Genomic DNA, 57,671 nt, shown 5'->3' with positions numbered 1-57,671 from the left:
CTCATCTTTCAAGCGGTCCCACTCAAGTTTTAATTCTGCAAATTCAGTTGCTTTTTTGTTGTATGTTTCAATAGTAGTTTCTGAAGGATTGATGAAAACATCACCTTCCATACCATCTACTACCAAAAAGTCTCCTTCTGCAACCATTTCTGTAATATTATTCGTTCCTACGATTGCAGGAATTTCTAATGAACGAGCCATGATAGCAGAGTGAGAAGTACGTCCACCAACGTTAGTCACAAAAGCCTTTACATATTGTTTATTTAGTTGAGCAGTATCACTTGGCGTCAAATCTTCTGCAATAATGATGACTTCTTCATCAATTGTAGCAGGAGTTGGAAGTTTTACGTTTAGCAAATGAGACATAACACGTTTACGTACATCCCGTATATCTGCTGCTCTTTCTTGCATATAAGGATTATCTTCCATCGCTTCAAACATTGTAATAAAATTATCAGATGTTTGTTGCAAAGCTGCTTCAGCATTTACTTTTTCATCTTTGATTACTGTGTTTGTTTGATCAATCAAATCCGGATCAGAAAGCACCATTGCATGTGCATCGAATACTTGTGCTTCTTCTTCTCCAAGTGACTCTGCTGCAATAGATCGAATGTTAGCAAGCTCTTCTTTAGCTGTATCGATAGCAGCCTGTAAACGATTAACTTCAGATTCCACATCTGAAATCGTCTTTTTGTCAAATGATAAATCAGGTTCTACTAATAAATAAGCTTTAGCTTGAGCAATACCATCACTTGCAGCAATACCAGATACTTGTGATGCCATTATTCAGCCATTCCCTCATTTTTAATTGTTTGTTCGATTCCTTCAATTGCTTCTGTTTCATCTGCACCTTCAGCAGAAATTGTAACGTCTGCACCTTGACCAACTCCAAGTGACATAACACCCATGATTGATTTCAAGTTAACAGATTTACCTTTATATTCTAAAGTAATATCTGAGTTGTATTTGCTTGCAGTTTGTACAAGTAATGTTGCTGGACGTGCGTGAATACCAGTTTCTGCTGTTACATTATAGCTACGTTTTTCCATTGTTAGTTTCCCCTTTACAAATATAATAGTTTTTGAAAATAGTGAATAGAACATCCGTCTTATAGTTAGATAAAACTAGAAAAACGGCATAATAAGTCATTATTCACCTTTCTTCCTATACAGATTACCATTTTTCTGATAACCCTACAACTATTTTTTACTATTTCGAGGTATTTATCACTTGAAAGGCAAAATAGGTCAGAGTATAATAAGAATTAGCAATAGGTCAAATTTGGTCAAAACAACTTTATGTAGATGTTTCTTTGTAAAATATTGTTTAAAATAGTTGTTTTCAACTGACCTTTTGCAGATAGACTAGTATAATAAAACTAGATAATAGAACTAAAAGAAAGGTTGTGCAGCAGCATGATATGTCAAAGATGTATGCAACGCAATGCAACTATTCATTTAACCACAAGTATCAATGGGAGAAATCGTGAAATTGACTTATGTCAGAAATGTTATAGAGAAATCAGACAACAAGAGGAGCAAGGTAGAATGAATCAAGGAAATGCTCAAGACCCATTTGGTTTTGGAAACTTTGATGATCTCTTTAGAGCAATCTCTCAAGGCAACACTCAAAATCCTAATCAGCAGACTCCACCAAACCAGGCATTCCGAGGAAATGGTCAACAGCCACCTCGCAACAACGCTTCAGGAAGAGGCGGCTTGCTTGGAGAATATGGTGTAGATCTAACACAAATGGCTAAAGAAGGGAAAATTGACCCTGTCATTGGCCGAGATAAAGAAATAGAAAGAGTTATCGAAATCTTAAATCGTCGTACAAAAAACAACCCTGTTTTAACTGGAGAAGCAGGTGTTGGTAAAACTGCTATCGTAGAAGGTTTGGCTCTTAAAATTGTAAATGATGAAGTTCCACAAAAATTATTGAATAAAGAAGTAATTCGCTTAGATGTTGCTTCTCTCGTTCAAGGAACAGGTATAAGAGGACAATTCGAGGAACGCATGCAGCAATTGATAAAAGAATTGCGTGAAAATGATTCTATTATTCTGTTTATTGATGAAGTTCATGAATTAGTGGGCGCCGGCACTGCTGAAGGTAGCAGTATGGATGCTGGAAATATTTTAAAACCTGCTCTTGCACGTGGGGAACTGCAAATGGTTGGCGCTACGACTTTGAATGAATACAGAAAGATCGAAAAAGATCCTGCACTCGAAAGACGTTTGCAGCCAGTTAGAGTCAATGAGCCGACTCCAGAAGAAACCATTACAATATTAAAAGGGATTCAAAAACAATATGAAGATTATCACCATGTTCACTACACTGATAAAGCAATACAAAGTGCAGTGGAATTATCTCATCGTTATATTCAAGATCGTTTCTTACCCGATAAAGCGATTGATTTACTCGATGAAGCTGGATCTAAGAAAAATTTGACCATCCGTACAGTAGACCCAGCAGTAATCAAACAAAAAATAGATGAAGCTGAAAAGCAAAAACAAGCAGCATTACAACAAGAAGATTATGAAAAAGCAGCATTTTACCGTGATCAAGTAACTAAGCATAAAGAAATGCTGGATCAGCAAACACCCGATTCAGATTTACCTGAAATCTCAGAAAAAGATATGGTTCATATCATCGAGCAAAAAACAGGTATTCCTGTTGGAGAATTAAAAGAAAAAGAACAAGAACAATTACGAGACTTAGATCAGTCTCTGCGTAATCATGTAATTGGACAAGATGATGCTGTTGAAAAAGTAGCTAAGGCGATTCGTAGAAATCGTATTGGCCTAAGACAGAAAAATCGTCCAATCGGCTCTTTTCTTTTCGTAGGTCCTACAGGTGTTGGTAAAACTGAATTAGCTAAAACTTTAGCGCTTGAATTATTCGGTAGTAAAGACTCATACGTCCGCTTGGATATGAGTGAATATATGGAAAAACACAGTACTTCTAAACTAATAGGCTCTCCTCCAGGTTACGTTGGATATGATGAAGCTGGGCAATTAACTGAAAAAATCCGCCGCAATCCATACAGCTTGATTTTAGTTGATGAAGTGGAAAAAGCCCATCCTGATGTACTGCACATGTTCTTACAGATTTTGGATGATGGAAGATTAACTGATGCACAAGGTCGTACAGTTAATTTCAAAGAAACAATTATTATCATGACAAGTAATGCCGGAACAACAAACGTTGAATCAAGCGTAGGATTTGGAGCACAATTAAGTGGAAAACAACATTCACTACTCAATAACCTTGGTGAATTCTTTAAACCAGAATTCTTGAATCGTCTAGATGGTATTGTGGAATTCCATTCTTTATCAAAAGAACATCTTATGGAAATCGTTTCGTTAATGTTAGAAGAAATCAATGATGCATTGAAACAACATAATATAACAGTAACAGTCGATGATAAAGCTAAAGAAAAACTAGTAGATTTAGGATATGATCCTAAAATGGGAGCCCGTCCACTTCGTAGAGTAATCGAAGAACAAATCGAAGATAAAGTTGCGGAGTACTACTTGAACCATCCGGGCGCAAGTAATATCAAGGCAACAGTAAATGATGATGATGCCATAGTTATTGAAAAAGTGGCTGCATCTCAAGAATCAGTTGCTGAAGATAAATACGACAATCCAATAGATAAGAATCAAAGTTCTTCAGAAGAATAAAAGTAAATCCCTTATAATGGACAAATAAAAAAGCACATGAGACTTACTGACCAATTACTTGGTTAATGAGCTCCATGTGTTTTTTACATAAACATAATAAATATATTGTAACTTTTTATAGAAGTGATGTTAATTCAACATCTGGATATTTATCGCTGAACCAGCGCTCTGCAAATTGATTTTCAAACAAGAATAAAGGTCTATCAAATCTGTCTCTAACCAGCATGTTACGACTTGATCCCATATTTTCGTCCAATTGTTCCGGATTAATCCAGCGAGCAATTCGACTGCCTATTGAGGTCATGACAACTTCTGAATTATATTCATTCAGCATACGATGCTGGAAAACTTCAAATTGCAATTGTCCTACCGCGCCAATGATGTACGTTTCAGTATGGTAGGTTTTGTATAGCTGAATAGCACCTTCTTGAACTAATTGATTAATTCCTTTATGGAAAGATTTTTGCTTCATAACATTTTTCGGTTCTACTTTAATAAATAATTCTGGTGTAAATTGTGGCAAGCTTTCAAATTCAATCGCCTGCTTTCCTTCGTAGATTGTATCTCCAATCTGGAAGTTGCCAGTATCATATAACCCGATGATATCTCCTGCTACGGCCCCTTTAACAGATTCTCTATTCTCAGCCATAAATTGTGTGGAATTTGACAATTTCATTTTTTTATCTGTCCTAGTTAGAGTAACATCAATTCCTCTTTCAAAGTCTCCAGAACAAATTCGTACAAACGCAATACGATCACGATGTTTTGGGTCCATATTTGCTTGAATTTTAAAGACAAAGCCAGAAAACTCTTCTTTATTAGGTGAAACCTTTCTACCGTCTATATCAATATGTTCAGTCGGTGCTGGAGCAAACTGTAAAAATGTCTCCAGAAAAGTCTGAACGCCAAAGTTAGTCAATGCAGATCCAAAAAATACAGGTGTCAATTCACCATCCAATATTGCTTTCTCAGAAAAATCATTTCCCGCTTCTTTCAATAGCATTGCTTCTTCTAATACTTGGTCGTACAGACTTTCTTGTTTTAGTTGATGCTCTCCTTCAATTGAGCCCTCTTCATTTAAAGGTATAAAACGTTCTCCATGATTTGATTCATCAGGGCGAAACATTTCAATGCGGTTATGATACAAATCATATAATCCCAGGAAATTTTTCCCTGATCCGATCGGCCAGTTCATTGGGTATGCATCAATTTCAAGAACTTCTTCAAGTTCTTCTACTAATTCTAATGGTTCTCTTCCGTCTCGATCTAACTTATTCATAAATGTGAAGATTGGTATCCCACGCATACGACAAACTTTAAATAATTTTTTAGTTTGTTCTTCAATCCCTTTTGCGCTATCTACTACCATAACAGCAGCATCTACTGCCATTAAGGTACGGTATGTGTCCTCAGAAAAATCCTCATGTCCGGGTGTATCTAATATGTTGATTCTTTTTCCATCATAATCAAACTGCATTACGGAACTGGTAACGGAAATCCCTCTTTGCTTCTCAATTTCCATCCAGTCTGACTTTGCAAATTTACCTGACTTTTTAGCTTTTACAGTACCGGCTTGCCTGATTGCTCCACCGAATAAAAGCAATTGTTCAGTTATTGTCGTTTTACCAGCATCCGGATGTGAAATAATAGCAAATGTTCTTCTTGACTCTACTTCTTTTTTCAATTGTTTGTTTTCTTTTGTTTCGTTTGTCATAATAACTTCCTTTATTTATAATTATTTCCTTCTAATCAAACAGTTCTCTTGCTCGTATCACAGGTTTTCAGCTAAGATAACGTAATTTTCTTTTCTTTTTTGATTTTTATAACGTAAACAACAATCGTTTTAATAATTGCAAATACAGGAACCCCAATTAACATTCCGAGTAATCCGGCAATATCTGCTGATGCCAATAATATCAATATAACTGTAAGAGGATGTATCGAAAGTGATTTTCCTACTAAAAATGGAGTGAATAAATTACCATCTAATTGTTGTACAATCAATACAAAGACTGCTGCTAATACTGCTTTTGCAGGAGAGTCAATCAACCCAACTACAATTGCAGGTGCTGCTCCTAAAAATGGACCCACGTATGGGATGAAATTAGTAATTGCAGCAAACACAGAGAGTAAAAATGCAGACGGAAAATCAGCTATAGTATACATGACAAAAAGAATAATTCCAACAAGTAATGAAGCCATTCCTTTTCCACTAATATAGCTGGCTATCGTTTCATTGATTTGAAGCGCTAACTCCTTGGCATTCTTTTTAAAATGTTCAGGGCTGATTTTTTCAATATAACTAGGGAATCTATGGCCATCATATAGCATATAAAATAAAATAACAGGTACCGTGATAAATAAAAATAAAAATTGAGTTAAGCTTTGGATTACACCACCTACACTCGTTACCATACCATCTAAAAATCCAGTGCCCAAATTACGTAACCACGTATCTATATTAAAAAGAATTGCATCAAAATCGACTTGTTCCATCCATGACTCTTCTGACAGTTTCCGAAAATAAAAATCAAGTTCGTTAATAAATTGAGGTATACCAGAAATAAGCAGACTTGTCTGCTCTACTAACATTGGAATACCTCTTAGAATTGTGAGAACAACTATCCCCACAAGCAATACCATTACTAGAGATACTCCATATATTCTTTTCACTCTTATTTTTTCAAGTAATTTAACAATAGGGTTTAATAAATAAAATAGAAAGCCCGCTATCAATAAAGGCATAAATAATGAAGTTAAGATAGCTAATAGAGGATTTAAAATGAAATCTATCTGTTGAAGAATGAATATTAACAATGCTACTGCTAAAAACCATACAGTCCAGAACATTATTTTTGAATTTTGCCAATTTATCACTTACATTTCTCCTCTACCATTTATTGACTACATCCTATTATATGACAGCTACTACTTAAATTAAAGAGGCAGTTATCACGATTAATTGACGAAAATACAAATTTAATGATAAAATTATAAAAATCTAGACAGGGGGAGAATAATTTATGGAATTTTTATGGACCGAAGATATATCAAGTGAGGTATACAAAGATGCTATACACATTAGAAAAGAGGTATTTGTAAAAGAACAGCATATAGAACCGGAACTAGAAATTGATGACCTTGAAGACCAAACATTTCATCTCGTAGGCTATATCAATTCAGTTCCATCTGCTACAGCTAGAATTTACGAAAAAGCACCTCATATATTCAAAATTCAGAGAGTAGCCGTTATTAGAGATGCAAGAAAAACTGGTTCTGGAAAAAAACTGATGGAAGAATTAGAACAGTATATTCGCTCCAAAGATGCAGAAATTATGATATTAGACTCTCAAGATCAAGCTATTCCTTTCTATGAAAAATCCGGATTTTCTGTAGAAGGTGAAGGTTTTATGGACGCTGGTATTCCTCATCACAGAATGGTTAAGAAAATTTAAGCAAAAAAAGTATTGTACTTATCAAACACTGTTCAATGAATAATTGTTCAGTGTTTTCTTTTTAGCAATCTTTGTCTTTTTTCCTTGTTAGCCTGGAATCTTTTTTTTGTCTCTGATCGTAGTATTTTCACAGATACTTCGGCATCTTTATCAGATTGTTCTATCTCTAAAACATCCCCAATTTTACAGCCTTTAGGTAACATTTCTTTTCTAACAATGATTTCATCACTTTTACTATCAGGGACCAATTTAGCCAGATTATTTTCTAAAGATTCAAAAACTACTTTCATAGCTACCACCTTGTCTGATTACATATTTAGAACCTTCTAGATAATAGATAGTTAAACATTCACTCATTTTTTTCTACTTCTATATCCAACTTGTCAGATCCATTCAACTTTACAGTAATTGTTCCATTATTAATCGTATTATAAAGAGGAATGTCGTTTTGCTCTATACGCTCCAAGGTCTCTTCATGTGGGTGACCGTAAGTATTATCTGCCCCCGCTTGTATGACTCCAACTCGCGGATTTGTAGCATCCAGCCATTCATTACTAGTACTATCATGAGATCCATGATGTCCGATTAAAAGAATATCCGTTTTCAAATCATAGTACTGTTTAATTAATCGATTCTCAACATTAGAAGAAACATCTCCTGTTATTGTAGTTCTGACACCGTCTAATGTTGTTCTTGTGACGATAGATTCTTCATTCTGGTCATCTGTTTCAGCTGTTTTGAATGGGCTGAAAACTTCAACTTTAAAAGGGCCAACAATTTTTTCTTCATTCGCTTTCGGTTCATGATAAAGTGTATCTGATTCTTCTATAGCATCTAATACATCTTCATAAATCTTCGTAGTATGGTCAACACCATTCATCCAAACTTCATTTACTTTATAATAATCAAGAACTAAATCCCCATTACCTATGTGATCTGCATCGTTATGTGTAAAAATCAAAAGATCGATTGTTCCGCCAGTACCTATATACTGATCCAGATACTTGATAATTTTTTTATCAGGATCATCATATCTACCTGTATCTATCAAGATGTTCGTTCCATCGTTAGCTTGCATTAAGGTAGAGGAGCCCTGGCCCACATCAAAAAAATGGATTGTTCCTTCAATATCTTGTACTTTACCAGTTGTTTGACTACCCAAATTTGAAAAAACAGAAGCTACATCGGTTCTCATATTTTCAAATTTACGTGAAAAGTAATCGATATTGTAAGAATCATCTCCGAAAAACAGCCCCATTAAAAAAGCAACACCTAATAGTAGTGTTGTGAAAACAAGCTGTATGCGTTGTTGTTTTTGTTTTTTAGTTAATTTTTTCTTTCTAACCATTTATTTACCTCGCAGTGCTTCGATCAGTTCATTTAAATCATTTGGAAGTGGTGCATATACCTGTAGCAACTGTTCAGTGAACGGATGTTTGAATGTTAATTCACTACAATGAAGTGCCTGTCTATAGAAATATCCACTCTTTTCTCCGTACAAATCATCTCCTAATAAAGGGCAGTCAATATGAGAAAAATGCACTCTGATCTGATGGGTTCGACCAGTGTGTAACTTCACTTTGACTAACGTAGCATTGTTAAACCTTTCTTCTACCCAGTATTCTGTTAACGAAGGTTTTCCATCTATTCTCACTTTTCGTGTAATAATTGAATCCGTTGTCCGTCCTATGGGCGCCTCAATAAAACTATGATTTTCAGTCATCACATCAGAAATGATCGCTTGATAAAGCTTTTCAACTTCTTGCTTTCTCATATTTTGGTCAATCATTGAATGAGCAAGTGCATTCTTAGCAAAAATCATTGCCCCTGAAGTGTCTCTATCAAGTCTAGTTACCACATGCACGGTTTTATGCATGTATTGTTTTTTTTCAATATATCCCCTGATTCTATTAGCCATTGTATCTTCTCGATGTGTTGAAGAAGGAACGGATGCTACTCCGGCTGGTTTATTTACAATTAGGTAATATTCATCCTCAAACAAAATATCTAAAGATTTTTCAGATGGTTTCAAATGAGGATTAGCAGGCTCTATCGGTATGGACATTCGAATAGTATCTCCAGCATTCAGAGTATGTCTTACCCTCACCTCTTCGCCATTTACTTGCAGCTGACCACCGCTGAATTTTACTTTCGCAAGCATTTTTTTCGATACTTTCTTTTCTTTTAAAAAGGCTTTTAATGTTCTTGGTTCAGTTTCTTTGTATTTCCATTCAATGATCATTTCTTTTTCTCGCTCCCAAAAATGCATCTTCTACACGATTCCAGAAATGAGTATGCTGGTAACGGGCAAACCGAATTCGCTCATCAGCGATTTTAAATCTTAGTTCAGCAACTTCTGATTCAGTAGTCACTACTTGGTCTATTGTAAAAACGAAATCTGCCGTATCAATAGGAATAATTTTGATCCATTCATCAGGTGCTATGACCATGGGAGAGCTCAAAGTACGAAATACACGATTGTTTAATGAAGCCATTTCCGTCAACTGAAGAGCTTCCAGCCGAGGATGTAATACTGCACCACCAATGGATTTATTATAGCCAGTAGATCCAGTAGGAGTTGAGATACACAATCCATCACCACGAAAACGCTCAAATTGTTCATCTCTAATGTAAACATCACAAACTAAAGTTCCATCAACCCGCTTGATTGTAGATTCATTAAGCGCAAGAAAATGCGCAGGTGCTGTTTTGTTCTTGAAATAAATCTCAACGTCTAATAATGGATACTGTACAAATTCTCCATTGTCTTTCTTTAGGCTTTCAATCAACTCACCAATATTATATTCGCGCCAATCCGTATAAAAACCTAAGTGCCCCGTATGGACTCCAATAAAACGAACATGATTTAAAATGTGAGCGTAGCGATGAAAAGCGGATAATAGTGTTCCATCTCCGCCAACAGAAATGACAATCGTAGGATTTTTCTGATCAATAACAAACTGATTTTCTTCCAGCATTGCACGTAGTTTCTTATATACTTTATTTGATTCTCCAGTTGAATTGTATACGATTGCTACTCTCACTATACTATTCCTTCCACTTATTTCTTTCAATTGACGATTTACCATCTTTAAACCTGAAATTACTCTGTGCTTCCTTTATTTCTTCTCTTATAGTCGACATTTCTTCATCTAATTGAAATGCAGATTCCGCAGCTTTTTGAAGCCTTAAGTTAATTTCATGCGGAAATTCACCTTGATATTTATAATTCAATGAGTGTTCAATTGATGCCCAAAAATTCATTGCCAAAGTTCTAATCTGTATTTCAACTAAAATATATTTTACTTCATCAATCAATTGTACAGGGTATTCACAGATCAAGTGATAAGACCGGTATCCACTATCTTTTTTATGAGTTACATAGTCTTTTTCTTGAACCACTTTAAAATCATGACGATTTTTCAGAAGATCCACCACATCATAAATATCTTCTACAAACGGACACATGATGCGAATACCTGCTAAATCCTCCATATCCGTTTCCAACTTTTCCAAAGAAATATTTCTAGTTCTAGATTTCAACAAGATACTGTTAACAGGTTTCACACGACCTGTCACAAATTCAATCGGTCCATGTTGTTTGCTAAGTTGGTAAGATGTTCTAATCCCTTTAAGTTTTACTTTCAATTCATTCACTGTTTGAGTATATGGAAGTAAAAATAATTCCCAGTCTCTATCCATTAATATTACCTTCTTTTCATTTCCTTCTTTCATTCTTATCGAATCTATTGTACCATATTTATGGATAAAACCGTAATAGAGACCCCGGAATGAGGATAGCTATGGATCAGAATATCGAAATTGAATTTAAAAACTTATTAACAGAAAAAGAATATATGGATTTATTTAAAGGTTTAAATTTAAAAACTCAAAATATTTTTTCTCAAGAAAATATCTACTTTGACACAATAAACTTTGACTTAAAAAAGAAAAAATTGGCCTTACGAATCAGAATAAAAAACACCCATGCTGAAATCACTTTGAAATCTCCGCATAAAGAACACTTACTTGAAACAAATATAGCAATAAGTTTATTAGAAGCTCAGCAAATTATAAAAAGCAATGCATATTATACTTCAGATAGTATCGCTGATATTTTAAGATCATATGGTCTGGATACTAACATTCCTCTAAAAATTTTTGCAAATTTAAGAACTGAACGCATCGAACAAAAAAATAATAATAGTATTATTGTACTAGATAAAAATTACTACGCTAACCAAGTTGATTATGAATTAGAAGTAGAAAGTTCAAGTGCAGAAGAAGGAAATCAGCTTATTGATGATTTAATGAAAAACTACGAAATCCCTAAGCGAAAAACACCAAACAAAATTATGCGTGCTTTTAATGCAATACATTCAAAAGATACTGAAGTCTGAAAATAAGGATGCAATTGTGACGAATTTGTCACATACCAATAAATTTTATGACAAAATCTATGCAGATGATTATTAATATTTTCTCGTCTTTGTTAATCTAGTAAATGTAAAGAGGAATCACAGAAGTTATCCTAAATTTATATATTACTAATTGGACAAACTATTAAGTATTGTAGACAGCAAATTAACAAAATAAATTATTGTAAGGTGAGTATAGAATGGCATTAAATAATATTATAGAAATTTTTTTATTCATTAATCCTTTAGGGGCAAATAGTTTTGATGCAGAAGAAACTATAGAAGCTTTTTCTAAAGAAAGAGATGAAAGAGTAAAAATCAGCTTTGTACCCCTTTTAAATTTTAATTCAGTGAAAAAACAACTTTTAAATGAGAAGGCTGTACAAACTTCAATTGAAAATCGTAATAAGATGTACACTGACTCTTTTAATGCTAGTTTAGCTTTTGCCGCTGCTTCTATGCAAGGCAAAAAGAAAGCAAGAAAATTTTTAATGACTCTTCAGAAAAACATTATCGAAAATAACAATACTTTTTCTAAATCATTAGTCTTAAAAAGTGCACAAGCAGCTAAATTAGATATTGAAATGTTTGAAGAAGATTTTAATTCTGATTTAGTTAAAACAGCTTTTACTAAAGATCAGAAATTAGCTCAAGAAATGTCTGTACAAGATACACCTGCTTGTGTTTTATTCACTCGAAATGGTGAAGAATATGGATACCGTATTGATTCTATTATATCTAAACAATTATTACATGGATTATGTTCAAATAATTCACTGACTTCTGAGATGTCAGAGATAAAAAATAAATATAAATTCCAGACCGTTTAATTATTAAAAAGAAAAAGCCCACAAGAGGGCTTTTTCTTTTTGTATTTAATTAGAGATTTAAATCTTTTAGAGTATCTTCAAATTCGTTCAATCTTTCTTCAAAAACTTTCATAGCCTTCATAATATAGTCTTTATTAGTCATATCAACACCAGCTTTTTTCATTACCTCAATTGGAAAATCACTACTTCCTGCTTTCAAATAATTTAAATATTTTTCCAGAGTGTCATCTTCTCCATTCAAAATATTATCTGCTAAAGCAGTGGCAGCGCAAAAACCTGTAGAATACTGATAAACATAATAATTATAATAAAAATGTGGAATTCGAGCCCATTCATACTGAATCTCAGAATCTTTTTCTACAGCTTCACCATAATACTTACTGTTGATTTCTGCATAATTTTTGTTCAAATAATCTGCAGTCAAAGGTATTCCTTTTGCCGCTTCTTCATGCATGAAATGTTCAAATTCTGCAAATTGAGTTTGACGGAAGACCGTTCCTTTAAACCCGTCAAGATAGTGATTTAATACATAAGCACGTGCTTTAGGATCTTCAGTCGTTTTCAGTAAATAATCAGTTAGAATATTTTCATTTGTTGTAGAAGCTATTTCTGCTAAGAATATTGAATAATCGCCATAAACAAACGGTTGATTTCCACGCGTAAAATAACTGTGCGCACTATGCCCAAGTTCATGTACTAGGGTATATAAGTGATTAAGAGAATCATGCCAGTTTAATAAGATATACGGGTTAGTATCATAATCTCCTGATGAATATGCACCACTGCGCTTTCCTTTATTTTCCACAACATCGATCCAACGATCGTTAAAAGCTGTCTCTAATACTTTTTTATATTCAGAACCAAGTGGAGCAAGACCTTTTAGCGTTTCTTGTTTTGCTTCTTCATAGGTGTATTTTAAACTTGCTTCCCCTGTTATCGGAGTATATAAATCGTACATGTGCAATTCATTAACATTCAAGAGCTTTTTGCGCAATTCCATATAACGATGCAGTAAAGGTAAATGTTCATTAACAACATCAATCAGTGTTTCATGAACAGATTCGGGAATATGATTAGCAGAGAGCGCTCTTTCTCGAGCGGAATTAAACTTGTGTACTGATGCTTGATAGTTATGATTTTTCACATTTGCAGATAAAGTACTGGCAAATGTATTTTTTAATCCTTCATAGATTTCGTACATTTTTCGGAACGCTTCTGATCTGACTTCTCTATTTGTGCTTTCTAATAACTGACCATACATTCCATGAGAAAGCTGAACTTCTTCTCCGTGTTCCCCTTTCACTTTAGGAAAAGTTAAGTCCGCATTGTTTAACACACTAAAAGTCTGGCTAGAAGCTGTCAAAATATCATTGGCTCCAGCTAATAATGCTTCCATTTCTGCGGATAAGACATGCTCTCGATTCGCAGTTAGCTGATCAATATAATGTTTGTAAACAGTCAATTCTTCTTTTTCTTCGAAATATCCTTTTAATTTATCTTCTGATAAAGACAATAGCTCTGGTTCAAACCAAGAAGTTGCTTCTCCGGCTTTAGTAGCTAGTAAACGAGCGCGGTCATTCATTGCCTGATAAGTACCATTAGATGTATCTTGATCATTTTTCAAGTGAGAATATACATATACTGATCCAAATGAGCGAAAAACATCAAGAATAGATTCAAGTGCTTTTAAAAAATCCTCTGCTCCATTTGCTAGTGTTCCTTGTAAGCTTGAAACATTTCTAACCTTTTCCTCAGCTTCTTTAATGGCATTCTCCCATTCTTCATCTGACTTAAAAATTACAGTCAAATCCCATGTTAATTCTTTTGAAACTTCTTCACGTTTTGGTAAAGATTTTACTTCTGACATTGAAGCCCCTCCTAATATAAACTATAAAATAATGATAACACAATTTAAAATTCATTAGAATATACAATATATTTTGACTGTTCATTATTTGAAGACTTTATTGATGAGCTTTTTCTTAGTGTTTCTAGCTTCACTGCTTCACTCTTAAAACGTTCTGCTCGTTTTCGTACACTCCATTTGTTTTTTCGAATCAATTTTATAATATGATGTTGAGCTAACACCTCCATGTATTCATAAAATATCATTTTGCTATTATTTTCAATAATTAACGGCATTCTATAACATCTAATCTTCTCTTCTATTGTGAGCTGTTCAATAAATCTATTAAGTTTTTTTATGGTAATTACTTGACCGATCCGATGACTTTCTATCCACTTTAGCAAATAATATTTCCATTGAAAAGTTAACGTTTCTATAAGCCATTCATGCTCTACCGGTATATAAAGTTCTACTGGCATGTTAAGTAATGTTTCATTGTCTAAATATAATTCCTGACAAAATTGACGAATTTTAGGATCAGAATAATGTGCGGCTCTCATTAAATTAAAGTGTATCTCTTTTAAATCAAAAAACAGCTTATCTGTAGCTGGAATCGGTTTTTCCATTGTGCTTCCTTCTACTAAGTCAATTAAATAACTTAATTCTACAGTTAACGAATTATAATGCCACTTTTTACCATAAGATCTCTTGATATGACTTAATATCTGAAGACTTCGATTCTTTGTGGAATAGTGCATTATATAAAAGGAAAGTACTGGATGTACTCGAATAAAACTTTTCTGTAAGTTCGTAACACTAGGACCTGGTTTTAGGTTATTACCTAAGATCCAAAATACTTCATATCCACTTGATTGATAATTATTTGTTCTTTCAATCACTTTTTCTACTGGAATTGGGCTACACTGATATTCAATTACAATTTTTTTTTACTCTCTATGAGTATATCTGGTCTCTGATTTAAATTTTTTAAATATGCTTCTAACTTTACCATATACCCCTTTTTCTTGAAAAAGTTATAAATAGCTAGTTTTCCTTCCAGATGTTCTCTGGTTTCTCCTTCCGAAAATACCTTACAAGCTTCTTTAGGATGATGTGAAAAATGTGGAATCTTACTTTCACCTTTCTTAAGAAAAACTCTTTTCTCACAGCCTGGACATCTTAAACCTTTAAGCAGCGGTGCTTTACTATCACTAGCTTGTATATATTCATTAGTCTGCGTCAGTGCAATTATCATTTTCACCATTCCTTTCTATTATTAATACTGTTTTATTAAATAAAAAACAATCAAAAAAGACCACAGAACTATAAGCTCTGTGGTCATAAAGATTCTTATTTAAAATAGTGTCTAATCAATTCCAAGGCACTGTTATCCATGATTACTTCTGCATATTCATCTAATACTTCTGAAGAAATTCTGCTTTTTTCACCAAACTCAAGAATGTGGGCTATTTCTTCTTCCATCGTTCTTATAACCATTTCTTCTACAAAAAATACAACGTGCAAGTAATACTGATCTTTATATTTGTATAAAGTAGATGCTCCACTTTCTAAAGAAAACTCTTGAGCCATCATAATTACCTGTTCAAAAGTTCGAAACACAAAAATCACTTCTCGAGATTTAACATCCTGAGCTTTTAAATACTCTTCTAATCCATCTGGTTTAACATTTTGAGATAACTTTTCATTCAACATTCTCACAGGATCCATTGCTGAATCATCATCCATCTCATCATTTAATTCTTCTTTAAATTGAGCACCCTTACTGATAAAGAGCTCTAAGCCATTATTATTTGGCATAACTTGAAAAGTAACAGCATCGGATTCTTGAAACTCTTCGTCTATATCCACTTCTTCAAGAATGCTGTAAAAAAAACTTTCGATTTGTTTTTGGTTTCCTAACAAATCAAGAAAGGTAATGCCTCTTTCTTCGAGGTCCCTGTTTTCTATTTTCACACGGATCGTATCATCATTGATATGTTCGATTTCCATCTTTCTAGCACCTCATTCCTTTAATCAGTGTTAGGCATATATATTAGTTTATAGTGTTTGCCGAATCGTAGGATTAATTTAAACATTATTCTAACTACATATCTTCATTGTAAATGTTTTATTAAAAAAATAAAGCTTAAACGCTGAATCATTAAGAGCCTACGCTCTTGCTATTATACAAAATGGAAGAAACGAATACAAGCGAATGATTCACATAAAATAAAAAAAGATTCGACGGTTCAAAACCAAGTCGAATCTTATAACAAATTTTTAATGTACTTAAACCATTACTAGCTATTGGAAAGTGCAACTAATCTTTGGGCTCTTTGTAATTCTAAGGCTCTTACTTCTCTAGGAATAAACTGACGAATTTCATCTTCGTTATATCCGATCTGCATACGTTTTTCATCGAGTACAATTGGTCTACGTAATAAACTTGGCGTATCTTGAATTAATGTATATAACTCTTTTAGTGACAGTTCATCAATATCAATATTTAATTGTTGAAAAGCTTTAGAGCGTGTTGAAATAATTTCTTCCGTTCCCTCTTCTGTCATTCGCATAATTGATTTAATTTCTTGGATACTAATTGGAGTTGACGCAATATTTCTTTCTTCATAAGGGATCCCGTATTCTTCTAACCATGCTTTTGCTTTCCTGCATGACGCACAACTCGGCGATGTAAATAATGTGACCATTATGTATTGCTCCCTTCAATTTCTGTATATTAGTAGTTTGTTTTCTTGCTTGTTGACTACATTTATAACTATAAACGAATTGTGAACACTTGTAAACCCCTTTTGTCATTTTTTTGTCAAATATTATATTACTTTTATGTAATAATTATGTAAAAAACATTAAAAACGTTGACATTAATGCATTTTCCATAAAACTCTTTGTTGCATATTAAAATCTTTTTTATTTATAACAATTACAATCTAGATAGTTATTTGTCACATCCTTTTTTATTTTCTGTATTTAAATCTCTGTAATTCTTTATTTATATAATGCTTTCTTTGAAGATATAATTTGTATTTATTCATTTACAGCAAAAAATCACTGCACTTTTATGCAGTGATTTTTGATGTTAACTTTCAATAAAATAGTTGAACTAATTCATCTACGCTAACTTGTCCGAAATATTTATTTATATCTACTTCTTCGAAAGTATCTCGTATTGATTTTTCTTCATAGGTTTTTCCGATCAATTTACTTTCGACATCTGAAATTTCTCCTAATCCAAAGAAATCCCCATATATCTTCAGGTCTTTAATAATCCCTCTATTGACATTCATTTTCACTTCAACTGTGCCTACAGATAGTCGTTCGCTGCGCTCTAAATCAAATTTAGGAGATTTTCCATAATTCCAATCCCAGTTAGCTGTATATTTTTCAGCAAACTTATCAATTTTTTCCCAGTCTTCCTCTGTTAGTTTATACTCTTTGACTTCTGATGTATCATCAACATGAAATATATTCAACAAAAGCTTTTCTTTAAAATTTTTAGCGTTCATGTATTGATACTCGTCACTTAGATACGGTTTAATATTTGTTACACGACTTCTAATAGATTTTATACCCTTAGACTCTAACTTATGCTTTTTGGGTCTTAACGCTCCTACGACTGCTTCAATTTCGGAATCAAACATCAACGTTCCATGAGCTGTTAATCTACCATTTTTTGAGTACATTGCATTTCCAGAGAACTTTTTATCGTCAATAACTAGATCATTGCGTCCTCTTAGCTCAGCTCCTTCTACACCCATTTTATGAAGGGCATCGATAACTGGAGAAGTAAATTTTTTGAAATCTCTAAAGGAATTTCCATCATCTTTAGTCAAGAAACAAAAACATAATACCCCTAAATCATGATAAACTGCTCCTCCTCCAGAAAAGCGTCTAACTACAGTTACGTCATGTTCATTTACGTAATCAGTATTAACTTCCTCAAAGGTATTCTGATTTTTACCAACAATGATTGAATTATCATTAATATAAAAAAGTAAAAGCGGTTCGTCTAACTCAATTTCATTTAAAAGATAGTATTCAATAGCAAGATTAATCCTTGCATCATGAATCTCCTGCCCATTTCTTTCGTTTTTAACATAATACATTTGCACTACTCCTTTTATACTATTAGTTCTAAGTTTTTTTCTGCTAAAATCGTTTTTGTCTTAGGTGCCTCTTCAGCTGCTTCTCTTCTTAACTTCTGTAGATCCCCTTTTTGTGGCAGATGACTTAAAACTAGCGTTTTCACATTTGCTTTATTTGCTATCCGTCCACACTCTTTTGAGGTCATATGCACTGAATGATTTTCCATTCCTTTAAAAAAATTAGAATCTGCAATTAAAAGATCAGCATTTTCTGCTAAAGGAATCAACTCTTCAATAAAACCAGAATCTGCTGTAAAGACCATAACTTTACCCGTTTTCCTTTCAATAATCCTAAACGCATAGCAAGGTACTGGATGCAGCGTTTTTAAATGGAGAATATCAAAAGGACCGATTGATATTTGTTTTTCTTTAGTATAGTCAATTCCCTGACTCACTTCATCCATAGTTGTTTTTAAAAATGACTGTTTATCATCACTGTGTCCATAAATCGGCAAAATAGAAGCTCGATTTCCATCTTCATCTCTTTTTAACTGTCTAGTAAATTGTAGTACACCTAAATCAGCAATATGGTCATGGTGGTAGTGTGTAAGCAGTACTGAATCTAACTCTAGTGGATCAAGATGATGTTCCAATGCTAATAATGATCCACTTCCTGCATCAAGTAGTAAATGATATCCTTCAGATTCCAGTAAGTATGAACTAGTACCAGTATCTCTAGTCGGATAACCACCATAGTAGCCTAATATGATTACTCTCATTTTTGATCTTCCTTTCCTATTTATTCTAGAATACTCCAGATTAAAATAAAAAAACAGCTAAAACTATAGAATACTTATAGTTTAGCTGTTATACATATATATTCTCAATCAATATAAACCATTTTGTTTTTTTAGATGTGCAATTACTTTTTCACTAACTTCATTTCCCTGTTCTATACAACTATTAATTCCAAATCCATTAACTCCGTTACCCGCCAGATAGATACCAGGATAATCAGTTCTGATGGCATCAAGCAACCTTGGCCTTTCATCCTGGAATTTAAATGAAGATTTAAGATAGGAATTTGTCCATCTTTTTACAACATGAAAAATCGGTTCTGCCGAAATTCCTAGTATTCTTTCAAGGTCCTTGAGTAGTAACTCTTCAATCTGTTTATTGCTTAGAGAAAGCATAATTTCTTCGTTTCCACGTCCAAAATAGACACCTATCAACTCTTCTTCTTTATTTTCTAAGCTTTTCCACTTCTTATTCAACCAAACGATACTTGAAATATGAGAATCATTTCTTCTAGAACATAAAACACCATTTCCTTGAGGTTCATCTTTTATTGCACCTTTTGGAAAACTGAACATAGAAAATCCCACAGAAGTCGTTTTGATATCTTTAAAATAATCAATTAATTCAGGGTCATTAAACAGTTCTTTATAAACACTAGGATCAGTAGCTACGACCACCGCCCCGACTCTTACTTGTTCTTTATGGTTGATATCTAAAATATACGTACCTTCGATACTCTTTTTGATTTCTGTTACTTTTTTAGAAAAAAGAACATGCTCATTAACTTCTTCCAGCAGTGCAGTAGTCAATGTTTCTAATCCCTGTTTAAATGATATTTGATTTCCAGTACCGTCTAAAAGATTCGGATTTGCTTCTATAGCTTTCGTTAGATCTCCATACTCTTGTTCTAATTCAACTATCTGCTTATTTAGAACTTCAATACTCGTTGATTCCATATCAGTCACATAGATTTTTGAAAAATAAGGTTCTGCAACATATTCTGTTAATTCCGTTCCTATTCTTTTAGTGAGGTATTCCATTACACTCGTTTTATCATGAACCTCAGTGTCAGACAGATAAGTATCTTTAAGGTAGGTTATTTTACCTTGAAAAGATAGAATATCATACTTCCATATGTCAGATCGTTTAGAAGGAATTCCATTATAAGATGGATTGTCAATATGATAAAGTTTATTAAAGGCGTAGATATCTTGCTTGCCATTTTGACTATGTGTCATTTCTTTCTGAAGATCTAATTCTTTTATCAAATCTAACGTATGATCCGTTCTAATATCGATAGATTCTGCTCCGATATCTACAAAGTCTTCTCCCATTTTCATGGTATGTATCTTTCCGCCTGAACGGATAGATCCTTCTAAGACTAAAAGCTCTAATGGTAAATTTTCTTCTTTAATAATTTTTTTCAAACGATATGCTGCCGTAAGACCTGTAATACCGGTACCTATAACGGCTATTCTCTTCTTTGATCTTTTCATTGCCTCATACCTTCCGTATACATATAAGGGAGTCTCTATTTCTAAATTATCCTGTATAAAGGTTTTCTAAATCATTTTAATGCGCTTATAATGATATCCAAAGCATATCTTTTGCTTGTTTTAAATAAATATTAGTAGACTAAAACAAACTTACATATTTATACATGTAAGGCTTTATAAATATACAATATTGTATTTAATAACTTTAAGGTTTTGTAGGTAACTCCAACTGCCAAAATGCTGATCATTTGATTTTAAGGAGATTACTACAAGTATTCACATTATATCATGGATTTATGACTAATATCTGTTTTTTTTAAAAATTAATTTACGCATCTCTAATTTACTTAGGGCGTATATTATTCAATTTTTCACCTGTTTTATACAAAGATTTTTTATCCTTAATATATTGAAAATCATGGAATAGATCAACTACTTACTTAATTGAAAATAATAATAAATATCCGCTTTTCCTTTCAGGTTAGTAAAATGATAATTTTGCGTATTTAGACCACCAATTTCAAATCCATATTTTATGTAAAATCGATTAGCAATTAAATTATTAGATTGGGCAATAGTTGATATCCCTTTATATCCTTTTTCAGCAATGATTTCTCTCGAAAAATCTAAAATTTTACTGGCGATTCCCTGATTTCTATATGGATTACTTACTTTTAAATCACTTAGGTAAACGTAGCTATTCCATTGGTATTCAAATATAGCTAATCCTATACATCGATCTTTATCATATGCTCCGATAGAAAAACCATTTTTTATTACTGTGTCATATGAATAATTCTCTTCTGGAAATACCATTTCTGTAATTTGCTCAAACTCATTTTCAGTGTATAACCAATGACCATCAACTCTTGCCACGATCAATTCACCAATAATTTCAAATGATTCATTTTTCAGACTCAAACTTTTTTCATTATCTTTATCGACAACTTTTATTTCTATATTTTTCATCTTCGTCTCCAATTTTATTTTATTGAAAGTAACAAGCATAAATGCATAACATTATATATTTCTATACACTAGTGTTGCATTAAATAATTTAACTGTTTCAACACATAAAAAAGTCCTTTATAATGGGGTTGGATGACTTATCCAAGACCAAAACAAAGGACTTATAGCATGGATAAGTATAAAACAAAAATGACCATAAATAAATGGTTTTCGTACATTTCTTTAGAAAAATTAAGTGAAACGTCTCGACAGGTTATCGGTCAGTTTAATCGCTATTCAAAAAAGTTAACGTTTAAGAAAGTACTGAAACTCTTTCTCTATGCGATTAATGATGAAACCGATAGCCTACGGCATTTGGATCAACAGTTGGTCAACCCAAAATTAAAAAAAGTGATGGGTATTGAGTCTATTAGCTATTCTCAATTGTCACGTGCCCTGCGAAAGATGGAACCCTCCGTATTGATGGATATTTTCACGCAATTACTTTCACTGGTTCATGAAAAAACAGCGGTGCAATCAAAAGAAAGAGTGTTCTTAATTGATTCGTCCACTTTTTCACTGAATAAAACGCGGTATCCCTGGGGCACGTTTCGCCCGACTAAGTCGGGAATCAAACTGCACTTAAAAGTCTGTCATATGAAAGAAGGATGGGTGCACCCTGAACAATTCGAACTGTCCAATGCCTCTGAACACGACCATGATCACTTGAACGTCTTTATTAATGAGAAACGGGCGACCTATGTTTTTGATCGCGGGTATCTGGATTTCACTCAGTTTGATCAAATGAACTGGGAGGGCTACTTTTTCGTCTCCCGCATTAAAAAGAATACAGCCGTTCATGTTCAAGCGCACTTGGAAGTGTCTCATGAATCAGGGATTATCAGTGACCAATTGGTTCAGCTGGGCAAATCGACCTACCTGACGGGGTTGTTTCGTTTAATAACGATTGAACGTAAGCATCGATCGAATCTGCGTATCCTGACGAACCGAATGGATCTTTCAGCAGAGGACATCGGAAAAATGTATCAATCAAGATGGCAGATCGAGTTGTTTTTCAAGCATATCAAACAACATTTGACCATTAAAACGTACTATTCACAGTCTGAACAAGGTGTAGAGAATCAGGTGATTCTTGCGATGATAGTCTACTTATTGACGTTACTGATGAAACTTGAATTAAGGTTGAAATCAAGCCTCTTCACAATTTTGAGACAAATCAGAGCGTTACAGTATGAACCGTTTGAGTGTTTCAAAGCATCGTTCGCACCTGGTTAAGTGAAAGAAAGTGCAAATAGACTAAGCGACAACTGAATAACCCTAAAAATTTCTGGAAAAAGTCATCCCTTGCGCCAGCAATTGACTTTTTTGGAAATTTTAATGAAAACTACTTGTGATTAAAGTAACAATGTATAAAAATCATTTATTCTAAGTTTTATGCAACACTAGTGATTTCTATATAAAAATATCCTCGTTTAATTAAACGAGGATATTTTGTATATTATTAAAAACTATTTAGATAATGCTTCTTTAGCTTGTTCAGCTAATGTAGTAAATGCTGCTGCATCGCTCACTGCTAATTCAGCTAACATTTTACGGTTCATATCGATTTCAGCAAGTTTAAGTCCGTGCATGAATTTTGAGTAGCTTAAACCGTTCATACGTGCCGCAGCGTTAATACGTGCAATCCATAATCTACGGAAGTTACGTTTATTTTGTTTACGGTCTCTATATGCATATTGATATGATTTCATTACTTGTTGTTTTGCAACTTTGAACAAGCGATGCTTTGCTCCGTAGTACCCTTTAGCTAACTTCAAGACGCGATTACGACGTCTACGAGTAACTACTCCACCTTTAACTCGTGCCATTCTTCATTTCCTCCTTGGTTGCGCTTTTGAAAGAGAAAAAGCGCTCGTACAATTCTTATTTCATTTTAGCAAGTTGTTGTCTAATACGTTTAAAGTCACTGTGTGAAACCATTGCAGATTTACGTAAGTGACGTTTTTGTTTTTGAGATTTATTTGCAAACATGTGACTACGTTTTGCGTGGCTACGTTTCAGTTTGCCAGAACCTGTTCTTTTAAAACGTTTTGCTGAACCTTTATGTGTTTTTTGCTTAGGCATTATTGTCTTCCTCCTACACTTTTGTCTTATTTCTCAGATGTCGGTGCAAGCATTAAGAACATGCTACGGCCATCCATTTTAGCTTTCGATTCGACTTGTGAAATGTCAGACGCTTCTTCCGCCATACGTTCTAATACTTCACGTCCAATTTCCTTGTGAGTAATCGCACGTCCACGGAATCGAATAGATACTTTCACTTTATCGCCTTTTTCCAAAAATTTACGAGCGTTACGCAATTTCGTATTGAAATCGTGATCATCAATAGTTGGACTCAAGCGAATCTCTTTGACGTTAACGACTTTCTGATTCTTTCTTGCTTCACGTTCTTTCTTTTGTAATTCGTAGCGATATTTACCATAATCCATAACACGAGCCACTGGTGGTTTAGCATTTGGTGCAACTAGAACTAAATCTAAATTGGCATCTTCAGCTAACCTCATTGCCTCGTTGCGTTGGATTACCCCAATCTGTTCACCGTCTTTGCCGATCAAACGTACTTCTTTTGCACGAATACGATCGTTGACAATCATGTCTTTTGCTATGGTGGTTCACCTCCAAAATATTTGCGAGAAAGCACGGCAGAAAAAAAGAGGAGACTTTTTAATAAAAGCCCCCTCTTTATCTCCGCTATCAGAGAATGAATTGCTTCATCCAGTCTGATACTCAAAGCAACACTCGGTTACTCTGAATTATATACGTTCGATATCTGCCCTAGGATTTAAATCCTAAAGGCGAGAAGCGGGCGCTTCTGCTTCGTTTTCTCAACTCTTATATAATACCAGAATATCAATAGTATGTCAATACATACTTAATTATTTAATTTATTTTACTGATTCTGATAAAATCCGAGAGATGAATTCTGCTTTAGGATAAGTGTTTGTTTCTTTTTCACCATATTTACGAACACTTACACTATTACTTTCAACTTCACTATCGCCAACAATAATTTGATAAGGAATTTTAAGTGTTTGAGCGTGTCGGATCTTATAGCCCATTTTTTCATTGCGATTATCAATTTCAACACGTAAGCCTTTTGCCGCTAATTCTTCATTTAGTTCATTGGCATAATCAGCATGGATATCTAAATTAACTGGGATAATTTTTGCTTGTACAGGAGCCAACCATGTCGGGAATGCACCTTTGTATCTTTCTATCAGATAAGCAACAAACCGTTCCATTGTTGAAACTACACCACGATGGATTACAACAGGTCTATGTGTATCCTGTCCATCTTCACCCACATAAGTTAGATCAAATCTTTCTGGTAATAAGAAATCCAGCTGTACAGTAGATAATGTTTCTTCAATTCCAAGAGCAGTTTTTACTTGAACGTCTAGTTTTGGACCATAAAACGCAGCTTCTCCAATGGCTTCAAAGTATTCAAGCCCCATTTCATCAAGTGTCTCCTTTAACATAGACTGAGCTTTATTCCACATTGCATCATCATCAAAATATTTCTCAGTATTTTCAGGATCACGGTAGCTCAGACGGAATCGATAGTCTTTAATATCAAAGTCATCATAAACAGCCAACATTAACTCAATCACGCGACGAAATTCTTCTTTGATTTGATCTGGTCTAACGAATACATGCGCATCATTTAATGTCATCTCACGAACGCGCTGCAAACCTGACAAAGCCCCGCTTTTTTCATAGCGATGCATCTGACCTAATTCTGCTATTCTGATTGGTAGATCACGGTAACTTCTTACATCATTTTTGAAGACCATCATATGATGCGGACAATTCATCGGACGTAGGACTAGCATTTCTCCATCACCCATATCCATTGGTGGAAACATATCTTCATGATAATGATCCCAGTGTCCTGATTTCTTATAAAAGTCAACGTTCGCCATGATTGGCGTATAGACATGCTGATAGCCCATACTAATTTCTTTATCTGTAATATAGCGCTCGATCACACGGCGAATCGTTGCTCCTTTAGGTAACCAAAATGGAAGACCTGATCCTACTTCTGGTGAAAGCATAAAGATATCTAATTCTTTACCTAATTTACGGTGATCTCGTTCTTTTGCTTCTTCACGCATTTTCAAGAATTCTTTCAACGCTTTCTTATCAAAGAATGCTGTACCGTAAATCCGCTGCATCATTTTATTATCAGAGTTGCCTCTCCAATAAGCACCTGCTAATGAAAGTAATTTGAAGACTTGAATACGGCCAGTTGAAGGAACATGAACACCTCTGCACAGATCCGCAAATTCTCCCTGCTCATAGATAGAGATTACTTCGTCTTCAGGTAAGTCAGTAATCAATTCAACTTTATAAGGATCATTTTTAAATAAATCAAGTGCTTCTTCTCTAGAAATTTCTTTACGAACAATGGGTAAATTTTCTTTAACGATTGCCATCATTTCTTTTTCGATTTTTTCCAAGTCTTCTTCAACAATTGGCTGTTCTGAATCAGTGTCATAATAAAATCCCGTGTCAATTGCCGGACCTACTCCAAATTTCACATCTGGATATAGTCTTTTGATTGCTTGAGCCATTAAGTGGGCTGTTGAGTGTCTTAATACTTCAAGAGCATTTTCATGATCAGGTGTAACGATCTCCAATTCCCCGTCTTCCTTTAAAGGTTGATTATAATCAACTAACTCCCCATTCCACTTTCCAGCCAGTCCCTTTTTTTCAAGTGACTTTGCGATACTGCTCGCTATATCTTTTGGAGTTGCACCTGATTCTACTTCTTTTATAGAACCATCTGGTAGTTTAACTGTTATTTCTGACATTGAATTTCCTCCTAGTTATAATGTGATTTCATTTATTCAATGAGTTTTATAAGTTTAAAATATACAAAAAGTCCCATTGAATAAGAAAAACTTACTCAATGGGACGTGATTTATAACGTGGTTCCACCCAACTTCATAGAAAATAAGAAATACTATCTTCTAACTTCGTTCAGCTCTTTAACGCAGAGTAACGTCTGCCTTTACTTGGTTCAAGACAGCGCTCGAAAGGGGTCAATTTCAGGTTTATTATAGAAGACTTTCAGCTACTGTCTTCCTCTCTTGGTAATAAATTCCTAAAAAGGTATCTTTCTCTAAGCTTTATAAAATTTGATTAATAGTAGAATAACACGCTTCTTTCATTCTTTCAATACTTTTTTATTTTAAGAATGTCTTCTATTATCACCAGTCATCTCTACTTCTTTTGATAGAAACTTAATACGTTCCATAATTCTTTTCGCTTTCAGTGGCTCATTTTCTCCACGCTGTGTTACTCTGAAATGCTCATTTTCTAAATGAGCCATATCAAAATTAGATGAGAAAAAAGTTGGAAGTTGTTCTTGCATTCTATATTGTAATATAACCCCTAAAATATCGTCACGGATCCAACTTGACATTGAATCAGCTCCTATATCATCAATCATTAAGATTTTTGCCTTTTTGAAGACCGTCAGCTTTTCTTCTGTTGTATTTTGTCCTATAGAGTTTTTCATTTCAACAGCAAAACTAGGAAAGTGTACCAACGTAGAAGGATATCCCTGTTCAGAAAGTTCATGTGCAATCGCTCCAAGCAGGAAAGTCTTGCCTACACCAAACTTTCCATATAGATAAAGACCTTGTTGGAATTCATCCGGATTTTCAAGATACTGATCAATAAAGTCGTACGCTCTTTCCACAGCCTCATTTCTGCCAGGAGTACTCTCAAAATGATCAATACTGAAATTTTTTATGTCTTTTGGCATATACATAGAGTGAATCCTTTTATTGATCGCTGTTTGTTTCTGACGATTTGTCAAATCAGTAGAAGGTTCATATGTCACATCTATACGCTTATTATTTATTAAAAGTTTCGGAACATACCCCGGCATGAGTTCTCCACTTTGAGCGGCAGCTTTCTTTTTTTCAACCACAAATTCATAGAGCTTAGCTGCACTTCGCTCAATAGCTTCTTTATCAAGGATTTCACTATTTTCCGCTAAGAATTTTCTTACATCTGGATCTTTAAAAACCTCATTGCGAATGATTTCTTCGTATCTTTCAGTCATTTTGTTTGAATTCATCATGCTATCTAACTGTTTGCGAATACTTTCCACTACTCACCACCGCCTTTCTTACGGTTACGGATACGTTCCAATCGTTTCCTGAATTCTTCTTGTTTCTCTTTATCGACTTCTTCGCCTTTATTTTCTTCTGTAGCCCATTCAGGTAAAGTCTCATTTTTGATGTAAGTTTTTTTACTTTTAGATTGTGACGCATAAGTGTTTTGTCTTGTACGCTTAGCTTCTCTGGTTTGAGTATACAATTGTTTTACTTTCTGCAGTGCATCTTCAGGTGAGGCTATGCCGCTAATCGCCCAATCATTAGCCACTTTAAGTGCCAGACTCTTTTCTAATACTGGAGCATTTTTCCCGATTAAAACATAATTAATCAAGATATTGATAACCGATGTCGGAAGAGAAGAGTGTTCTACCAACTCTTTAATTACATAAAGTTCATTACTTGAAACAAATCCGCCCTTCTGCGATTTGATTGAACTAAGATATTCTCCTGGCTTCACTTCTTCAGCATGCAGAATTACTTCAATCTCATGATCATTAAAACCAGTTTGACTCAAACGATAGCGACGATTAGTTTGTTTTGTTTGTTCTGCCTTTATCGTTTGATCAATATTATCAGTTAATTGTACTTTATTTGCTTGTTTTCGATGGAAGTCTTGCTGAACCTCTTGAGACAACTTATTTTTATTTACAATTGAAGATTCTATATCAGTTGCTTGAAGTACGTATTTTTGAAGTTCCATTTCATTCAATCCATACATTTCATGTAACGAAAGAATCAGTTCTTTGATTTCTTTATTAATCGACTTTTTATCAATAAAATGACTATTCAATCCTTCAATAAAGAAGGACCAGTCGAAATCACTTTGTTTAACTACTTCTTTAGCTGCAGAGAATGAATTAGCTTCAGTGAAATTATTTTCCAGATCAGCTGCAGTCAGCTGATTATGCTTTTGAATATTGAAATGATACACATCTAAAAAAGATTTAGTAATCTCTTCAAACTCTTCTTCAAGTGGTTCTCTGCTGGTAAACTGTTCTCTGATGTCTTTAAACATTTTTTCTCCAACTTTTTCAAACAAAATCAGTTTCATCATATGATCATTGAAAAATTGAGCAGCTGTTAATGGAGGCTTTAATTCAAGTAAATACTGATCTGATTCTTTCTTGCTTTTATAGACATTCAACAATCCAAGGCCTTCCAAGCGAACTCGTGCCTGATACAATTCAGGTATACCCATATCAAGTATAGTCAACAACTCTGATAACGGTTTTCCACTAGTCCACTCCGCACTACTTTGTAAAGACTCTTTTAAGAGCATATAAAGTGCATATGCAGCGTTACCGATCAGAGGCTGATATATAGTTGTTAACACTCTGACATCCTGGTCAGAAAGGGGATGAGACTGTCTTAATAAAAAATAATCTTTTGGTTTTACATGCTGCCATGGATAATTCACTTTTTCATTCCCCTTTCATTCCAGTTAGTTTTATCCATTTAGTGATCTTTTCGTTTTTTTTCTAATTCCTGCATTTCTTTCATAAATACTTCTATGTCTTTGAATTGTCTGTATACACTAGCAAATCTTATATATGCAACATCATCTAAATCAGCTAATTCTTCCATTACATACTCACCGATTTTCGTTGAACGTATTTCACTATCACCATGATCTCTGATTTTGTATTCTACACGATTAACAATTCTTTCTTGTTCTTCAGCAGTAACAGGACGCTTTTCAAAAGCTCTTCTCAAACCACGCAACAGCTTTTCACGGCTAAATTCTTCACGTGTTCCATTTTTCTTGACAACCAGTATAGGTGGTTGTTCTAGTCTCTCAAATGTTGTAAATCGGAATCCGCATTTCTCGCATTCTCGACGTCTACGAATAGCTTTATTATCATCAGCAGGTCGACTATCAACGACTCTACTTCCGTTATTTTGGCAGCGAGGACATTGCACAATCATCAGTCCTTTTCTTATAATCTATCTGATTTTTAGTTATATTTATTATACCATAGCTTTATTCGCTGTAATACCCTTTACTAATGAGCCACTTAACGACTTGTGCTTCGGTTTCCTCTATTGTTCCTTCATTATAAATAACAATGTCTGCCATTTTGATTTTCTCGGATAAAGGTATTTGAGACGCAATTCTCATTTTTGCTTCTTCTGGTGTAAAGTCATTTCGTTTCATTAACCTTTTCAACTGAGTTTCCTCATTGACAGCTACAACCATTATTTCATCTACTTCATTTTCATAATGGGCTTCAATCAATAAAGGGATATCTAAAATAATCAAAGATTCATTTTGATCAATTAACTTATTTTTTTCTGATACAATCCATTCTCGAATATGATGGACTAGACATTGATCTAATTGATTTCTTTTTTTCGCATCATTAAATATGATCTGACCTAATTTAACTCTATCAAGGTATCCAGATTCTAAAAGTATCTGCTCTCCAAAAATTTTGACTACTTCTTCTAAACCCTTAGTTCCAGGATCTAAAATTTTTCTTGCTCCAACATCAGCATCCACAATTTTAAAGTTATACTTTTTGAAAATCTGGCTGACCGTTGATTTTCCACTAGCTATTCCGCCTGTTAGTCCTAATATATGTGTCATTATCCTCTTCCTTTTGTGTAAATTGGTTTTAACATAAGCTACTTATCTTTCACTTGGCATTTTCTGACAATTAGGACAAAAATGCGTTCCTCTTTGGGCAATTTTTGTTTTTTCAATGATTGTTTGACACCTAACACATTCTAGACCTGTTCTACCATATACCTTAAGACTAGTCTGATAGGTTCCTAATTCTCCAAAAACATTTTCATACGTGCGAATCGTTGTTCCTCCAGCTTTCACTGCTTTATCTATAACTTTTAAAACTGAATGAGTCAATCTGGATATTTCTACTTCCGAGAGCGTATTGGTTATACGAGAGGGATTTATTTTTGCATCGAACAAAATTTCATCTGCGTATATATTACCAATTCCGGCTATAACAGATTGATCTAATAGTGTAGCTTTTATCGCCTTTTTTCTTTTTTTCAATTCCTGACCCAAGGTTTCAATTGTCAAAGCTTCTTTTATCGGTTCTGGTCCTAGTTTAATCAATGAAGGATGCTTAAAAACTACTTCGTGAGAGACCAGAGACATTCTTCCAAATTTTCTTACATCCAAATATCTCAATTCTTCTCCACTATCCAACTTGAAAATAACATGCGTATACTTTGAGATAGGCGTATCTTTTTTTTCAAGTCTATATTTACCTTCCATTCTAAGATGAGAAATTAGAACAAAATCTGTTAGGTTAAATAACAAAAATTTACCTCTACGATCAATGGAATGAATTTTTTGACCTTGTATATCTTTTTTAAACTCACTGATCTCTTTAGGTTCTGCTATAATCCGTTCCCAAAAAACAATAACTTCAGTGATTTGCTTGCCTTTTAATAAACGTTCAAGACCTCTTCTAACGCTTTCTACTTCTGGTAATTCAGGCACTTGTTTCTTCCTTTCATTTTCCCTTTATACAGGCAAAAAAGCGAGAAAATTCCCGCTTCTTAGTCTTAATATTTTTTATTTTGCTTCATACCAACTTTTACCCCAACTACTTTCAACTTTTAAAGGAACCGATAGTTCAACTGCATTTTCCATTACTTCTTTAACAAGTTTTTCCAGCACTGGAATTTCTTCTTCTGGTGCTTCAAAAATCAGTTCATCATGTACTTGAAGGAGCATAGTCGCTTCCATGCCTTCATCTTTAATTCGCTTAGCCATATCGATCATTGCTACTTTCAAAATATCTGCAGCGCTTCCTTGTATTGGTGTGTTCATAGCTGTCCGCTCTGCAAAAGTTCTTAAATTAAAGTTTCTTGAATTGATATCTGGAAGATAACGTCTTCGGTGAAATAATGTTTCAACAAATCCTTTATCTTTTGCTTCCCTAATAATATCATCGATGAACGATTTAACTCCTGGAAAACGATTGAAATACGTGTCAATATATTCTTGTGCTTCTTTTCGGGTAATGTTCAGACTCTGTGAAAGACCATAGTCACTAATTCCGTATACAATACCAAAGTTAACTGCTTTAGCGTCTCTTCTCATATTAGCTGTTACTTTGCTAGAATCTTCCAAGTCAAATACTCTCATAGCTGTACTAGTATGAATATCCTGTTCATCTATAAATGCTTGTTTTAAATGCTCATCGTCAGAAATGTGTGCTAAAACACGTAGTTCTATTTGAGAATAATCAGAAGCAAAAATTTTCCATCCTTCTTTTCTAGGAATAAAAGCTTCTCTAATTTTACGTCCTTCTTCTAATCTAACCGGAATATTCTGTAAATTTGGATCGACTGAACTTAGTCTTCCAGTTCTAGCTACAGTCTGTAAATAACGTGTATGGATTCTTTTCGTTTCAGTGTTGATTACTTTGAGCAATCCTTCAATATAAGTGGATTGTATCTTAGCAATCTGTCTATATTGTAGAATAAATTCTACTATCGGAGCTTGATCCTTTAATTTTTCCAAAACATCTTGAGCCGTAGAATAGCCTGTCTTTGTTTTTTTTATGACGGGATAACCCATTTTTTCAAATAATACAATTCCTAACTGCTTAGGAGAATTAATATTAAATTCTTCTCCTGCTTCTTGATAGATTCTTGTTTCAATCGTATTTAAAGTTTCAGCAAATTCTGCTTTCATTTTCTCAAGACGTTTTGCATCTACAGTGATTCCTTGAATTTCCATTTCTGCTAAGACGATTGCTAATGGAATTTCCATTTCTTTCAATAAATTCTCTTGTTCGTTTTCTACTAGCTGTTCATTCATCTGATTTGATAATGAGTAAATCGCACGAACTTTATGGGCGATGTGGTCTCGCATTAATTCAAGATTTTCAGGAACCTGTTTCTTTTTCCCTTTCCCATAAACAACTTCATCAGGTGACAATCCTTTATAACCGTGTTTATTTGCTATATCAGCAACATCCCCACTACTACTATCTTCTGCAGTAAGTAGATATGAAGCTAATAATATATCAAACGTTGCTCCATTCAGTTTTGCACCTTTCCTGTTCAGTGCTACATAAGTTCTTTTAGCATCATAAAGCGTTTTGCTGATTTCTTCGGATTCGATCCATTTTTTAAAGATTTCAGACTGGAAGGCTGTAGAAGGTTCTGCAACATAAATTTTCTGATCATTTCCCCAGCCAACAGAAACGATCTCTGAATGATGATAATTATCTCCTAACATTTCAATATAAAGTGCCATATCAGTTTTAAACATATCAGGCTTTATTTCTTTTACATATTCATAGTCAATTTTTTCAACTTCTTCTGCTAACTGTTCCATATATTCTTCTGTATCTAACTTATTCAAATGGGACTGAAAATCCATTTCTTTATAAAATGAAATAAGCTTTTCCATATTCATTCCTGTATAATCCAAGTCTTGTACCGCTATCTTGATTGGTGCTTTTATATCGATCGTAGCAAGCTTTTTGCTTAAGAAGGCCGTTTCTTTTTCATTGATTAGATTTTCTTTTCGTTTAGACTGTTTCATTCCATCTATATTTTCATAAAGTTCTTCGATAGAGTGATACTCTTTCAATAACTTGAGAGCTGTTTTCTCACCAATATTTGATACACCTGGGATATTATCTGAAGCATCTCCAGCTAACCCTTTCATATCGATGATTTGTTTAGGTTCGATTCCCATTTCTTCCATAACCGAATCTGCTGTAAATTCTTTGAGATCACTTACCCCTTTTTTCGTAATATCTACTCTAACTTTCTCAGAAGCCAACTGTGTAAGATCTCGGTCTCCAGTAAGTATGACTACATCATATCCCTCAGCTTCAGCTTGTTTGCTGAGTGTTCCGATTATATCGTCTGCTTCATAGTTTACTAATTGATACGATTGCAGCCCAAATCCTGCTAGTAAATCTTTGATAAAAGGAATCTGTTCAGCAAACTCAGCAGGCATAGTAGAACGACCGCCTTTATAGTCTTCAAAATATTCATGACGAAATGTAGTTTTACCTGCATCAAAGGCTACTAGGGCATGAGTAGGTTGCTCTTTATTGACGATTACTTCAAGCATATTATGGATTCCGTACAATGCGTTAGTATGTAATCCATTTCGATTCTTCATTCTCTCTAGCTGACTATGCAGTCCATAGAATGCACGAAAAGCTACACTATAACCATCTATTAATAATAATTTCTTTTGTTCCGACATATGCTTCGACTCCTCTTATTATCCGTTCTTTAAGACAATGTTTAGTTTATTTTAACAAAAATGAAGAATACAAAAAAGCGAACGTCTTTGGTGGAAGATATTCTTTTGAAAATAAGACCAAAAACGAAAAAACTATCCCCATAGAGATAGTTTTTTAGATTTATATTAGGTTTGAGCTTTTGATTGACTTAAGAGTATCTCAAATGCATGTTCGAACTTTTCTACATCCCCGGCACCCATAAAGACAAATACTGAACCTCGATGTTTTAACAATGGAGACATATCTTCTTCTCCTAATACCGCTAATCCTTTTTGGGTTTTCGCTAATAGATCTTCAATCGTAATATTACCTGACATTTCTCTAGCAGAAGTGAAAATTTCACAAAGATATACATAATCAGCTAAATCCAAAGATTTTCCAAAATCGCTAAGAAGTGCTACTGTACGAGTAAATGTATGTGGTTGAAAAACAGCTACAATCTCTTTATCAGGATATTTCTGACGAGCTGCATCAAGTGTTGCTTTTATCTCAGCAGGGTGATGAGCATAGTCATCAATAATAATAGTGTCCATCACTTGCTTCTCTGTAAATCTTCTCTTTACGCCAGAAAAAGTTTTTAATCTCTCTGCTACTTTATCCTGATTTACCCCTTCATAATGACAAAATGCAATAACTCCTAAAGCATTTTGAATATTATGTTCTCCATAAGAAGGAATCGAGAATTGTCCATAGAAATCTCCTCGAACATAAACATCAAAAGAAGACCCCTCTGTGGTACGTACGATATTTTTAGCTTGGAAGTCGTTGTGGTCTTGGAAACCATAGAATACTACTGGTACAGATACTTGTAAATTCTGCAGTCTTTCATCATCTCCACAAGCAAAAACAGCTTTTTTAATCTGAGAAGCAAATGTTCTAAATGCTTCTTCTACATCTTCAACACTCTTATAGTAATCTGGATGATCATAATCTATATTCGTTATCAATGCATAATCTGTTTTATAAGCTAAAAAATGTCTGCGGTACTCACACGCTTCTAATATAAAATACTCTGCATCTTCAACTCCGCTACCCGTTCCATCGCCAATCAGATAACTTGTTTTCTCAATACCACTTAATACATGTGATAATAATCCGGTCGTACTTGTTTTTCCATGAGAACCTGTAATAGCTATACTAGTAAACTGATTACTGAATTCTCCTAAAAAATCATGATATCTAATAACTTTCAAACCTAACTCTTTTGCACGAACGATTTCTTCGTGAGAATCAGGAAAAGCATTACCCGCAATTACAACCATATTTTCTTTAATATTATTTTGATCAAATACATAAATCGGTATCTTTGCAATCTCTAAATTTTCTTGAGTGAAAAAGTATTTATTTACATCTGACCCTTGAACTTTATATCCTTTGTCATGCAGAATTAATGCTAATGCACTCATTCCGGAACCTTTGATTCCTACAAAATGATAAGTCATCGATTGATCCATTTTAAAAAGCCTCCAAATTTCTACTATACGCTTAATCGTATAGTCTCTCACAAGATTAAACTAGACTGATAACATACGATTTTATACTATAATGGAAATATCGAAAAAAATCCAGTATGAAACGCTTATCTTTAAATAAGACTTCACTCATTTTCATCAGAAAAGAATCCTGGAAGATTTCTTTTAGATCCGTTTTTCCCTAGTTGTTCTTCATTGATTATATTCATCAATGACCGCTGCAGTTTCATTCTCTTATTACGCGAGTTCTTTGTTTCTTTTTTTACTTCTGTTTCAAAAGGTACTTTAGATGAATTCAAATCTGACTGTCTATTTGCAGATAACAATTTTGAGTTTTCAGCATTTTCCAGATTTTCTGCCTCATCATTAAGCTGCATTTGCCAGTATTCTATTAATTCCGGCGTTTCAAATTCTTCAAACATTAAATATTCAAAATGTTCTTTTTCAAGTTCCTTTTTTAAAACTAAATAGTCCCAGTTATCTCTATCTTTCTTCAAAGGTTTTTTATACCCGAAAATTGGAGATGGTACCTTACTAGCCTCGAAAGGAGGTTCTATATAATGTTTGGAGCGATTAACTTGATGGTAAGCTTTTTTTTCTTCAAGATAATCCTGAAATCCCTTTTCAATCTCATCTCTTTTAATAATCTGATCAGGAAGCGTGTGTGTGCTTCTCTCGCTAAACAATCCCCTGTCATCAACATACTGATCACTTGACTTAAAAAACTGCAGATTTTCTTTTAATCGACTGGTCGAAGGGTTTGATGATTGTCTTTTGGAATGCTTAAAAAAACTTGGCCCTTCATATTCTGCCACTCCGCTTCCTCCTCTCTTGAATTTATTATTCGCTTGGTAAATAAATAAACTACGATTTTGATTATTATATCATGTTAACAGCTTAAACGGTGAACGGTCGGCCTGTCTCTTCAGATTCATCTAGCACGAGAATCCCTTTAGATGTTTGCTGTAAGCCCAATTCTTTTGCAGAACAGACCATGCCATTACTTTTGACACCACGAAGTTCTCCTGGCCAGATCACAAGACCATCAGGCATGATTGCTCCCCGTTTTGCAACAACAACCTTTTGGCCGGCTTGTATATTTCCAGCACCACAAACGATTTGAACGATTTCTTCTTTGTCTATTTCTATTTTTGTAACATTTAAATGATCAGAATCCGCTAACGGCTCACATTCTTTGACATAACCAACAACAAATTTAGGTGAGTTATCTACTGTCAATGTATCTTCCCAGTTATTTTCTTTGAGAAGCTCATTCAATAATTCCACTTGTTCTTCAGTCAAAGTCACTGGACCATTTTCAGATAAGTCTAATACATCTGAAGCATTAAACAGATTATATCCTATTACTTTACCTGACTTTTTTTCATATATCTTAGTAATATTTCCTTTTCTTTCAGTTAACTGATTTTCAATATTGCAATTTTTAAGTTGAATAATTAATACATCTTTTAATCCTTTATTATTATAACTTGAAATTAACATAACAAACTCCTCTTTAGCTATTTAAATAGCGCTTTATTATAATTTAATTACTTCTTAAAGTATCCAATGTCGCCTTATCCAATGTACGGATGACTTGTTTTACCATTTCCTTAGCAGCTTCATAATCATTAATATTGAATAGGGTCTGGTGCGTATGGATATATCGGGCACATACTCCAATAACAGCACTAGGAATACCATGGTTCATCTGATGAGCTGCTCCTGCATCCGTTCCACCTTTAGAGATGAAGTATTGATAAGGAATATTATTAGTCTCGGCAGTATCCAGCAAGAAGTCTCTCATTTCTTTTGATAGTATCATCCCTGGATCTTGAATACGTAATAAAAATCCATTACCAAGTTGACCAAAAGCATCAGAATCCCCTGTTATATCATTTGCTGGAGAACAATCTACTGCTAAAAATACATCAGGATCAAATTTGGTTGCTGCCCCTTTTGCACCTCTTAGCCCAACTTCCTCTTGTACATTGGCTCCGGCTATCAAAGTATTTGGTAAAGATTCATTCTGCAATTCTTTCAGTGTCTCTAGAACTACGGCAACTCCATAGCGATTGTCCCAAGCTTTCCCGAGAATCGTTTTTCCATTTGCCATTTTGATTGTTTCTACCTGAGGGACAATTGTGTCTCCTGGTCTTACACCATATTCATAGGCTTCTTCTTTTGAATCAAAGCCTCCATCAAATAGTATATCTTCGACTGTTACTGCACCAGCCTTCTTACCTTTAAGTAAATGCGGCGGTACAGATGAAGACACAACTGGATATTCTCCTTTACTCGTCTGGAGAGTGAAACGCTGCGCAGATACGACATAAGGATTCCAGCCTCCTAATGGTACAACTTTAAATAACCCTTTCTTTGTAATTGTAGCAATCATAAATCCAACTTCGTCCATATGTGCAGCAATCATTAACTTAGGGGCTTGTTTTTCTTTGGATTTTCTAATTCCGAAAATCCCCCCTAGTCCATCTTGTTCTACCTCATCTACAAGTGGAGACATTTCTTCACGCATAAAATGTCTAACAGAATGTTCAAAACCACTTGTTCCCTGCATTTCAGTTACTTTCTTAATTAATTCAAATGTGTGATTATTCATTATATCGGCCATTACCTATATGGCTTTCCTCCTAATTAATTATCTAATCAAAACTAACTATTTCTTGACTATAATAGGCATAAAGTCAAATTAGTTTTATATTAAAATTGAGTAATTCAATACTTATAGAGCGATCTTTTTAATTATACACAAAAAATCTAAACTTTTTAAGCCTCTTTCATTTATATTCTATTACACTCATAAAATATATATGTTAAAATAAACGAGAAACGCACTTAAGCAATTAAATCGGGAGGCTAGACTATGGAAAATAAATTAAATGAAAAACAAACTACCTATCTATTTGGAGTAATCGGACTCCTTTTTTCTTTCCTTTTGGGTTTTTTCCTCTATCCTAAAGTATCTAAAAAACAAGCGATTCACGCTGATTCGATATTAGAAGAAATCAAGTCGCAATTTCGGGAAGAAGGGCCAATCGATGGTTCATGGATAGAATTGACTAAGGTCCCATGGAAAAAATTCGCTTATGCCACTGACGTTTATTATGGTGGTATTTCTCGTTTAGAAGAAAATATTCTAGTGCAGTATGAGTTTATTGCCGATGCTTATACAGGCAGCTTGATCGATCTTTATAGAGTATAATCAATAAAAAAACGCAGTAACTACATAAGTGTAGTCACTGCGTTTTTTTAGTATCCCAAATTATTTTTTATTAGGAAAATAAGCAACCGTTTTATAAATACGATTTCCTTTTTTTGAGAATTTTTCTTCGTATTCTGTCATAATATTATCTTCTACATCACTATTATGCAAATCAAGATACAATTCTTTTAAAATCATTCCTTTTTCCGAGAAACTGATCAGTGAATATTCAAATAACTTCTGGTTATCTGTTTTAAAATGTAGTTCCCCTTGTTCATCTAAGACAGTTTCGTAACTAAACAAAAAATCTTTATAGGTTAGTCTTCTTTTTTCATGACGATTTTTTGGCCACGGATCTGAAAAAGTCAGGTAAATTCTATCAACTTCTCCTTTATCAAAATAAGACTGTAAATTCTGTGCATTAACTTGCAGTAACTGTACGTTTGGTAAGTCTTCTTCAATTTGCTTTTCTAACGCTGATACAATTACACTAGTCTGCAGCTCAATACCAATGTAATTGATTTCTGGATTTTGTTTAGCCATTTCAATAAGAAACCGACCTTTTCCCATACCAATTTCCACATGTAACGGTTGCTTCTTACCAAAGCGTTCATGCCATTTACTTTTCCATTCTTCAGGATTACTAACTACATATTGTCCAAATTCTATAAGCTTATTTTCAGCTCCTGGTTTATTTCTTAAACGCATATACTTTCTCCTTTACGTAAAAATAGGGACAGATTATTTTTCTGACCCCATTTTAAATTATATAAATGTCAATAAAATATTATAATTACTTATGCTAATTCGACATCAGCTGGTCTATTTTCACAATTGCATTATTCATCTTGATAAATTGCCCTTTACGATGTGCTTCTTTGACATCCATCAGTAAAGTCATAATTACATACCAATTAATTCTTTTAAGAAATGATTCTGATATTTCATGGTCATATTCATTCAACCAGTCATTCCATTGTTTTTTTTCAATATAACGACTAAATAGCTGTCCGATATCATAAGCTAAATCCGCAAGAATAGCTGAATCCCAGTCCACTAGATACAATTGGTCCTCTTCAGATAGTAACCAGTTTTTTCTAGAAACATCTCCATGACATACACTTATTTCTGAATCCTTGATGATTTCCAGTTTTGTATCAACCAACCACTTATACGCCTTTTTTAACTGAGGATGTTCTGCTAAGTCTTTTGCAAGTCCTGATTTATACTCTGTCAGCAAATCTTTAGGATGGATTGATCGTCCGCCTACTCTCTGAAGCATTCGTTTCAAACTTTCAGACTGATGGACTTTTTTCAGTATCTTAGCAACTCTAGAAGAATGCATCTCATCTTTGAAAAGATTTCGACCATTGCACCACTCTTGTGCAGTAAGAACATCTCCATTACCTATTCTTTTAGTCCATATCAATTTAGGAGAAATACCTTCTAAAGAAAGAGCAGCTAAAAAAGGAGAAGAATTGCGTTTTAAAAACAACTTTTCTTCATCCTTTGTGCCCATATAAGCTTGTCCTGTATCCCCGCCGATCGGGTGTAATTTCCACCCCGTTTCTCTCTCTAACTCCATACCCACTCAATCCTTTTATCCATAATTACTTATTTCACTTTCCTGTCCTGAATCTCTTCTCTATTGTAGAAAGAATTCATGGACTCGTCAAGCGGATAGATGTTCTTTTTTATAATCTAAATGCAATTCTATTGATGTACAAAAGAACCTTTAGTATGTAGCTCGTTGAGATATAGACTGTTTTTTATAAACGATCTATACCTTTCCACAAACTTGTTCAATTTCTTCCTGAAAAGCTTTTGCCAATTTTTGAGTTACTTGTCCTATTTGACCATTATTAACTGCATAACCATTAATAGTATGAATAGGCATAACTTCTATTGTAGTACTAGAACAGAACACTTCATCTGCTTCATTTAATTGCTCTAATGTAAAGGGCTCTTCCTTAACTTCAATTCCTAATTTTTTTGCACATTTCAACCATACAATCTTTGTTACGCCCGGTAAGATTAAATTGCTGTCTGGATGAGTATAGATCGTTCCATTTTTGACTATTGCTACATTTGAAGCCGAACATTCTGTGACAATTCCATCACGATGTAAAATTGCTTCTTCAGCATTTTTTTTGTGAGCTTCATGCTTTGCCATAATATTTCCAAGTAAACTGATGGATTTGATGTCACATTTCAGCCAGCGAATATCTTGCTCGATAATTGTTTTAATACCTGTACTGATTTTTTCTGCATCTCTTGGTACTACTGTAATATTTCCTGTTATCGTTGGTAAAACACTAAGATCTGGATAAACATGATTACGAGGAGAAGCAATACCTCTAGTAACTTGTAAGTATAGATTACCTGTATCTACTTCACTTTCTTCTAGTAACTGAATCATCAGGCGTTTCATCTTATCTTTTGTCTGTGGAATCGCCATTTCGATTTTACTTGCACTCGTATATAAACGCTCGATATGCTCATCTATACAAAAAAACTTACCATTATATGCTCTCACGACTTCATAGATTCCGTCCCCAAATTGGTATCCTCTATCTTCAGGGTCGATTTTCACTTCTTCTCTTTCGACTATTTGACTATTCCAGATTACTTTCATGTCTTCTCCTCATTTCTAAAATTAAAATTATTCCATTTTTCTTAATCTTCTTGGCAGGTAATAAATAGTAAATCCATAAATAAATATTAAACTTCCAATAAACATAATTCCACTACTCGACATTTCTTGTGTAAGATTAACTCCAATAAAAATAATTGCCACAATACTCAAAATTTCGCCTATCAATCTCTGGATGGATTTTATTTTACCAGTCTCTTTGACCGGGTACAATTGAAAATAAAAATTTTGCTTAAATTGTTGATAGATCGGTATAAGTTGAAATCCAATCAAGTATAAGAATAAAATTGTCAATATTAATTTGATTATTGTGCCTGGAATAAATAAAATCAATAAAATTCCAATTAATGTTAACCTTAAAACTAGTCCACTGTAAGACTGGTTTCGATAAAAAGAGCGTACAATGTAATAATAGTGAGGATCTTTATTTTTTCTTGACTGGATTTCAATCCATTTATCTAACCACTTTAATCTATTTGGATGCTGTTCAATAAAAGAGACTTCAGTAAACAAATTAATAAATCGATAAATTTTTTGTAGTCTGTTCTCTTCTTTTTCAATAATAATAGTCCATTGCAGACTTTTATCGTTACCATAAAATCTCTTTAGGTAGAAAGTACCCGCCAAAACTAATAAAACTGCTAAAATCAACCCGCTATATAGATTCACAAATATACTGAAAATCATTCCGACAGCGCTTAAGATTTTGACAATGCTGATCATTAGTCTGCGTTTGCCATGATCTTTCTCTAAAAATGCTGAATATTGAACTCTAAGATCAAAATACTTCAGTAATAAAACAGTCGCTAAAAATACTGGCCAGTTACTAAATTCAATCTGCAAAGTTACAACTAATAATGGCATGGCAGCAGCTGAAACAAATGATAGTGGAATAGCTAAAAGTATAAAACTTTTCCAGACGTTCTTTTCTAGAATTTTTTTAACTTCTTGTTCAAGAGGCAGTAAAAAGACAACATCTGCTGCCTGCATCAGCGTCGCTATAGTTCCAGTAGATATTACTAAAGTCATAATCATAACTAAAATAATTCTGGGTAGAACAGCTCCCTCACTGAGCGTTTGTACATAGTTAGAGTAACCAAAACCTCCCGCGCCCAACAACAGGAGTAAAGCTAGAACAAAGTGATCATTTAATACATACTTCATATATCTAGAAAGTTGTTTCTGATATATTGCAGTCCTTTGTTTAAAAAGTGAAATGACTGTCATATTATAAACCCTTCTTCATCTGCCAATTGTGCATACATCTCATCCAGGCTGGCTCCAGGCATCTTAAAATGTTTTCTTAATTGAGATAATGTTCCCTGAGCATAAATTTCTCCATTATGAAGAATAACAAACGCATCACAGATTTTTTCTGCATTAGTTAGTACATGCGTAGACATTAAAATAGAAGCTCCTTGCTGTTTTTTTTCATCAAGCAGCTTTAAAAAGTCTCTGATTGCTAATGGATCTAACCCTAAAAAAGGTTCATCTATGACATAAAGGCTAGGATCAATAATAAATGCACAGACGATCATCACTTTCTGCTTCATTCCTTTAGAAAAATCCGATGGGAACCATTCCAGACGATCATCCAATCGAAATAACTTTAAAAGGGGTTCTGCTTTTCTATGTGTTTTGTCTATATCCAATCCATACGCCATTGCTGTGATTTCAATGTGTTCTTTTAACGTTAACTCATCATATAATACAGGCGTTTCTGGTATAAACCCTATACTTTGTCTGTATAATGTACTATTCATATGAATTGTTCTGTCATTTAAAAATATTTGTCCTTCAAACGGCTCTAAAAGACCCATAATATGTTTGATTGTCGTACTTTTTCCAGCACCATTTAACCCTATCAAGCCAACTAATTCTCCATCTTCCACATTGAAAGAAAGATCTTTTAAAATTGGCTTTCTAGTATACCCACCTGTAATATGTTCTATTCTTAAACTCATTTAAAATATCCTTCCTAACATTGTTCCTTATATTTTACCACAAGTATGAAGAGACAGAAGGAAGTTTTATGCTTCTTTTTATCAAAATATGCTCTTCTATGATAAACTAGAATAGATTAGAATGATAGAATAAAGATAGTAAGTAAGGTAGGAGGAATAAATATGACAGATAATGTTTTTGCCAAAATTGTTGCTGGTGAAATACCAGCCAGAAAAATATACGAAAACGAACATGTTATAGCAATTATGGACTTATCACAAGTGACTAAAGGACATACATTAGTCATTACAAAAAAACAAGTTCGTAATATATTCGATTATGATGAAGAATTGGCATCGAATGTGTTTGCTGCGATTCCTAAAATTGCAAAAGCTATAAAGAATCATAATCCAGAAGTTAAAGGATTAAATATTTTAATGAACAATGAAGCTGTTGCATCTCAAACAGTTTTTCATAGTCATATTCATTTACTTCCGCGATATGGAGAAAATGACGGGTTCGGCTTGAAATGGGAAGATCATTCAAGTGACTATACATCTGAAGAGCTCGATGATATCAAAGCAAACTTAATCAAGGCATTGGAGGGCGTAAAATGAAACACTTATTATTAGGTACTTTAAGTGGAATAGTACTAGGCGGAGTATATGGACTCCTAAAAACACCTAGATCCGGCAAAGAAAACCAAGATATGTTAAAGAACTATATCGATGACACAACTGACCATGTAAAAGATGTAAATGAAAAAGTAGGAGATCTGAAAAGTGCAATTCAGAATTTAACTGATGAAGGAATGAAGTTGCAAACTGAATTTATGACAGATATTCAGCAACTTTCTAATGAATATATATATGAAGCCCAACCTAGATTAGAGCGCATTAAACGTAAAGCAGACAAAATCAATAAGGATATCGAAGTAGCTACTGTCAATATTAAGAGTACAACAACTAAATAAATAAAAAGAGAGCAGCCCTAGTTAACTGAGGCTGCTCTCTTTTTATATTACATAGTTGATCAGTATTAAAAATGCCTACTCAGCATCTTCAGTATCTTCGTCTGTACTGCTTTCTGTGTTTTCATCTTCACTACTTTCTGAATCTGTAGAATCTTCAGATTCAGTTGTATCTTCTGTGTCTGTAGTATCTTCTGTTGTTTCGTCTTCAGCTGGTGTTTCCGTTTCTGCAGGTTCCATATATGCGCTCATTGCACCGCTTAAGTCATCATCAGCAATCTGTATATTAGCATCCGCTACTAAATCAGAAATCACTTCTAAAATATAGTCTTGGTCAGCCATTTTTTCTTCTACTAATGTATCGATAACATTATCACGTTCTTCTTCAAGGGTTCCTTTTTCACCAGCTTCAATCAGCTTGATTACGTGATAACCATAATCAGATTGTACAGGTTCTTGAGTAATATCTCCTTCGTTCTCTAAAGCCATTGCTGCTTCTTCGAATTCTGGAACAGTTTGACCAGGAACTAATTCCATTTCACCATTAGTTGAAACAGTTGCTGTATCAGTAGAATATTCTTGGACTAGTTCTCCAAAATCAGCACCATCATTCAATTGCTGAATAATGTCTTTTGCTGTATCTTCCTCGTCTACTAGAATATGTGCCACAGTACTTCCCGGAGAATAATTGTCATAAGCTTCCTGGATTTCTTCATCAGAAAAATCAGCATGCTCTTTAATAGCTGTTTCAACTAAAAGGGATGTACGGATTGTTTCTTTCAAATCATCTGCACTCATCCCCTGAGATGTCAGCATTTCTTCAAATGTCTCTACTCCGCCATACTGCTCGGCTTCAACTTCAAACTCTGCATCTACATCTTCTTCTGTGACTTGATCGCCATAAGCGTTCTCTAAAACATCTTCTAACAACATTTGCTGAAGAATTTGTTCTCCATAAGTCTGTCCAGTTTGAGTCGTTTCATTTTTCATACGTTCATAAAATTCATCTTGTCTAATTCTGCCATTTTCAGTTGAAGCAACTTCCGGGCTACTAGAGCAACTTGCCAATAGTAATCCTGAAAAAGCCATTGTAGCAATTAACCATTTTTTCATATATTCCTTACACATCCTAATTCTTTAAGTTTTATAATCAACAGTCAACAATTCATCTAGTCAATCAGGATATTGTCTGATTCTGATTTGTCATTTACTTATTGATCAACCATACTTTGAATAATATACCATAGCATTGACGAATTTTAAACCTTACTAACGATTAAAATACTAAGTTTCATTAAAACAACATGAAAATCTACATAATGTACCTAAAGATGAATATTTTAAGAAGAAAATAAGATGATATGATTATAAGGATAAATCGGATAAATTTGATTTATAAAATGAACGATTTTCCATAGCCCAGATTCGATCTGAAAAAGATCCTTTTTCTGTTTTATTCATAGCAGATTGCATCATATTAAGTCTAGCATCGATCTGATCGATATAGTACAATACCTCTGCTTCTGGTACTTGAGGTCGTACAGGAGATCCATATTCGTATTCTCCATGATGAGCTAAAACCATATGTTTCAGTAAAATGACATCTTCATTAGTCTCATCAATTTTTAGTTGCTGGCAAGCTTTAGAAATTTCTTCATGAACAATAACGATATGCCCAATCAGTTTTCCTTCTAGAGTATATTCAGTTGCTGTAGGTCCTGTAAGTTCAATAACTTTACCTATATCATGCAGAATCAGTCCTGAGAACAATAAAGACTGATCTAAAAATTTATACTGATCCGTAATTGATCTCGCAATCCCCAACATGGAAATTGTATGAAAAGCCAGTCCGCCTAGAAAAGCATGATGATTAGTTTTTGCAGCTGGACTTTGGAAGAAATCTTTCTGATATTTATTCATGACATGTCGAACAATTCGATTCATATTTGCATTCGTAATATCAAAAATCGTTTTATTGAATTGTTCAATCATTTTCTCCTTTTTTATAGGAGCTCTTTCTACATATAGCTCAGGATTTGCGGGTTCTCCATCAGCGGCTAAGCGAATAGAATTAATTCTCAGCTGTGGACTTCCTTTATACTCTTCTCTTTTTCCACTTACTTTTACTACCGTACCAGCTCGAAACATTTTAATATCTTCTTCTGATGCGTCCCAGAAGTTTGCTGACATTTCTCCACTTGTGTCCTGAAAAGTGAATGCTAAATACGGCTTCCCGTTTCTTGTAGTTTTCTCTTCGGCTGATTTTATCAGTAAAAAAAGATTAGCTGTTTCATCCATATGATATTCATATAGCTTTTTCTCCATAAAACTCTTCCTCTCTTAATATGAGATTTTTAATATAACTATTTCGTTAAGAATGTGATTTGATTTTCATCTAAGTTTTCATAAGAAGTGCTGTCAAAAGAAAAGTAAATAATTTGTGTCTTTTTACTGATTTCCTTTAATAGCAGGTACATTCTGGCTCTTCTATTTCTATCAAGATTAACGAATCCATCATCTATCAGGAGTGGCATTCGAATTACATCTTGTATATTAGCTATAAATGCTAAACGCAACACAACATATAATGGTTCTGCAGTACCTCTTGACAGCTCTTCAGCTTTCAAATAATTACCGTCTTGAGTTAGAACAAATACTGTTTCGTTATCAATAACTATTTTTTTATAGGCATCATTAGTTAAATAGCTAAAATAACGTTCAGCATCTTTTATCGTATCTGGAAAACGATCTTTTCTTGCATATTTTAATGTTCTTTCGATCATATACGAAGCTAGGCGTTTTGAAACCCATTCATTAACTAATTCCTGAAGCCGACTCTTTTCATTCTCGAATTCTTGCAGCAATATGGTATATTCTCCACCCTCTTCTAGCTTTTTGATGTGTATTTCTAACTCGATTTTTTGTTCTGTCTGCATTTTAACTTTTGATTTGATTTCATTAATTTTTTCTTGCAATTGTATCTTACTACCTTTTATCTCTTCTTTTGAAAGTGCAAGCTTTTCTATTGATTTTGCAGAAATTTGTTCTTTAAGGACTTTCAGTTTTTCTTCTTTTTCATTCTTTTGTTTTAATATACCATATAAATGTCTGAAAACATCCTCTGAATCTGCACCAGCTTTTTTTAATAAGTTTTGTTTTTTGATCAAACATTCTTTTTCAGTTTCAACTAACTGATTAAGTGACCTTCTAACTTCCTGGCTTTCAATTATATATTGCTGCAATTGATTTTTTTCTTCTTTCACTCTACTATAATAGTTTTTAAATCGATTAATTTTTTGTTCTGGTGTATCATCTTCTGAAAACAGACTTTCTATTTTTCTGAATTGTTTCATTTTAAAATGGATATTATTTTCTAATACAAGCGCTTCTTCCTGCAGCTTTCGCAGTTGCCTTTGCTGTTCTCTTAATATAATCATTCTATCTTCATATTCTAGGGCATTTACTAATTCGATAGATTCATTGATCTGTTTTTGTTCTTTGAAAGTAATCCATTGATCCAATATATTCTTTTCTCTATACTGTAATGCATTTCTTTTGTCTTGATCAGACTGTTTTTCTCCTTCAAGTTTATCGATATTAAAAAGATATTGTCGCCATTGTCTACGCACTTCTTTTTGTTCTATATACTCTTCATATGATGAAAATTCTTGAATTTTTTTCTGCTTCTTATTTCTTTTAAGTAAAAAGCTAATCAAACTAATAACAATAATAACCCCTGATCCATAACTAATCCAAGGCATAAACAAGTTTGATACAGCTGTGACTATTAATACTACTATCGAAATACTTATAAAACTGATTTCTATAATTGCATTATGCTTATTCTTCTGATTTTCTTTTGTCTTTTTATGAAAATCTTCTTCTTTACGAAAGTTTTCATTTGACCATAACAACTTTTCAAGTTGGTCAATATTTTCTTCTAAAGATTCCTTTTTATATTCAGCTTGAATCTGAGAATCATTTAATGTTTTCATTACTCGTTCTACTTCTTTAAATTCTTCTTGCCATTGGGCAACCTGATTACGTTCATTATCTGTTAAAGGTAATGATATTTCTTCGTTTTCTTCTAATCCTTCTTGTATTTTTTCTTTAGCAATATTTTGCTCTACTTGTTCAGCCTCTTTATCGGTAAAAGTTTTTTCTCTAATCATGTCACTAATAGACTCTATTTGAACAGCTAAAAAATCTATATTTTTTTCATCATTCTGATACATTATCAATTCTTTTGAAGGTTCATATTCTTTTTGAAATTCTTTCATTGTATCTTGAAGTTTATAAATTTCTTCCCTGATTTCTTCAATTTGTTTATTTAAATGATTTAATTCATATAGACCATTTTCAGATAGATCAGAAGTATCTAACTGTTCGATATCCTTTTCCAGCTGATTAATTTCTAAAATAATTTCCCAATTTTGTTCAACTTGACGAAGATTCTCAATTTTTTTTTGAAATTTGCTTTTATCTACCTCGTTCTGCTCAATTTCTTTTGAAACACTTTCTACTTTTTGTAGTAAACCTAAATACTGAGCATTTTTACTTTTAGCCTCTTCCATAGCAGCTTTCTTAGCTTCTATTTGTTTAAGAGCCTGGTTTATTTCTGGAATCCGTCCAGTCGGTTTATACAACTGATTTGCTTGCTGTTGGAGTTGATCTGATCGCTTTAGAAATTGTTCAGTACCCAATGCACCAGCACTTAAAAAATATCTGCTCAATTGATCTTTTGTCATTTCTTCGACCCGTTCAATCCCTTTCAAGTGGAAAGAAAAAATAGACTGATACAAATTACGATCAATTCCATAAATAATTTTATGTAAAAGATCATCCGAACCTGTTGATCCATCTTCCATCAGGACTTTAACATCTCCAGTCGATTTGCCTTGTACTCTTTCAATACTAATTTCTCCAAATCTCTCATCTTCAATGATAATTTTTCCACCATAACGACTACTATCTTTTGGTTCATATCTCAATAAAGCACTATGGCGAGTAGGAAACCCGAATAAGATACTATGGATAAAGGACATTAATGTTGATTTTCCAGCTTCATTCTTTCCATAAATCACATGATATTCTGGAGAAAATTCAAAAGTTTTGTCTACCCATTTTCCATAACCATAAATCGTTAAGGCTTTAATCTTCACTATTCTCTACTCCTTTAGTATCTGAAATCATCTGTAATTCTAAAATTGCTTTTTTTATCATTTCTTGCCTATAAAACTCTGTTCTTTCCTGCATTAAATATGCAGATTTGGATTGTTCAAAAAAATCAGCAGTCAATTCATTGAAAACTTTATCTTCTGATACCTCAGCAAGCACTTTCCCCCAAGCTTCTGGAAACAAAGTGTTAATATCTAATCGTTCATCTTGATCAGCTACTGGCGTCACTTTATACTCTGTTATCCATAAAAATTCTTTATCATTTAAGTGTTGGTGAATTTCAATAAACTGATTTTGTGTGATTTTATTAAGAAAAGATTCTGTGCTCTCTTTAGAAACCAGAACATCAAGAGTAACTAAATAACTATATTTATTTTCTCTTGTTGGAAGAGATTCTTGGATCAACTTATAATATGCATCTACCGTTCTGATTTTTGTGGCATCTATATTAACTTTCTGCCATATTATAGGAGCACTGGGAAAGAATTTGATTTCGGCAGAAGTATGAACATTCAATTCGACTAACAAAAATCCTTTTTCTCCAGATTCTTTTTTATTTCTGCCTTGTAAATTACCTGGATAATAAGCAGGCGGAAAATCCGAAATTTTCTCTCCAGTATGAATATGTCCTAATGCCCAGTAATCATATTTTTTCTTTCTTAACTCATTAACTGTAAAAGGAGCATAATGAGCATGTTCGCTTCTTTGACCTTCTTGAAATCCATGTAGTAATCCAATATGAAAATCTACTTGGTTATATCTTGTTGGATATTGATTAATCATTCTTTCTGTTATCCAACGTTTGTCATAACTGAAACCAGATAGAGCAATGACTGTACCATCATTAGTTGTTAACTCAACAGTTTCAACAGATGTACCAAATGTAGTTACATTAGCTGGTAAAGTAATATGGAGTGTTTCATCTCCAGCAAAGTCATGGTTTCCATGAATGATATATACAGGTATATTCTGTTTTTCGAGTCGTTCCATTTCTTGTTTAAATTGAACTTGAGCTTTTACACTTCTATCTTCTAAATCATAAATGTCCCCAGAAAATAAAACAAAATCTACTTGATTATGTATGGCTGAATAAACCAAATTTGATAATGACTGGAATGTAGATTGCTGAATAGATTTCATAATTTTTTCAGGTATATCCTTCAATCCTGAAAAAGGACTATCTAAATGTAAATCAGCAGCATGTATAAACCGAACCATTTTATCTCTCCTATCTTTTTAAAAAACTCGGGTACGTATGTTCTTTTTGAAATGAACGAAAAGGACTCACTACTTCAGCAAGTCCTTTTCAAGTGTATCGTTTTTAAACGCAGCTTACTGATATAACTCGCGTACTGGTTTTAAAACAACTTGGTTAATATCATCTATCATTTGACCAACTTGTTTTTCAGCCTCTAATAATCCTGAGATTGTTTCATTCTGACCAATTTTCCCAGAAATCTCTTGTGCATGCTGCGCTTCTTCTTCAGTAATCTCTTGACCGCTCATTTGCTTTTGTTGTAATACTTGTTGAACACTTCTGAATTCTTCAAAAATCTTACTTGCTTCTTCATCATTTTTTACTGCTGTGAATGCTTCTTGCAGTTTGACAAATTGTTCCGTTTCTCTAATTTCTCTTTCTAATTGATTAGCCGTGTCATAAATGTTGACAGACATAGTCTCATCCCTTCATTTTAACCAGTGAACCCACACTGGTTACTTTATAATACTTAGTTTATCATGAATCCGTATTCCTTACTAGTCTTAATCATTATGCTGCTAAAAGCCTAGTACCTCTACTTATAAATTTACTTACTCTACAGAGTTCTTGAAAAAATCTATAACTTTATCTGCTCCGTCTAATAAATAATTCGTTCCTTTACGAATGACTTCTTTAGTATCTTTGAACCCCTTGTTTACTTGTTCTAATAAATCTTGACCACTTTCTGTATCCGCTACTTCCATATCAACATCTTCGACTGTAAAAGCAGTTTGCTGTGTATATGGTAAAATGTGTTCCAGTTCTGATTTCATGACCATTCCGACGCCTTGTGAACTGTTATCCAAAAGATAATGATCATCTGTTGTACGATCAAACCCCATCCAACTGGTCAACACGATATCAGGTGTCATCCCCACAATCCATTGATCCGTCGCTCCGGTCCCACTGCTAGTTTGAGTCGTTCCCGTTTTACCAGCAACTTGATAACCACTAGGTTGATTATTTTTTGCTGTACCAGAAGAATAGACATTCAGTAACATTCTATTCATATCTTCTGCTACCTCTTCAGACATAACACGTTTGGTTTTAGGATTACGATTATCTACAATAATCGCTCCAGTCGCATCCACAATTCTCGATATGAAATGAGGTTCTGTATAGACCCCCTTATTAGCAAATGCTGCATACGCACTCGCTATTTCCAGCGGTGAGACTCCTTTGTCCATACCACCTAAAGCAATTGCACCTAAATGATTATCTTCATCAGTAACAGTTAGGCCAAAATCTTCTAATTTTTTAATTCCTTTATTTATACCGATCTCATTTAAAAGCCAAACGGTTGGCGCATTTAAACTATTTGCCAGTGCTTCATACATAGGTACTTCACCAGAATAAGTACCTGATAAATTTTCAGGCTGATAGTTTGTCTCCCCATAAGACGTCAATTCGTCTTGTAAAAGCGAGTCTATTTCGTAATCACTTTCCAATGCAGGAACATAAACACCTAAAGGTTTAATCACCGATCCCGGTTGCCGTTTCATTTGCGTAGCGCGATTATATCCTCTGAAAGTATATTCCCCGCGTCCTCCAATTACAGCATTGACTCCTCCGTTTTCTGGATCAATTGCTATCGATGCACTTTGTACGATTGTACCATCTGAAGCGTTCTGAAACAGATAATCGTTAGCATAAACAGCATCCATTTGCTGCTGATAATCTTGATCTAAATTTGTATAAATTGTATATCCATTATTCAATAGATCTTCTTCCGGTATATCATACTGATAAACTGCTTCATTAATGACAGCATCGAAGTAATATGGATAGCGATATTCATCATCATCAATATACCCATCCGATACAGTTAGTTCTGTCTGCTGAGTCGTCTCTGCCTCTTGCTCTGAAATAGTCTCCGTATCAACCATCAAATTCAATACAACGTTCCGACGTTCAATAGCGCTATCATAGTGATCAATCGGGTTATAGTTAGATGGGGCTTTTAACATAGCCGCGATTGTTGCTGCTTCTGCAAGGGTAACTTCTGATGCTGATTTGCCAAAATATTTATGTGAAGCATCTTCTACTCCCCAAACGCCATTTCCAAAATAAGAATTATTCAAATACATTTCAAGTATATCTTCTTTTGTGTAATGCTTTTCGATTTCGATTGCTAAAAATAATTCCCGCAGTTTTCTCATAATTGTCTGATTAGATGATAAATAAGCATTTTTTGCTAGTTGTTGTGTAATGGTACTTCCCCCACCAGAAATGCCTCCACTCGTTACAAATCCCAGCGCTGCACGTCCGATACCTATCAAATCATACCCGCGATGTTGATAGAATCGCTGATCTTCAGTTGATGTAACAGCATTTTGTATATCTGAGGATATATTCTCCAGTTCAACAAATGTTCCTTTTTGGTCATATAACGTACCTGCCTCTTCTTCTTGATTGTCGATTATTTTAGTGGTTTGTTCTAATCCAGCACGAAGAGAATCAACGTTTGCAGTTTTAGCTAGGTATGCCAAATACACGCTGAACAACAAAGCAACCGTTAATCCGAACAGCAGAATACTTTTGGTCAGATGATACTTTTTCCAAGTACGACGGAATTGTATAAAAAATCGATTAAGGACAGGCTTCAACCATATCCAAAAAGCTTTGATCCATTTCTTTAAAAAATATTTGATTGTTTTCATTTTCATTATTTTTCCCTCAATATCTTTGCGAACAAAGAAGTCATTTAGTTACCTATCACGTAGGTAAAAGTACATATATCTCGAATTCATTGTGTACTTATATCTATCGTATCAAACAAATTCTATAAATGACTCAGACTAAGGTATGATTTACTGTTTTGGTGGTACCCAGTTTTTAGAGATCTGTTTCATTTTATTCAAGATTTGTTCAATTTCTTTTTCATCTTGTGCGTTCGCTCCGCTAGCCAGTGGATGCCCGCCTCCATCATGCTGTTTTGCTATTTCATTAATAACAGGACCTTTTGAACGTAGACGACATCGGTAATGTTTGTCGGTTTGCTGTACAAATACACCCCATGATTTAACGCCTTGAATTGAACCTGGAAGAGATACAATTCCATTTGTATCTTTATCCTCAATATTTAAATGGTTTAATGTTTGTTGGGAAATGATAATATGCCCTACGCCTTCTTCAGATACAGAAAAGTTCTCCAGTACATATCCCATTAATTTAGCAACTGGGGGTTTGATCACATTCATCTGATTATTTAAAGCATTCGCAGAAAAGGGAAATTTCATTAATTCAGCACTAACCTGCATTGTATAACTGGAAGTTGCTTCATATAAAAAACGATTCGTATCCCCAACAATACCTCCATAGAGTAATCTTGCTGCTTCTGTGTTTATTTTTAATTCATCAGGGAAAGTCAACCATAGATCAGCGATCATTTCACTACAGCTGCTAGCTTCTGTGTTTACCCATTCGCTATCGCCATACGAATCATCTAAAGGGTGATGATCGATTTTTATCCATTTTTTCCCTAAAGAATAATTTTTATCATCAATCCTTTTGACATTTGCTGTGTCTGTAACAATAACTAGGGCATTTTCATAATCTTCTTTTGCTGGTGGAGTCATTTCTGAAAGAAATGACAGATCTCCAGTGCTTGAACCGGCTGTAAACACTCGCTTACCTGGAAAAGTGTTCTTGATTATTTCAGCTAGTCCACACTGAGATCCAATTGCATCAGGATCTGGTCTTTCATGACGATGAATAATAATTGTATCCCATTTTTTTATAATCTCTAAAATTTCTTTTTTTATTTCTCTATCTTTTATATTTGCTGTTTGTAAGCTCACAATATTTTCCTCTCGATTTTAATTATTCTCAGTGTTTTTGTAATAATTGGCAAATAACGAATGCTTTGGCAGCTAATCCATTTTCTGAATAAACTTCAATATCCAATCTTGCAGAACGCCTGCTTTTGTCAAAAATTTTAGGTTTTATGGTCAGATCACTACCAATTTGAATTAAATTTAGATAATGCAGCTGAATTTGTTCGACTACTAGATTTCTCTTATTTTGATTAGATAACATTAAATACGCTGTTTCATTAATAATTTCGCTCAATACTCCGAAAGATATTGTACCCATTCCATTTGTCATTTGAGGTGTTACATTAAATGTATATTCTTCATCAGCTACTTCTTTAATTAATTGATTAATCTGATCTGCTATAGTTTCTCCTGTCTGTGGCTGACGCTGTTGTGTCTGCATAGCTTTCATGATATCTTGACGAGAAACGATACCTAATAACTTCATTTCATCTGAAACTACAGGCATGACTTCGAGTCCATCCCAGATCATTGTATGTGAAATACTAGCTACACTCATGTGAGTAGTGGTATAAGCTGGTTCTCTTGTCATAACTCGCTTGATTAGCATAGAATCTTCTTTTCCAATAATATCTTTAGCTGTAACAATTCCAACTAAACGATTATTCGGTCCTACAACTGGAAAACGTGTATGCTGGCTGCTTTGATTAGCAATACGATAATCAAAAATCGTGTCCTCAACTGTTAAGTAATCTGTCTGTTCCAACCTAGTATAGATGGAATCAATCAGCATAATCTCTTTTTTAATCAATTGGTCGGTCATAGCTCGATTGATCATAGATCCAACGGTGAAAGTGTCATACGAAGTCGTCATAACTGGAAGGGCTAGTTCATCTGATAATGTTATAATATCTTGATCAGCTCTAAAGCCGCCTGTTATCAAAACTGCTGCACCATTTTCTAAAGATAACTTCTGTGCAGATTCTCTATTTCCAATGATCATAAGAGACTCTTCTGTAATGTAACGTAACATTGCATCTTCTTTCATGGCTCCTATAATAAATTTATTCAAAGTTTTATTGAGACCAGATTCTCCACCTAGTAATTCCCCATCGATAATCTTTAGAATTTCTTCAAATGTCAGATTCTCAATATTTGCTTCATTTTTAGTTTCAATACGAATCGTACCAACTCTTTGGATTGTAGTAACTAACCCAATATTCTCAGCTTCCTTGATTGCCCTATATGCAGTTCCTTCACTTACACTTAATTCTTTTGCAATCAGTCTAACAGATAATTTATCTCCAATAGGAAGTGATTCAATAAATGCTAATATCTGCTCATGTTTTGTTGACATCTGAGTTATCCTTCTTATCCATTTTATTTTGTTTAATCCATAAAGGTAAAGGAATATTTTCAAAGAGTAAAGAATCTAAATTTGTGACAGTAATACCAAGTAAGCGAATTCCTTTAGTCAATGATCCCTCTTCTTCAAAAATCCTTAGCGCTATAACAAACAGTTCATCTGAATCTTGAATATAGTTTGGAAAAGTTTTTCGTCTGGTAAATGTACTGAAATCATTATATCTGATTTTTAACACAACTGTTTTCCCATGTTTCTGATTTTTCTTTAATGCAGCAAAAGTAAGATTAGCGATTTGCCGTAAAGATTGTGTAACTTCCTCTTCTGATTGCAGATCATCTAAAAATGTCTTTTCTTTTCCAACAGATTTCCGGATTCTATCTGATTCCACAACACTATCATCGATTCCGCGGACTTTCCTATAAAGAGAATGTCCCATTTTCCCAAAATGCTCAACCAGTTCCATTTCGGGTTTGTTATAGAGATCATCACCTTTAAATATACCTAATTCATGCATCTTCTCCACAGACTTCTTTCCTACGCCATAATATTTTTCAATAGGTAACTGCTTCAAAAAGTCTTGTGCATCTTCAGGAGGAATTACAGTTATACCGGATGGTTTTTTAAAGTCTGAAGCTAATTTTGCAAGAAATTTATTATATGAAACTCCTGCTGAGCAAGTTAGCCGTAGTTCGTCATAGATTTCTCTTTGTATTCTTTGAGCAATCAATGTTGCACTATTTAAATTGATTTTATTTTCTGTAATGTCCAAATAAGCTTCGTCTAATGATAATGGTTGAATCAAGTCAGTGTATCGTTTGAAAATAGCTCTGATATCTCGAGAAATTGATCGATATAATTCAAAATTTCCTGAAACAAAGATACCCTCCGGGCATAATTCATATGCTTTTTGAGCACTCATTGCAGAATGAATCCCATACTTGCGCGCTTCATAGCTGGCAGTTGCAACTACTCCTCTACCGCCATTTTCTTTGGGATGTCTTGCTATGATGACAGGTTTCCCTCTTAGTGAAGGGTTTTCTCTAATCTCAACCGATGCATAAAAGGCATCCATATCTATATGAATGATTTTTCTAGAAATATCTCTTTTGGGTTCTTCAAATGTCAGAATTCCATATTTCATCTAATCACCTCTCTAACAATACAAGTAATTACCAATTTTTTTGTTTTTTCGTGTTGTTTTAATGCAACTATCGTTGCTCTATCAATTAAAATACAAAAAGGCACCTCTTCCCCCCCTTAATCTGATAAAATGAAGTTCACTAAAACAAACATTCATCACTTAAGGAGTGAAAAGAGATGCCTAATCTACTTCAGATTATCATGTATTTAGTTAATAAAATCAAGTGGCAAAACAGTTTAATTCAACTTTTAAACGATTATATTACTTGGCTTGAAGATGCGGGTGATCGACCACCTAAAGGGACCGATATCACAAAGCTTGATTACAACAAATTGACCCTTGATGACCCACCGAAAGTTGTAAAGCTTGAACGGGCGGACTATAAATACCTTCTAAAACAGGCCGTGGAAGCAGGTAAACCGATCAAACCTGTTCGTCGCCACAAGTCATCTTCTGAAGTTCCTGAAAATGTACGTTGCGCTAAGTGTCATGCGCCCCATAACTATCTCTATAAGAATAATGGTGTGCACGGACAATATCAGTGCAAAGTCTGTTGTGCTTTATTTAATTCGAAGAATCATTACTCTAAAGATGTCATTCTCAAATGTCCTCACTGTGAGAAGTGTCTTGAGAAGATTAAACAACGGTCTGAATTC

General features: G+C 33.9%; 54 protein-coding genes, 1 pseudogene and 1 other annotated feature (2 of these 56 running past the window's edge). Of the genes and pseudogenes, 9 read left to right on the top strand and 46 right to left on the bottom strand.

The genetic code is table 11. The features are described from left to right. A protein-coding gene (gene ptsP, locus BKP56_RS07695; protein WP_072694522.1) for a phosphoenolpyruvate--protein phosphotransferase crosses the window boundary here: on the bottom strand, positions 1–783 show its start. Its footprint begins 942 nt before the window's first position; only the first 783 of its 1,725 coding nucleotides appear in the window; it begins with the start codon at positions 781–783; its stop codon lies off the left edge, out of view. After that, positions 783–1,049 (bottom strand): phosphocarrier protein HPr, encoded by a 267-nt coding sequence (locus tag BKP56_RS07690; protein ID WP_072694521.1) that lies wholly within the window; start codon positions 1,047–1,049, stop codon positions 783–785. The genes ptsP and BKP56_RS07690 overlap by 1 nt, the downstream gene beginning before the upstream one ends. A 366-nt stretch (positions 1,050–1,415) precedes the next feature. On the opposite strand from BKP56_RS07690, the gene BKP56_RS07685 reads away from it, so the two are divergent. Continuing rightward, positions 1,416–3,683, top strand: a complete 2,268-nt coding sequence (locus BKP56_RS07685) for an ATP-dependent Clp protease ATP-binding subunit (RefSeq protein WP_072694520.1) — start codon at positions 1,416–1,418, stop codon at positions 3,681–3,683. 115 nt (positions 3,684–3,798) lie between these two features. Here BKP56_RS07685 and BKP56_RS07680 read toward each other — a convergent pair whose 3' ends face one another. Both BKP56_RS07680 and BKP56_RS07675 read right to left on the bottom strand, forming a co-directional pair. Further along, the gene (locus BKP56_RS07680; protein WP_072694519.1) at positions 3,799–5,397 is read right to left on the bottom strand and encodes a peptide chain release factor 3; all 1,599 of its coding nucleotides are present in this window, start codon (positions 5,395–5,397) and stop codon (positions 3,799–3,801) included. Between the two features lie 71 nt (positions 5,398–5,468). Then, positions 5,469–6,560, bottom strand: coding sequence for an AI-2E family transporter (locus tag BKP56_RS07675; protein ID WP_083540514.1), 1,092 nt, complete (start codon positions 6,558–6,560; stop codon positions 5,469–5,471). Positions 6,561–6,706: 146 nt separating this feature from the next. Here BKP56_RS07675 and BKP56_RS07670 point away from each other — a divergent pair, with 146 nt between their 5' ends. After that, positions 6,707–7,138 carry a GNAT family N-acetyltransferase gene (locus tag BKP56_RS07670; RefSeq protein WP_072694518.1) on the top strand — a complete coding sequence of 144 codons (432 nt, stop codon included), beginning with the start codon at positions 6,707–6,709 and terminating at the stop codon, positions 7,136–7,138. Between the two features lie 47 nt (positions 7,139–7,185). Here BKP56_RS07670 and BKP56_RS07665 read toward each other — a convergent pair whose 3' ends face one another. From BKP56_RS07665 to BKP56_RS07645, 5 genes are read right to left on the bottom strand one after another with little or no spacing between them, the layout of a single operon-like run. Beyond that, complete coding sequence (locus BKP56_RS07665; RefSeq protein WP_072694517.1) at positions 7,186–7,428, bottom strand: DUF3006 family protein; 243 nt, start codon at positions 7,426–7,428, stop codon at positions 7,186–7,188. Positions 7,429–7,487: 59 nt separating this feature from the next. Further along, the gene (locus tag BKP56_RS07660) at positions 7,488–8,486 is read right to left on the bottom strand and encodes a ComEC/Rec2 family competence protein (protein ID WP_072694516.1); all 999 of its coding nucleotides are present in this window, start codon (positions 8,484–8,486) and stop codon (positions 7,488–7,490) included. Further along, a complete protein-coding gene (locus tag BKP56_RS07655) occupies positions 8,487–9,407 on the bottom strand; it encodes an RluA family pseudouridine synthase (RefSeq protein WP_232226861.1) in 921 nt (306 codons plus the stop codon). Continuing rightward, positions 9,370–10,182, bottom strand: a complete 813-nt coding sequence (locus BKP56_RS07650; RefSeq protein ID WP_072696076.1) for an NAD kinase — start codon at positions 10,180–10,182, stop codon at positions 9,370–9,372. Before BKP56_RS07650 ends, BKP56_RS07655 begins: the two co-directional genes overlap by 38 nt. A gap of 4 nt (positions 10,183–10,186) precedes the next feature. Continuing rightward, on the bottom strand, positions 10,187–10,840 hold the full coding sequence (locus BKP56_RS07645; protein ID WP_072694514.1) for a GTP pyrophosphokinase: 654 nt from the start codon (positions 10,838–10,840) through the stop codon (positions 10,187–10,189). 101 nt (positions 10,841–10,941) lie between these two features. Between BKP56_RS07645 and BKP56_RS07640 the strand changes: the two genes are divergently transcribed. Then, a complete protein-coding gene (locus BKP56_RS07640) occupies positions 10,942–11,538 on the top strand; it encodes a CYTH domain-containing protein (protein ID WP_072694513.1) in 597 nt (198 codons plus the stop codon). A gap of 218 nt (positions 11,539–11,756) precedes the next feature. Continuing rightward, entirely contained in the window at positions 11,757–12,386 is a 630-nt protein-coding gene (locus tag BKP56_RS07635; protein WP_072694512.1) for a DsbA family protein, read from the top strand. 49 nt (positions 12,387–12,435) lie between these two features. On the opposite strand, the gene pepF is transcribed toward BKP56_RS07635, so the two are convergent. From pepF to BKP56_RS07590, 9 genes and pseudogenes are all read right to left on the bottom strand, one after another. Further along, the gene (pepF, locus tag BKP56_RS07630; RefSeq protein WP_072694511.1) at positions 12,436–14,253 is read right to left on the bottom strand and encodes an oligoendopeptidase F; all 1,818 of its coding nucleotides are present in this window, start codon (positions 14,251–14,253) and stop codon (positions 12,436–12,438) included. Positions 14,254–14,297: 44 nt separating this feature from the next. After that, on the bottom strand, positions 14,298–14,858 hold the full coding sequence (locus tag BKP56_RS14245) for a hypothetical protein (protein WP_442914831.1): 561 nt from the start codon (positions 14,856–14,858) through the stop codon (positions 14,298–14,300). A 99-nt stretch (positions 14,859–14,957) separates the two neighbouring features. Beyond that, positions 14,958–15,487, bottom strand: a pseudogene (locus BKP56_RS14240) (competence protein CoiA); the annotation flags it as partial. Positions 15,488–15,582: 95 nt separating this feature from the next. Further along, the gene (locus BKP56_RS07615; RefSeq protein ID WP_072694508.1) at positions 15,583–16,242 is read right to left on the bottom strand and encodes an adaptor protein MecA; all 660 of its coding nucleotides are present in this window, start codon (positions 16,240–16,242) and stop codon (positions 15,583–15,585) included. A gap of 290 nt (positions 16,243–16,532) precedes the next feature. Then, complete coding sequence (gene spxA / locus BKP56_RS07610; RefSeq protein WP_072694507.1) at positions 16,533–16,940, bottom strand: transcriptional regulator SpxA; 408 nt, start codon at positions 16,938–16,940, stop codon at positions 16,533–16,535. Between the two features lie 396 nt (positions 16,941–17,336). After that, positions 17,337–18,356, bottom strand: a complete 1,020-nt coding sequence (locus tag BKP56_RS07605) for a lipoate--protein ligase (protein ID WP_072694506.1) — start codon at positions 18,354–18,356, stop codon at positions 17,337–17,339. Between the two features lie 14 nt (positions 18,357–18,370). After that, the gene (locus tag BKP56_RS07600) at positions 18,371–19,114 is read right to left on the bottom strand and encodes an MBL fold metallo-hydrolase (RefSeq protein ID WP_072694505.1); all 744 of its coding nucleotides are present in this window, start codon (positions 19,112–19,114) and stop codon (positions 18,371–18,373) included. Between the two features lie 108 nt (positions 19,115–19,222). Next, a complete protein-coding gene (gene hemG / locus BKP56_RS07595; protein ID WP_072694504.1) occupies positions 19,223–20,629 on the bottom strand; it encodes a protoporphyrinogen oxidase in 1,407 nt (468 codons plus the stop codon). Positions 20,630–21,061: 432 nt separating this feature from the next. After that, on the bottom strand, positions 21,062–21,598 hold the full coding sequence (locus tag BKP56_RS07590; protein WP_072694503.1) for a GNAT family N-acetyltransferase: 537 nt from the start codon (positions 21,596–21,598) through the stop codon (positions 21,062–21,064). Positions 21,599–21,766: 168 nt separating this feature from the next. Between BKP56_RS07590 and BKP56_RS07585 the strand changes: the two genes are divergently transcribed. Next, the gene (locus tag BKP56_RS07585; protein ID WP_072693882.1) at positions 21,767–22,873 is read left to right on the top strand and encodes an IS4 family transposase; all 1,107 of its coding nucleotides are present in this window, start codon (positions 21,767–21,769) and stop codon (positions 22,871–22,873) included. Positions 22,874–23,106: 233 nt separating this feature from the next. On the opposite strand, the gene rplT is transcribed toward BKP56_RS07585, so the two are convergent. The 14 genes from rplT to pepA form a co-directional block, all read right to left on the bottom strand. Then, the gene (gene rplT / locus BKP56_RS07580; protein ID WP_072694502.1) at positions 23,107–23,466 is read right to left on the bottom strand and encodes a 50S ribosomal protein L20; all 360 of its coding nucleotides are present in this window, start codon (positions 23,464–23,466) and stop codon (positions 23,107–23,109) included. A 55-nt stretch (positions 23,467–23,521) separates the two neighbouring features. After that, the gene (gene rpmI, locus BKP56_RS07575) at positions 23,522–23,722 is read right to left on the bottom strand and encodes a 50S ribosomal protein L35 (protein WP_072694501.1); all 201 of its coding nucleotides are present in this window, start codon (positions 23,720–23,722) and stop codon (positions 23,522–23,524) included. Positions 23,723–23,748: 26 nt separating this feature from the next. Further along, the gene (infC, locus tag BKP56_RS07570) at positions 23,749–24,252 is read right to left on the bottom strand and encodes a translation initiation factor IF-3 (RefSeq protein WP_072694500.1); all 504 of its coding nucleotides are present in this window, start codon (positions 24,250–24,252) and stop codon (positions 23,749–23,751) included. Between the two features lie 291 nt (positions 24,253–24,543). Next, positions 24,544–26,472 carry a threonine--tRNA ligase gene (thrS, locus tag BKP56_RS07565; RefSeq protein ID WP_072694499.1) on the bottom strand — a complete coding sequence of 643 codons (1,929 nt, stop codon included), beginning with the start codon at positions 26,470–26,472 and terminating at the stop codon, positions 24,544–24,546. Positions 26,473–26,568: 96 nt separating this feature from the next. Then, positions 26,569–26,795 (bottom strand) — a binding site (T-box leader). Positions 26,796–26,852: 57 nt separating this feature from the next. After that, positions 26,853–27,782 carry a primosomal protein DnaI gene (gene dnaI, locus BKP56_RS07560; protein ID WP_072694498.1) on the bottom strand — a complete coding sequence of 310 codons (930 nt, stop codon included), beginning with the start codon at positions 27,780–27,782 and terminating at the stop codon, positions 26,853–26,855. Continuing rightward, entirely contained in the window at positions 27,782–29,206 is a 1,425-nt protein-coding gene (locus BKP56_RS07555) for a replication initiation and membrane attachment family protein (RefSeq protein WP_072694497.1), read from the bottom strand. Before BKP56_RS07555 ends, dnaI begins: the two co-directional genes overlap by 1 nt. Positions 29,207–29,244: 38 nt before the next feature. Further along, complete coding sequence (nrdR, locus tag BKP56_RS07550) at positions 29,245–29,709, bottom strand: transcriptional regulator NrdR (protein ID WP_072696074.1); 465 nt, start codon at positions 29,707–29,709, stop codon at positions 29,245–29,247. A 61-nt stretch (positions 29,710–29,770) separates the two neighbouring features. Continuing rightward, positions 29,771–30,376, bottom strand: a complete 606-nt coding sequence (coaE, locus tag BKP56_RS07545; RefSeq protein ID WP_072694496.1) for a dephospho-CoA kinase — start codon at positions 30,374–30,376, stop codon at positions 29,771–29,773. A gap of 42 nt (positions 30,377–30,418) precedes the next feature. Further along, positions 30,419–31,258 (bottom strand): DNA-formamidopyrimidine glycosylase, encoded by an 840-nt coding sequence (mutM, locus tag BKP56_RS07540; RefSeq protein ID WP_072694495.1) that lies wholly within the window; start codon positions 31,256–31,258, stop codon positions 30,419–30,421. 75 nt (positions 31,259–31,333) lie between these two features. Further along, a complete protein-coding gene (gene polA, locus BKP56_RS07535) occupies positions 31,334–33,997 on the bottom strand; it encodes a DNA polymerase I (RefSeq protein WP_072694494.1) in 2,664 nt (887 codons plus the stop codon). A gap of 165 nt (positions 33,998–34,162) precedes the next feature. After that, complete coding sequence (murC, locus tag BKP56_RS07530) at positions 34,163–35,491, bottom strand: UDP-N-acetylmuramate--L-alanine ligase (RefSeq protein ID WP_072694493.1); 1,329 nt, start codon at positions 35,489–35,491, stop codon at positions 34,163–34,165. Between the two features lie 143 nt (positions 35,492–35,634). Further along, complete coding sequence (locus BKP56_RS07525; protein WP_072694492.1) at positions 35,635–36,324, bottom strand: hypothetical protein; 690 nt, start codon at positions 36,322–36,324, stop codon at positions 35,635–35,637. Positions 36,325–36,406: 82 nt separating this feature from the next. Then, positions 36,407–37,012 (bottom strand): YtpR family tRNA-binding protein, encoded by a 606-nt coding sequence (gene ytpR / locus BKP56_RS07520; protein WP_072694491.1) that lies wholly within the window; start codon positions 37,010–37,012, stop codon positions 36,407–36,409. 43 nt (positions 37,013–37,055) lie between these two features. After that, entirely contained in the window at positions 37,056–38,126 is a 1,071-nt protein-coding gene (pepA, locus tag BKP56_RS07515) for a glutamyl aminopeptidase (RefSeq protein ID WP_072696072.1), read from the bottom strand. A 264-nt stretch (positions 38,127–38,390) separates the two neighbouring features. Here pepA and BKP56_RS07510 point away from each other — a divergent pair, with 264 nt between their 5' ends. Then, the gene (locus tag BKP56_RS07510) at positions 38,391–38,729 is read left to right on the top strand and encodes a hypothetical protein (protein ID WP_072694490.1); all 339 of its coding nucleotides are present in this window, start codon (positions 38,391–38,393) and stop codon (positions 38,727–38,729) included. Positions 38,730–38,789: 60 nt separating this feature from the next. Here BKP56_RS07510 and trmB read toward each other — a convergent pair whose 3' ends face one another. From trmB to BKP56_RS07485, 5 genes are all read right to left on the bottom strand, one after another. After that, positions 38,790–39,437 (bottom strand): tRNA (guanosine(46)-N7)-methyltransferase TrmB, encoded by a 648-nt coding sequence (gene trmB / locus BKP56_RS07505; RefSeq protein WP_072694489.1) that lies wholly within the window; start codon positions 39,435–39,437, stop codon positions 38,790–38,792. Positions 39,438–39,531: 94 nt separating this feature from the next. After that, positions 39,532–40,314 (bottom strand): phosphotransferase family protein, encoded by a 783-nt coding sequence (locus tag BKP56_RS07500; RefSeq protein ID WP_072694488.1) that lies wholly within the window; start codon positions 40,312–40,314, stop codon positions 39,532–39,534. A gap of 195 nt (positions 40,315–40,509) precedes the next feature. Next, complete coding sequence (dat, locus tag BKP56_RS07495; RefSeq protein ID WP_072694487.1) at positions 40,510–41,364, bottom strand: D-amino-acid transaminase; 855 nt, start codon at positions 41,362–41,364, stop codon at positions 40,510–40,512. 27 nt (positions 41,365–41,391) lie between these two features. Next, the gene (locus BKP56_RS07490; protein WP_072694486.1) at positions 41,392–42,609 is read right to left on the bottom strand and encodes an ABC transporter permease; all 1,218 of its coding nucleotides are present in this window, start codon (positions 42,607–42,609) and stop codon (positions 41,392–41,394) included. Next, positions 42,606–43,346, bottom strand: coding sequence for an ABC transporter ATP-binding protein (locus BKP56_RS07485; RefSeq protein ID WP_072694485.1), 741 nt, complete (start codon positions 43,344–43,346; stop codon positions 42,606–42,608). Before BKP56_RS07485 ends, BKP56_RS07490 begins: the two co-directional genes overlap by 4 nt. 162 nt (positions 43,347–43,508) lie before the next feature. Between BKP56_RS07485 and BKP56_RS07480 the strand changes: the two genes are divergently transcribed. Both BKP56_RS07480 and BKP56_RS07475 read left to right on the top strand, forming a co-directional pair. Further along, positions 43,509–43,943 (top strand): HIT family protein, encoded by a 435-nt coding sequence (locus BKP56_RS07480; protein WP_072694484.1) that lies wholly within the window; start codon positions 43,509–43,511, stop codon positions 43,941–43,943. Next, a complete protein-coding gene (locus BKP56_RS07475) occupies positions 43,940–44,299 on the top strand; it encodes a YtxH domain-containing protein (RefSeq protein ID WP_072694483.1) in 360 nt (119 codons plus the stop codon). Before BKP56_RS07480 ends, BKP56_RS07475 begins: the two co-directional genes overlap by 4 nt. Positions 44,300–44,374: 75 nt before the next feature. Here the strand turns inward: BKP56_RS07475 and BKP56_RS07470 are convergent, their stop codons facing one another. The 9 genes from BKP56_RS07470 to dinB form a co-directional block, all read right to left on the bottom strand. Then, complete coding sequence (locus tag BKP56_RS07470; protein WP_072694482.1) at positions 44,375–45,409, bottom strand: peptidylprolyl isomerase; 1,035 nt, start codon at positions 45,407–45,409, stop codon at positions 44,375–44,377. Between the two features lie 252 nt (positions 45,410–45,661). Continuing rightward, positions 45,662–46,621 (bottom strand): 3'-5' exoribonuclease YhaM family protein, encoded by a 960-nt coding sequence (locus BKP56_RS07465; protein ID WP_072694481.1) that lies wholly within the window; start codon positions 46,619–46,621, stop codon positions 45,662–45,664. A gap of 38 nt (positions 46,622–46,659) precedes the next feature. Then, positions 46,660–49,458 carry an ATP-binding protein gene (locus tag BKP56_RS07460; RefSeq protein ID WP_072694480.1) on the bottom strand — a complete coding sequence of 933 codons (2,799 nt, stop codon included), beginning with the start codon at positions 49,456–49,458 and terminating at the stop codon, positions 46,660–46,662. After that, positions 49,448–50,692 (bottom strand): metallophosphoesterase family protein, encoded by a 1,245-nt coding sequence (locus BKP56_RS07455; protein WP_072694479.1) that lies wholly within the window; start codon positions 50,690–50,692, stop codon positions 49,448–49,450. Before BKP56_RS07455 ends, BKP56_RS07460 begins: the two co-directional genes overlap by 11 nt. Positions 50,693–50,806: 114 nt before the next feature. Beyond that, positions 50,807–51,148 (bottom strand): YlbF family regulator, encoded by a 342-nt coding sequence (locus tag BKP56_RS07450; protein ID WP_072694478.1) that lies wholly within the window; start codon positions 51,146–51,148, stop codon positions 50,807–50,809. A 135-nt stretch (positions 51,149–51,283) separates the two neighbouring features. Further along, positions 51,284–53,398 carry a PBP1A family penicillin-binding protein gene (locus BKP56_RS07445; protein ID WP_072694477.1) on the bottom strand — a complete coding sequence of 705 codons (2,115 nt, stop codon included), beginning with the start codon at positions 53,396–53,398 and terminating at the stop codon, positions 51,284–51,286. A 144-nt stretch (positions 53,399–53,542) separates the two neighbouring features. Next, positions 53,543–54,532 carry a DHH family phosphoesterase gene (locus tag BKP56_RS07440; protein ID WP_232226860.1) on the bottom strand — a complete coding sequence of 330 codons (990 nt, stop codon included), beginning with the start codon at positions 54,530–54,532 and terminating at the stop codon, positions 53,543–53,545. A gap of 28 nt (positions 54,533–54,560) precedes the next feature. Then, positions 54,561–55,865 (bottom strand): DRTGG domain-containing protein, encoded by a 1,305-nt coding sequence (locus tag BKP56_RS07435; protein WP_072694476.1) that lies wholly within the window; start codon positions 55,863–55,865, stop codon positions 54,561–54,563. Next, positions 55,849–57,015, bottom strand: a complete 1,167-nt coding sequence (dinB, locus tag BKP56_RS07430; RefSeq protein ID WP_072694475.1) for a DNA polymerase IV — start codon at positions 57,013–57,015, stop codon at positions 55,849–55,851. Before dinB ends, BKP56_RS07435 begins: the two co-directional genes overlap by 17 nt. A gap of 176 nt (positions 57,016–57,191) precedes the next feature. Between dinB and BKP56_RS07425 the strand changes: the two genes are divergently transcribed. Next, positions 57,192–57,671, top strand: the beginning of a protein-coding gene (locus BKP56_RS07425) for a DDE-type integrase/transposase/recombinase (protein WP_072693377.1). 972 nt of this gene lie beyond the right edge of the window; 480 of the gene's 1,452 nt are visible here — the first part of the coding sequence; its start codon is at positions 57,192–57,194; its stop codon lies off the right edge, out of view.

Origin of the sequence: Marinilactibacillus sp. 15R, assembly GCF_001895285.1 — a bacterium.
In the GTDB taxonomy this organism is placed as follows: Bacteria; Bacillota; Bacilli; order Lactobacillales; family Carnobacteriaceae_A; genus Marinilactibacillus; species Marinilactibacillus piezotolerans.
This window is presented reverse-complemented; position numbering and strand designations above follow the sequence as displayed.

Coding starts and splice junctions, on each gene's coding strand:
- coaE (WP_072694496.1), bottom strand. CDS start 30,376: ATGACACATATATTAGGACTAACAGGCGGAATAGCTAGTGGAAAATCA.
- spxA (WP_072694507.1), bottom strand. CDS start 16,940: ATGGTCACATTATTTACATCGCCGAGTTGTGCGTCATGCAGGAAAGCA.
- BKP56_RS14245 (WP_442914831.1), bottom strand. CDS start 14,858: ATGGAAAAACCGATTCCAGCTACAGATAAGCTGTTTTTTGATTTAAAA.
- trmB (WP_072694489.1), bottom strand. CDS start 39,437: ATGCGTTTAAGAAATAAACCAGGAGCTGAAAATAAGCTTATAGAATTT.
- BKP56_RS07590 (WP_072694503.1), bottom strand. CDS start 21,598: ATGAAAAATATAGAAATAAAAGTTGTCGATAAAGATAATGAAAAAAGT.
- hemG (WP_072694504.1), bottom strand. CDS start 20,629: ATGAAAAGATCAAAGAAGAGAATAGCCGTTATAGGTACCGGTATTACA.
- BKP56_RS07655 (WP_232226861.1), bottom strand. CDS start 9,407: ATGCATTTTTGGGAGCGAGAAAAAGAAATGATCATTGAATGGAAATAC.
- BKP56_RS07500 (WP_072694488.1), bottom strand. CDS start 40,314: ATGGAGTTAGAGAGAGAAACGGGGTGGAAATTACACCCGATCGGCGGG.
- BKP56_RS07510 (WP_072694490.1), top strand. CDS start 38,391: ATGGAAAATAAATTAAATGAAAAACAAACTACCTATCTATTTGGAGTA.
- BKP56_RS07475 (WP_072694483.1), top strand. CDS start 43,940: ATGAAACACTTATTATTAGGTACTTTAAGTGGAATAGTACTAGGCGGA.
- rpmI (WP_072694501.1), bottom strand. CDS start 23,722: ATGCCTAAGCAAAAAACACATAAAGGTTCAGCAAAACGTTTTAAAAGA.
- BKP56_RS07585 (WP_072693882.1), top strand. CDS start 21,767: ATGGATAAGTATAAAACAAAAATGACCATAAATAAATGGTTTTCGTAC.
- BKP56_RS07605 (WP_072694506.1), bottom strand. CDS start 18,356: ATGTATTATGTTAAAAACGAAAGAAATGGGCAGGAGATTCATGATGCA.
- rplT (WP_072694502.1), bottom strand. CDS start 23,466: ATGGCACGAGTTAAAGGTGGAGTAGTTACTCGTAGACGTCGTAATCGC.
- pepA (WP_072696072.1), bottom strand. CDS start 38,126: ATGAATAATCACACATTTGAATTAATTAAGAAAGTAACTGAAATGCAG.
- BKP56_RS07455 (WP_072694479.1), bottom strand. CDS start 50,692: ATGGTTCGGTTTATACATGCTGCTGATTTACATTTAGATAGTCCTTTT.
- BKP56_RS07685 (WP_072694520.1), top strand. CDS start 1,416: ATGATATGTCAAAGATGTATGCAACGCAATGCAACTATTCATTTAACC.
- dinB (WP_072694475.1), bottom strand. CDS start 57,015: ATGAAATATGGAATTCTGACATTTGAAGAACCCAAAAGAGATATTTCT.
- BKP56_RS07645 (WP_072694514.1), bottom strand. CDS start 10,840: ATGGATAGAGACTGGGAATTATTTTTACTTCCATATACTCAAACAGTG.
- BKP56_RS07485 (WP_072694485.1), bottom strand. CDS start 43,346: ATGAGTTTAAGAATAGAACATATTACAGGTGGGTATACTAGAAAGCCA.
- BKP56_RS07680 (WP_072694519.1), bottom strand. CDS start 5,397: ATGACAAACGAAACAAAAGAAAACAAACAATTGAAAAAAGAAGTAGAG.
- BKP56_RS07690 (WP_072694521.1), bottom strand. CDS start 1,049: ATGGAAAAACGTAGCTATAATGTAACAGCAGAAACTGGTATTCACGCA.
- BKP56_RS07670 (WP_072694518.1), top strand. CDS start 6,707: ATGGAATTTTTATGGACCGAAGATATATCAAGTGAGGTATACAAAGAT.
- BKP56_RS07435 (WP_072694476.1), bottom strand. CDS start 55,865: ATGTCAACAAAACATGAGCAGATATTAGCATTTATTGAATCACTTCCT.
- BKP56_RS07480 (WP_072694484.1), top strand. CDS start 43,509: ATGACAGATAATGTTTTTGCCAAAATTGTTGCTGGTGAAATACCAGCC.
- BKP56_RS07445 (WP_072694477.1), bottom strand. CDS start 53,398: ATGAAAATGAAAACAATCAAATATTTTTTAAAGAAATGGATCAAAGCT.
- polA (WP_072694494.1), bottom strand. CDS start 33,997: ATGTCGGAACAAAAGAAATTATTATTAATAGATGGTTATAGTGTAGCT.
- BKP56_RS07615 (WP_072694508.1), bottom strand. CDS start 16,242: ATGGAAATCGAACATATCAATGATGATACGATCCGTGTGAAAATAGAA.
- BKP56_RS07600 (WP_072694505.1), bottom strand. CDS start 19,114: ATGAGAGTAATCATATTAGGCTACTATGGTGGTTATCCGACTAGAGAT.
- ytpR (WP_072694491.1), bottom strand. CDS start 37,012: ATGTTAATTTCAAGTTATAATAATAAAGGATTAAAAGATGTATTAATT.
- BKP56_RS07470 (WP_072694482.1), bottom strand. CDS start 45,409: ATGAAAAAATGGTTAATTGCTACAATGGCTTTTTCAGGATTACTATTG.
- murC (WP_072694493.1), bottom strand. CDS start 35,491: ATGGATCAATCGATGACTTATCATTTTGTAGGAATCAAAGGTTCCGGA.
- infC (WP_072694500.1), bottom strand. CDS start 24,252: ATGATTGTCAACGATCGTATTCGTGCAAAAGAAGTACGTTTGATCGGC.
- BKP56_RS07465 (WP_072694481.1), bottom strand. CDS start 46,621: ATGGAGAAAAAGCTATATGAATATCATATGGATGAAACAGCTAATCTT.
- BKP56_RS07660 (WP_072694516.1), bottom strand. CDS start 8,486: ATGGTTAGAAAGAAAAAATTAACTAAAAAACAAAAACAACAACGCATA.
- BKP56_RS07490 (WP_072694486.1), bottom strand. CDS start 42,609: ATGACAGTCATTTCACTTTTTAAACAAAGGACTGCAATATATCAGAAA.
- BKP56_RS07635 (WP_072694512.1), top strand. CDS start 11,757: ATGGCATTAAATAATATTATAGAAATTTTTTTATTCATTAATCCTTTA.
- dat (WP_072694487.1), bottom strand. CDS start 41,364: ATGAAAGTAATCTGGAATAGTCAAATAGTCGAAAGAGAAGAAGTGAAA.
- BKP56_RS07665 (WP_072694517.1), bottom strand. CDS start 7,428: ATGAAAGTAGTTTTTGAATCTTTAGAAAATAATCTGGCTAAATTGGTC.
- BKP56_RS07450 (WP_072694478.1), bottom strand. CDS start 51,148: ATGTCTGTCAACATTTATGACACGGCTAATCAATTAGAAAGAGAAATT.
- BKP56_RS07640 (WP_072694513.1), top strand. CDS start 10,942: ATGGATCAGAATATCGAAATTGAATTTAAAAACTTATTAACAGAAAAA.
- pepF (WP_072694511.1), bottom strand. CDS start 14,253: ATGTCAGAAGTAAAATCTTTACCAAAACGTGAAGAAGTTTCAAAAGAA.
- thrS (WP_072694499.1), bottom strand. CDS start 26,472: ATGTCAGAAATAACAGTTAAACTACCAGATGGTTCTATAAAAGAAGTA.